The 52,051-nt window shown below is 69.5% G+C and carries 51 protein-coding genes and 1 pseudogene; 26 read left to right on the top strand and 26 right to left on the bottom strand.

Going from position 1 to position 52,051, the window contains the following annotated elements:
- The 6 genes and pseudogenes from GXW78_RS25275 to GXW78_RS25250 all read left to right on the top strand — a co-directional run.
- Positions 1 to 184 (top strand): annotated as a pseudogene (locus GXW78_RS25275) (glucose-1-phosphate thymidylyltransferase); the annotation flags it as partial.
- A complete protein-coding gene (gene rfbC / locus GXW78_RS25270) occupies positions 181 to 741 on the top strand; it encodes a dTDP-4-dehydrorhamnose 3,5-epimerase (RefSeq protein WP_211871693.1) in 561 nt (186 codons plus the stop codon). The pseudogene GXW78_RS25275 and the gene rfbC, both read left to right, overlap by 4 nt.
- Complete coding sequence (gene rfbD / locus GXW78_RS25265; RefSeq protein WP_211871692.1) at positions 741 to 1,616, top strand: dTDP-4-dehydrorhamnose reductase; 876 nt, start codon at positions 741 to 743, stop codon at positions 1,614 to 1,616. Before rfbC ends, rfbD begins: the two co-directional genes overlap by 1 nt.
- A gap of 62 nt (positions 1,617 to 1,678) precedes the next feature.
- Positions 1,679 to 2,437 carry an SGNH/GDSL hydrolase family protein gene (locus GXW78_RS25260; protein ID WP_211871691.1) on the top strand — a complete coding sequence of 253 codons (759 nt, stop codon included), beginning with the start codon at positions 1,679 to 1,681 and terminating at the stop codon, positions 2,435 to 2,437.
- Between the two features lie 208 nt (positions 2,438 to 2,645).
- Complete coding sequence (locus tag GXW78_RS25255; protein ID WP_338147845.1) at positions 2,646 to 4,022, top strand: leucyl aminopeptidase family protein; 1,377 nt, start codon at positions 2,646 to 2,648, stop codon at positions 4,020 to 4,022.
- Between the two features lie 75 nt (positions 4,023 to 4,097).
- Positions 4,098 to 4,493, top strand: a complete 396-nt coding sequence (locus tag GXW78_RS25250; protein WP_211871689.1) for a MarR family winged helix-turn-helix transcriptional regulator — start codon at positions 4,098 to 4,100, stop codon at positions 4,491 to 4,493.
- Between the two features lie 202 nt (positions 4,494 to 4,695).
- Here GXW78_RS25250 and GXW78_RS25245 read toward each other — a convergent pair whose 3' ends face one another.
- The 8 genes from GXW78_RS25245 to GXW78_RS25210 all read right to left on the bottom strand — a co-directional run bounded on the left by GXW78_RS25245 (position 4,696) and on the right by GXW78_RS25210 (position 13,836).
- Positions 4,696 to 5,628 carry a 2-hydroxyacid dehydrogenase gene (locus tag GXW78_RS25245; RefSeq protein ID WP_211871688.1) on the bottom strand — a complete coding sequence of 311 codons (933 nt, stop codon included), beginning with the start codon at positions 5,626 to 5,628 and terminating at the stop codon, positions 4,696 to 4,698.
- Entirely contained in the window at positions 5,628 to 6,095 is a 468-nt protein-coding gene (locus GXW78_RS25240) for a hypothetical protein (RefSeq protein ID WP_211871687.1), read from the bottom strand. Before GXW78_RS25240 ends, GXW78_RS25245 begins: the two co-directional genes overlap by 1 nt.
- A complete protein-coding gene (locus tag GXW78_RS25235; protein WP_211871686.1) occupies positions 6,092 to 7,777 on the bottom strand; it encodes an ABC transporter ATP-binding protein in 1,686 nt (561 codons plus the stop codon). The genes GXW78_RS25240 and GXW78_RS25235 overlap by 4 nt, the downstream gene beginning before the upstream one ends.
- On the bottom strand, positions 7,774 to 8,808 hold the full coding sequence (locus tag GXW78_RS25230) for an ABC transporter permease (protein WP_211871685.1): 1,035 nt from the start codon (positions 8,806 to 8,808) through the stop codon (positions 7,774 to 7,776). The genes GXW78_RS25235 and GXW78_RS25230 overlap by 4 nt, the downstream gene beginning before the upstream one ends.
- Positions 8,809 to 9,106: 298 nt before the next feature.
- A complete protein-coding gene (locus GXW78_RS25225; protein WP_211871684.1) occupies positions 9,107 to 10,225 on the bottom strand; it encodes a microcin C ABC transporter permease YejB in 1,119 nt (372 codons plus the stop codon).
- A gap of 12 nt (positions 10,226 to 10,237) precedes the next feature.
- Positions 10,238 to 12,103, bottom strand: a complete 1,866-nt coding sequence (locus GXW78_RS25220; protein ID WP_211871683.1) for an extracellular solute-binding protein — start codon at positions 12,101 to 12,103, stop codon at positions 10,238 to 10,240.
- 46 nt (positions 12,104 to 12,149) lie between these two features.
- Positions 12,150 to 12,929 carry a histidinol-phosphatase gene (gene hisN, locus GXW78_RS25215; protein ID WP_211871682.1) on the bottom strand — a complete coding sequence of 260 codons (780 nt, stop codon included), beginning with the start codon at positions 12,927 to 12,929 and terminating at the stop codon, positions 12,150 to 12,152.
- A 370-nt stretch (positions 12,930 to 13,299) separates the two neighbouring features.
- Positions 13,300 to 13,836 (bottom strand): c-type cytochrome, encoded by a 537-nt coding sequence (locus GXW78_RS25210; protein ID WP_211871681.1) that lies wholly within the window; start codon positions 13,834 to 13,836, stop codon positions 13,300 to 13,302.
- 166 nt (positions 13,837 to 14,002) lie between these two features.
- On the opposite strand from GXW78_RS25210, the gene GXW78_RS25205 reads away from it, so the two are divergent.
- Together GXW78_RS25205 and GXW78_RS25200 are read left to right on the top strand one after the other, a co-directional pair.
- Entirely contained in the window at positions 14,003 to 14,704 is a 702-nt protein-coding gene (locus GXW78_RS25205) for a 3-deoxy-manno-octulosonate cytidylyltransferase (RefSeq protein ID WP_246522625.1), read from the top strand.
- A gap of 13 nt (positions 14,705 to 14,717) precedes the next feature.
- On the top strand, positions 14,718 to 15,575 hold the full coding sequence (locus GXW78_RS25200; RefSeq protein WP_211871679.1) for a prephenate dehydratase: 858 nt from the start codon (positions 14,718 to 14,720) through the stop codon (positions 15,573 to 15,575).
- Here the strand turns inward: GXW78_RS25200 and GXW78_RS25195 are convergent, their stop codons facing one another.
- Both GXW78_RS25195 and GXW78_RS25190 read right to left on the bottom strand, forming a co-directional pair.
- A complete protein-coding gene (locus GXW78_RS25195) occupies positions 15,576 to 16,358 on the bottom strand; it encodes a potassium channel family protein (RefSeq protein ID WP_211871678.1) in 783 nt (260 codons plus the stop codon).
- A gap of 1 nt (position 16,359) precedes the next feature.
- The gene (locus GXW78_RS25190) at positions 16,360 to 17,259 is read right to left on the bottom strand and encodes an NAD(P)-dependent oxidoreductase (protein ID WP_211871677.1); all 900 of its coding nucleotides are present in this window, start codon (positions 17,257 to 17,259) and stop codon (positions 16,360 to 16,362) included.
- 103 nt (positions 17,260 to 17,362) lie between these two features.
- Here GXW78_RS25190 and GXW78_RS25185 point away from each other — a divergent pair, with 103 nt between their 5' ends.
- The 4 genes from GXW78_RS25185 to GXW78_RS25170 all read left to right on the top strand — a co-directional run bounded on the left by GXW78_RS25185 (position 17,363) and on the right by GXW78_RS25170 (position 20,709).
- Entirely contained in the window at positions 17,363 to 17,863 is a 501-nt protein-coding gene (locus GXW78_RS25185; RefSeq protein ID WP_211871676.1) for a DUF992 domain-containing protein, read from the top strand.
- 296 nt (positions 17,864 to 18,159) lie between these two features.
- Positions 18,160 to 18,924, top strand: a complete 765-nt coding sequence (locus GXW78_RS25180; protein ID WP_211871675.1) for a Crp/Fnr family transcriptional regulator — start codon at positions 18,160 to 18,162, stop codon at positions 18,922 to 18,924.
- Positions 18,925 to 18,982: 58 nt separating this feature from the next.
- Positions 18,983 to 19,939, top strand: coding sequence for a D-2-hydroxyacid dehydrogenase (locus tag GXW78_RS25175; protein WP_211871674.1), 957 nt, complete (start codon positions 18,983 to 18,985; stop codon positions 19,937 to 19,939).
- On the top strand, positions 19,939 to 20,709 hold the full coding sequence (locus tag GXW78_RS25170) for an SDR family NAD(P)-dependent oxidoreductase (protein ID WP_211871673.1): 771 nt from the start codon (positions 19,939 to 19,941) through the stop codon (positions 20,707 to 20,709). The genes GXW78_RS25175 and GXW78_RS25170 overlap by 1 nt, the downstream gene beginning before the upstream one ends.
- Positions 20,710 to 20,719: 10 nt before the next feature.
- Here the strand turns inward: GXW78_RS25170 and GXW78_RS25165 are convergent, their stop codons facing one another.
- From GXW78_RS25165 to GXW78_RS25130, 8 genes are all read right to left on the bottom strand, one after another.
- Positions 20,720 to 21,760: an amino acid ABC transporter substrate-binding protein gene (locus tag GXW78_RS25165; RefSeq protein ID WP_211871672.1), complete on the bottom strand. Its 1,041-nt coding sequence runs from the start codon at positions 21,758 to 21,760 to the stop codon at positions 20,720 to 20,722.
- 189 nt (positions 21,761 to 21,949) lie between these two features.
- Entirely contained in the window at positions 21,950 to 23,476 is a 1,527-nt protein-coding gene (locus tag GXW78_RS25160) for a coiled-coil domain-containing protein (RefSeq protein ID WP_211871671.1), read from the bottom strand.
- On the bottom strand, positions 23,470 to 24,411 hold the full coding sequence (locus GXW78_RS25155) for a DUF6384 family protein (protein WP_211871670.1): 942 nt from the start codon (positions 24,409 to 24,411) through the stop codon (positions 23,470 to 23,472). Before GXW78_RS25155 ends, GXW78_RS25160 begins: the two co-directional genes overlap by 7 nt.
- A complete protein-coding gene (locus GXW78_RS25150) occupies positions 24,404 to 25,597 on the bottom strand; it encodes a hypothetical protein (protein ID WP_211871669.1) in 1,194 nt (397 codons plus the stop codon). The genes GXW78_RS25155 and GXW78_RS25150 overlap by 8 nt, the downstream gene beginning before the upstream one ends.
- Before the next feature lie 91 nt (positions 25,598 to 25,688).
- The gene (locus GXW78_RS25145; protein ID WP_211871668.1) at positions 25,689 to 27,260 is read right to left on the bottom strand and encodes an ABC transporter substrate-binding protein; all 1,572 of its coding nucleotides are present in this window, start codon (positions 27,258 to 27,260) and stop codon (positions 25,689 to 25,691) included.
- Positions 27,261 to 27,282: 22 nt separating this feature from the next.
- Complete coding sequence (locus GXW78_RS25140; RefSeq protein ID WP_211871667.1) at positions 27,283 to 28,365, bottom strand: Ldh family oxidoreductase; 1,083 nt, start codon at positions 28,363 to 28,365, stop codon at positions 27,283 to 27,285.
- Between the two features lie 6 nt (positions 28,366 to 28,371).
- Positions 28,372 to 29,157, bottom strand: a complete 786-nt coding sequence (locus GXW78_RS25135) for a fumarylacetoacetate hydrolase family protein (RefSeq protein WP_211871666.1) — start codon at positions 29,155 to 29,157, stop codon at positions 28,372 to 28,374.
- Positions 29,157 to 30,053 (bottom strand): TauD/TfdA dioxygenase family protein, encoded by an 897-nt coding sequence (locus GXW78_RS25130; RefSeq protein WP_211871665.1) that lies wholly within the window; start codon positions 30,051 to 30,053, stop codon positions 29,157 to 29,159. Before GXW78_RS25130 ends, GXW78_RS25135 begins: the two co-directional genes overlap by 1 nt.
- 221 nt (positions 30,054 to 30,274) lie before the next feature.
- On the opposite strand from GXW78_RS25130, the gene GXW78_RS25125 reads away from it, so the two are divergent.
- Positions 30,275 to 31,117 carry an NAD(P)-dependent oxidoreductase gene (locus tag GXW78_RS25125; protein WP_211871664.1) on the top strand — a complete coding sequence of 281 codons (843 nt, stop codon included), beginning with the start codon at positions 30,275 to 30,277 and terminating at the stop codon, positions 31,115 to 31,117.
- Here GXW78_RS25125 and GXW78_RS25120 read toward each other — a convergent pair.
- From GXW78_RS25120 to GXW78_RS25095, 6 genes are all read right to left on the bottom strand, one after another.
- On the bottom strand, positions 31,114 to 32,193 hold the full coding sequence (locus GXW78_RS25120) for a malate/lactate/ureidoglycolate dehydrogenase (RefSeq protein WP_211871663.1): 1,080 nt from the start codon (positions 32,191 to 32,193) through the stop codon (positions 31,114 to 31,116). The genes GXW78_RS25125 and GXW78_RS25120 overlap by 4 nt on opposite strands.
- Positions 32,194 to 32,344: 151 nt before the next feature.
- Positions 32,345 to 33,106: an SDR family oxidoreductase gene (locus GXW78_RS25115; protein ID WP_211871662.1), complete on the bottom strand. Its 762-nt coding sequence runs from the start codon at positions 33,104 to 33,106 to the stop codon at positions 32,345 to 32,347.
- Between the two features lie 3 nt (positions 33,107 to 33,109).
- Positions 33,110 to 34,210, bottom strand: coding sequence for an ABC transporter ATP-binding protein (locus tag GXW78_RS25110; RefSeq protein ID WP_211871661.1), 1,101 nt, complete (start codon positions 34,208 to 34,210; stop codon positions 33,110 to 33,112).
- 69 nt (positions 34,211 to 34,279) lie between these two features.
- Positions 34,280 to 35,176, bottom strand: coding sequence for a carbohydrate ABC transporter permease (locus GXW78_RS25105; RefSeq protein ID WP_211871660.1), 897 nt, complete (start codon positions 35,174 to 35,176; stop codon positions 34,280 to 34,282).
- Positions 35,176 to 36,030, bottom strand: a complete 855-nt coding sequence (locus tag GXW78_RS25100; RefSeq protein ID WP_246522621.1) for a carbohydrate ABC transporter permease — start codon at positions 36,028 to 36,030, stop codon at positions 35,176 to 35,178. The genes GXW78_RS25105 and GXW78_RS25100 overlap by 1 nt, the downstream gene beginning before the upstream one ends.
- Before the next feature lie 164 nt (positions 36,031 to 36,194).
- Positions 36,195 to 37,556: an ABC transporter substrate-binding protein gene (locus GXW78_RS25095; RefSeq protein ID WP_211871658.1), complete on the bottom strand. Its 1,362-nt coding sequence runs from the start codon at positions 37,554 to 37,556 to the stop codon at positions 36,195 to 36,197.
- Between the two features lie 199 nt (positions 37,557 to 37,755).
- Here GXW78_RS25095 and GXW78_RS25090 point away from each other — a divergent pair, with 199 nt between their 5' ends.
- The 7 genes from GXW78_RS25090 to GXW78_RS25060 all read left to right on the top strand — a co-directional run bounded on the left by GXW78_RS25090 (position 37,756) and on the right by GXW78_RS25060 (position 45,269).
- A complete protein-coding gene (locus GXW78_RS25090; RefSeq protein ID WP_211871657.1) occupies positions 37,756 to 38,736 on the top strand; it encodes a threonine ammonia-lyase in 981 nt (326 codons plus the stop codon).
- Positions 38,736 to 39,365: a DUF1345 domain-containing protein gene (locus tag GXW78_RS25085; RefSeq protein WP_211871656.1), complete on the top strand. Its 630-nt coding sequence runs from the start codon at positions 38,736 to 38,738 to the stop codon at positions 39,363 to 39,365. Before GXW78_RS25090 ends, GXW78_RS25085 begins: the two co-directional genes overlap by 1 nt.
- Before the next feature lie 68 nt (positions 39,366 to 39,433).
- Positions 39,434 to 40,423 (top strand): Bug family tripartite tricarboxylate transporter substrate binding protein, encoded by a 990-nt coding sequence (locus tag GXW78_RS25080; RefSeq protein WP_211871655.1) that lies wholly within the window; start codon positions 39,434 to 39,436, stop codon positions 40,421 to 40,423.
- Positions 40,420 to 42,030, top strand: coding sequence for a GMC family oxidoreductase (locus tag GXW78_RS25075; RefSeq protein ID WP_211871654.1), 1,611 nt, complete (start codon positions 40,420 to 40,422; stop codon positions 42,028 to 42,030). The genes GXW78_RS25080 and GXW78_RS25075 overlap by 4 nt, the downstream gene beginning before the upstream one ends.
- Before the next feature lie 43 nt (positions 42,031 to 42,073).
- Positions 42,074 to 43,036 (top strand): Bug family tripartite tricarboxylate transporter substrate binding protein, encoded by a 963-nt coding sequence (locus GXW78_RS25070; RefSeq protein WP_211871653.1) that lies wholly within the window; start codon positions 42,074 to 42,076, stop codon positions 43,034 to 43,036.
- Between the two features lie 259 nt (positions 43,037 to 43,295).
- A complete protein-coding gene (locus tag GXW78_RS25065; RefSeq protein ID WP_272876906.1) occupies positions 43,296 to 44,444 on the top strand; it encodes an MFS transporter in 1,149 nt (382 codons plus the stop codon).
- Positions 44,445 to 44,462: 18 nt separating this feature from the next.
- Positions 44,463 to 45,269, top strand: coding sequence for a 3'-5' exonuclease (locus tag GXW78_RS25060; RefSeq protein ID WP_211871651.1), 807 nt, complete (start codon positions 44,463 to 44,465; stop codon positions 45,267 to 45,269).
- An 18-nt stretch (positions 45,270 to 45,287) separates the two neighbouring features.
- Here the strand turns inward: GXW78_RS25060 and GXW78_RS25055 are convergent, their stop codons facing one another.
- Both GXW78_RS25055 and GXW78_RS25050 read right to left on the bottom strand, forming a co-directional pair.
- Complete coding sequence (locus GXW78_RS25055) at positions 45,288 to 46,364, bottom strand: S1C family serine protease (RefSeq protein ID WP_211871650.1); 1,077 nt, start codon at positions 46,362 to 46,364, stop codon at positions 45,288 to 45,290.
- A 69-nt stretch (positions 46,365 to 46,433) separates the two neighbouring features.
- On the bottom strand, positions 46,434 to 46,838 hold the full coding sequence (locus GXW78_RS25050; RefSeq protein WP_211871649.1) for a hypothetical protein: 405 nt from the start codon (positions 46,836 to 46,838) through the stop codon (positions 46,434 to 46,436).
- 152 nt (positions 46,839 to 46,990) lie between these two features.
- Between GXW78_RS25050 and GXW78_RS25045 the strand changes: the two genes are divergently transcribed.
- From GXW78_RS25045 to GXW78_RS25020, 6 genes are all read left to right on the top strand, one after another.
- A complete protein-coding gene (locus GXW78_RS25045) occupies positions 46,991 to 49,309 on the top strand; it encodes a heavy metal translocating P-type ATPase (protein ID WP_272876907.1) in 2,319 nt (772 codons plus the stop codon).
- The gene (cueR, locus tag GXW78_RS25040) at positions 49,306 to 49,695 is read left to right on the top strand and encodes a Cu(I)-responsive transcriptional regulator (protein WP_211871647.1); all 390 of its coding nucleotides are present in this window, start codon (positions 49,306 to 49,308) and stop codon (positions 49,693 to 49,695) included. The genes GXW78_RS25045 and cueR overlap by 4 nt, the downstream gene beginning before the upstream one ends.
- A gap of 4 nt (positions 49,696 to 49,699) precedes the next feature.
- Positions 49,700 to 49,915, top strand: a complete 216-nt coding sequence (locus GXW78_RS25035) for a cation transporter (RefSeq protein ID WP_211871646.1) — start codon at positions 49,700 to 49,702, stop codon at positions 49,913 to 49,915.
- An 85-nt stretch (positions 49,916 to 50,000) separates the two neighbouring features.
- Positions 50,001 to 50,702, top strand: coding sequence for a Crp/Fnr family transcriptional regulator (locus GXW78_RS25030; RefSeq protein ID WP_211871645.1), 702 nt, complete (start codon positions 50,001 to 50,003; stop codon positions 50,700 to 50,702).
- A 32-nt stretch (positions 50,703 to 50,734) separates the two neighbouring features.
- Complete coding sequence (locus GXW78_RS25025) at positions 50,735 to 51,283, top strand: carboxymuconolactone decarboxylase family protein (protein ID WP_211871644.1); 549 nt, start codon at positions 50,735 to 50,737, stop codon at positions 51,281 to 51,283.
- 192 nt (positions 51,284 to 51,475) lie between these two features.
- A complete protein-coding gene (locus GXW78_RS25020; protein WP_211871643.1) occupies positions 51,476 to 51,850 on the top strand; it encodes a DsrE family protein in 375 nt (124 codons plus the stop codon).
- Positions 51,851 to 52,051 lie beyond the last annotated feature (201 nt).

Genomic DNA, 52,051 nt, shown 5'->3' with positions numbered 1-52,051 from the left:
GCAGGCCGCGCTGTTCGTGCAGACCGTGCAGGAACGCCAGGGGCTGCAGGTGGGCTGTCCGGAGGAGATCGCCTATCGCATGGGCTTCATCGACGCGGCCGGGCTGCAGGCGCGCGCCGCGGCGCTGGGCAAGACCGCCTATGGCGCCTATCTGCGCGACCTCGCCGCGGGGAAGCTGGCGTGAAGGTCACCCCCCTCGCCATCCCCGAGGTGCTGCTGATCGAGCCCGTGCGCCACGGCGATGCGCGCGGCTTCTTCAGCGAGGTCTGGTCGCGCCGCACCGCCGAGGCGGTAGGTGTGACGGCCGAATTCGTGCAGGACAACCACGCCTTCTCGGCCCAGGCCGGCGTGCTGCGCGGGCTGCATTTTCAGCGCCCGCCCTCGGCACAGGGCAAGCTGGTGCGCGCCGCGCGCGGCGCCATCCTGGATGTGGCGGTGGATATTCGGCTGGGCTCGCCGACCTATGGCCGCTATGCGGCGGAAGTGCTGAGTGCGGACAACTGGCGCCAGCTCTGGGTGCCGCGCGGCTTCGCCCATGGCTATGTGACGCTCGAGCCGAATACCGAGGTTCTCTACAAGACCGACAACTACTACGACCGGGAGGCCGATGCCGGCATCGCCTGGGACGATCCGGACCTCGACATCGACTGGTCGGTCGATACGCCGATGCTGTCGGAGAAGGACCGCACGGCACCACGCCTCGCCGAGATTCTCGCGCCCTTCCCACAGGGCTCCTGGTGATGCGGCGCATCCTCGTCACCGGCCAGGGCGGGCAGCTCGCCGCTGCACTGGCGACCGCCCTGCCGCCCCGGGGATTCGAGGCCATCACCACTGGCCGGCCGGCGTTCGACTTCGACGCCCCTGCGAGCGTCGGCGCCGCCGTCGCCACCGCCAGGCCGGATGCGGTGGTGAACTGCGCCGCCTGGACCGCCGTCGATGCCGCCGAGGACAATGAGCCTGCCGCCTTCCGCGCGAATGCCCTCGGACCCGGCCTGGTCGCCGCCGCCTGCGCCGCATCCGGCATCCCGCTGATCCAGATCTCGACCGACTACGTCTTCGACGGGGCCAAGGGCGCGCCCTATGTCGAATCGGATTCGCCGAATCCACTGAGCGCCTACGGGCGGACCAAGCTGGCCGGCGAGTGGTCGGCGCTGGCCGGCAACCCCCAAACGCTGGTGCTGCGCACAGCCTGGGTCTACGCCGCCGCTGGCCACAACTTCCTACGCACCATGCTGCGCCTGGGGGCAGAACGACCCGAGCTGCGCGTTGTCGCCGACCAGCACGGCGCCCCCACCGCCGCACCCGACCTTGCCGACGCCATCGCTGCCATATTATCACGTATCCGTTATGATGGATGGCACGACTCCCATCGCGGGGTGTTCCACGCGACCGGCTCCGGCACCACGACCTGGCACGGCTTCGCCGAGGCGATCTTCGGCAGCACCGGCCTGCATCCGGTGCTGACCGCGATCACGACCGCCGATTTCCCGACCCGCGCCTGCCGGCCCGCGGATGGGCGGTTGGACTGCTCGCGGCTGGATCGGACCTTCGGCATTCGGCTGCCGCCCTGGCGGGAGGGTCTTGCACGCGTCCTGCACGCCCGGTTGGCCGCATGACCTGTTTCTCGTCGTCCCTCATGGCACCGGAACACCGTGGCATGGGTGCCTTTCGGCCCCTCATGCGGCGGCTTCGGGCGGCGATCTCCCCGCGCCGCGCGCTGCTCGCCCTCCTTCTCACCGTCCCCGCCGTCCCCGCTCTGGCAGGCGCCTGCCCCAGCCTGCCGCATCCGGCCATTGCGTCAGCGCGCTTCGCCGAAGCGCGCGGGCGGGTCGACGGGGTTCGCATCGTCGCGTTCGGCTCCTCCTCGACCGCCGGGGCCGGTGCCTCGGAACCGGGCCATACCTATCCGGCACTGCTGGAGGCCCGGCTGCGCGCCGCACTGGATGTTCCGGTCACCGTGCTGAACCGCGGCCGGGGCGGGGAGGACGCCGACAACATGCTGGTACGGCTCGACCGCGACGTGATCGCCGAACGTCCGGACCTCGTCATCTGGCAGCTCGGCGCGAACGCGGCCATGCGCCGGATGGATCCGGCCGCCTTCGCGGGCTCCGTCAGGGAGGGGGTGCACCGGCTGCGCGAGGCCGGCATCGATGTCGTGCTGATGGACAACCAGCGCGCCCCGCGCATCGCGGCCAATCCGGACCACGATCGCTTCGATGCGGCGCTGGCCGAGATCGCCGCGACGACGCCGGGCGTCGCTCTGTTCTCGCGCGGGACCCTGATGGATCGCTGGACCGTCGCCGGCGTGCCGCCCGCCGCCCTACTGGTTCCCGATGAGCTTCACCACAATGACCGGGGATACGCCTGTGTCGCCGAAGCGATGGCCGAGGCGCTCCTGGCAAGTCCACCCCCGATCCTCGCCCGGCGGGCGCGGTGAACGGCGCCGCTGCGCTGCTCGGTGGAGAGCACCATCCGCAGGCGGACACGGCATGGTTTATTGCTGCACTGCACCCACCGCATAGCGCAATTGCGGCGGAGCAACGTTGGCGTGCGGTATCGGTCAGTTGTATGACCAACCGCTGCATCATGAATGTTCACGAAACCGAATCGATCGCCGCGCATTGGAAGCTTTCATGCTAGTCGGCGTGACATCCAGCGCATCCCAGGGCCTGCCGCTCCATGCGGTGCGGGCGGATGCGCTGGCCGGCTTCCTGAACAACCTGCCCAGTGCCGCCGCGGCCTTCCTGCGCGGCGCCGGCTTTACCGCACGCGCCGGGGAAGTGGCGCTACTGCCTGGAACGGATGGCCTTGCCGGCGCGGCGGTCGGCCTCGGCAATGGTGACGCCGGGCCGTGGGCCTATGGCGGCCTCGCCCGCGGCCTGCCGAGCGGCAGCGCCTGGCGTCTCGCGCCCGGCGAGGGGGATCCGGCGGAGGCCACGCTAGGCTGGGCGCTCGGCGCCTATCGCCCGATCCGGCACAAGGCGGCAGGTGCGGCGCCCGCCGTGCTCGAACTGCCTTTGGGATCTGAGCAGGCGCTGATGACGGCGGAAGCCATCTGTGCCGCGCGGGATCTGATCAACGCACCCGCGGCCGATCTCGGCCCTGTCGAACTGGCCGAAGCCGCCGTCGCTCTGGCCGCGCGGCACGGCGCGAGCTGCGAGGTGATCGCCGACGAGGCTTTGGCACAGGGCTTCCCCGCCGTCGCCGCGGTTGGCGGCGGCAGCCCGCGCCCTCCGCGTGTGGCCGTGCTGCGCTGGACGGGGGCCGCGGACGGGCCGCTGATCGCGCTATGCGGCAAGGGGGTCTGCTTCGATAGCGGCGGGCTCGACCTGAAACCCCCCGCCGGCATGCTGCGCATGAAGAAGGACATGGCGGGTGCGGCAGTGGTCCTTGCCGCTGCCGAAATGGTGATGCGGAGCGGATTGCCGGTGCGGCTGCTGGTGCTTGTTGGGGCGGTGGAGAACGCCATTTCTGGCCATGCCATGCGGCCGATGGATGTTCTCCGCACTCGCAAGGGCCTCAGGGTCGAGATCGGTAACACCGACGCCGAGGGCCGGCTTGTGCTCTGCGACCTTCTGGCCTTTGCCTCCGAACAGGGTCCCGCCGCCATCATCGATTGCGCGACCCTGACCGGGGCGGCGCGTGTGGCGCTGGGTCCTGACTTGCCAGCCCTGTTCTGCAACGATGACGATCTGGCAACCCGGCTGCTCGCCGCCGGTGACGCCGTGCGCGATCCGATGTGGAGACTACCGCTGCACGATGGTTACGATTCGTGGCTCGACTCACCATTTGCGGACCTGTCCAACACTGCCCAGAAGCCGATGGCCGGGGCGATAACGGCGGCGCTGTTCCTGCGCCGCTTCGTGCCGGCGGGCATCCCCTGGGCGCACCTTGATCTGTACGCCTGGAACGATTCGAACCGGCCAGGCAGGCCGGAGGGCGGGGAAGCGCAATGCGCGCGCGCCCTGCACGCCCTGATCGCCAATCGGGCACAACGCCTTCACCCTGCGGCAGGCCCTTGAGATGCCTGCCGCGTTTCCTGCCGCAAAGGCATCTACGGGCGGCTTCACCGCCCCAAGCACTGTAAGGAAGAAGCCATGACTCTCCCTGGCAACCCCGATCAGCAGATCGGCATCCTGCGCGAAACGATCGTCGCCCTGGTGCGTAGCGACGGGCCCGATCTGTCCGCCCGCCAGCTTGCCGTGCTGCTGACCGTCTACTTGAGCGAAGGCCCGCACACGGTTCGCGGCCTGGCGGCCGACCTGAACGTGTCCAAGCCGGCGATCACCCGGGCGCTCGACCGCCTCGGCGAACTTGACCTGGCGCGCCGCAAGGTCGACCCGGCCGATCGCCGCAGCGTTCTGGTGCAGCGCACCCCGAAGGGGACGACCTTCCTGCAGGACCTGCGCGGCGTGATGACCGAGGCCGTGAAGGGCACGACCGAGGCCAAGCTGCTGCCGGCGGCCGAACAGCCGGCGCTGCGCGCGGTGTGACGAGGAGGGGCTCTGCCCTCCCCAGCAAAGGCCGAAAGGCCTTTGCGATCGTCGAGGCGCCGCCGGCCGAAGAATGCAGCGAGCCGCTTATGCGCGAACTGCGCTGACCGTCGTGACCAGCACCGACAGATTGCGGTCCAGGATGCCCAGCATCCTGGTGGGGTGAGGTCTGGAGAGGGGCGCTGCCCCTCTCCGGATGGCCTCAGTACCCCGCCGAGAAATCCACCAGATTGATGAGTGGCTGACCGGCCCGTGCCCGGTGGATGTTTTCTACCACCTGCGGCGCCGCGCTGGACGGGATGGTGATGCTCGCCGCATGCGGCGTCAGGATCACCTTCGGATGCGTCCAGAAGGGGCTGTCCTCCGGCAGCGGCTCCGGCTCAAAGACGTCGAGCGCGGCACCGGCCAGGTGACCGGAATCGAGCGCCGCCAGCACATCCGCCCCGACCATGTGGCCGCCGCGCGCAGCATTGATCAGGAAGCCGCCCGGCTTCATCGCGCCCAGCAGCCGCGCATCGATCACACCCCGCGTCTCGGGCGTCAGCGGCAACAGGCAGACCAGGATCTCGGCCTTGGCAGCCATGGCCAGCAGGCCGTCTGCGCCATGGAAGGTCTCCACGCCATCAACCGCCTTGGGGCGCCGCGACCACCCCAGCACCGGGAAGCCGAGCGCCCGCAGCGCGCGGGCCGCGTCGCTACCGAGCTCGCCGAGGCCAAGCATGCCGATCCGCCGCCCGGAGGTTTCGGGTGCAGGCAGTTCGAGCCAAACCTTGCGCGCCTGCAGATCACGATACTCGGGGTCCTGCCGATGGAAGCGCAACACGTTCAGCAACACCCATTCGGTCATGCCCTGCGTCAGCCGCGTATCCAGCAGCCGCGCCACCGGCACGCCCGGCGGCGGCCCGGGCGGGCGGAACAGGTGATCGACGCCGGCGCCCATGGACACGATGACGCGCAGGTTCGGGTACCGGCGCAGCTCCATCATGTCGTGCGCGGTCCATACCACCGCGGCCTCGATCTCGGGCGGGTCCCCGACATCGGGAAACAGCCGCACGTCGAGGGACGGATCGACGGCCAGCAGCGCCGCCTTCCAGTCCTGCATGGTGTTCTTCTTGGTGGACAGCAGGACGGCCATCAGCCTTGCCCCTCCAGTTCCTGATCGATTGCGGTGACGAAGGCCCGCCAGGAATCGCGCTGTGTCGCGGCGCGCTCGGTCCCGTCGGGCATCTTCGCGTAGAGACTCAATACGCCCTGGCTCCAGAGCGAATCGAACCGCGCGGGGGATTGCAGGGCATAGGTGGCGCTGCGGTCGAACACGCCGTCCTTGACCTTCGGCATGATCTTCGTGAGCCACCACCAGCAGCCCAACGCCAGCACCACGGTGCCCGCCCAGGCGCCGCCCTGCTCGATGCCGATCCATTCGAGCGGGATGCCGCCCCATTTCAGCGCAACGAGGGACGCCCCGAGCGCGACAGCCGGCGGCCACACATTCTCCCCCGAGCGATAGACCGGGGAGCCGGGCGAATTCATGCGACGGATGCTGATGCCGAGTTTGACGTGCTCCGCATCCAGCAGCTTCTTCAGCGTATCGAGTTCGTTCAATTCCGCAGTCCCGGTGCCGCCTCCGCCCGCAAATCAAAGGCTGCGGCCATGAGTGCCCGGGTGTAGGCTTCCCGCGGCTCGGCGACAACCTGAGCGGCCTCGCCCTCCTCCACCACCTTGCCGTCCTTCAGCACGATGATGCGGTGCGCCATGGCGCGCACGACCCGAAGATCGTGCGAGATGAACAGATACGCCAGCCGGTGCCTCGCCTGCAGATCGCGCAGCAACTCGACCACCTGCGCCTGTACGCTGACATCGAGCGCGCTGGTCGGTTCGTCCAGCACCAGGAAGCGGGGCTTCAGCACCAAGGCGCGCGCGATCGCGATGCGTTGCCGCTGCCCGCCTGAGAACTCATGCGGATAACGTTCGGCCATGCCCGGTTGCAGCCCGACTTCCTGCAGCGCCGTCGCAACGGTCGCGGCGCGCTGCGTAGCGTTCAGCCCTGCCTCATGCACCGCCAGGCCCTCGCCGACGATCTCACCGACGCTCATGCGCGGGGACAGCGCGCCGAACGGATCCTGGAAGACGATCTGCATCCGGCGCCGCAGCGGCCGCAGCGCCCCGCGGTCGAGCGGCTGGATGTCGCGCCCCTCAAAGTGGATCGCGCCTTCGCTATGCTCCAGCCGCAGCATGGCGAGGCCGAGCGTGGTCTTGCCGGAACCGGATTCCCCGACCAGCCCGACCGTCTCGCCCTCCCGTACGCTCAGCGAAACGCCGTCGACGGCCTTTACCTCCGCCACCACGCGGCGCATCAGCCCGCGGCGGATGGGGAAACTGACCTTCACATCGTCGCCGCGCATGACCTCCGCCGCGCCATCCTCGACCGGCGCGGGCTGGCCCCTCGGTTCGGTCGCGATCAGCATGCGAGTGTAGTCGTGCTGGGGTGCGGCGAAGACGGTGTTCACCTCGCCCTGTTCGACGGCGCGGCCATCCTTCATCACCACCACGCGGTCCGCGTGTTTCTTCACGATGTTCAGATCGTGGGTGATCAGCAGCAGCGCCATGCCGAGCTCGCGCTTCAGCCGTTCCAGCAGTTCCAGGATCTGCGCCTGGATCGTCACGTCGAGCGCCGTGGTCGGCTCATCCGCGATCAGCAGCTTCGGATCGTTGGCCAGCGCTGCCGCGATCATCACGCGCTGACGCTGCCCGCCCGACAGCTGGTGCGGATAGGCGCCGAGCCGATCTTCCGCCTTCGGGAACCCAGCGCGGCGCAGTAATTCGATCACCCGCGCGCGCAACGCCGATCCTGCCAGCGGCTGATGCAGCGTGATCGCCTCCGCCACCTGCCGTTCGACCGTGTGCAGCGGGTTCAGCGAGGTCATGGGTTCCTGGAACACCATGCCCGCCACGCCGCCGCGCAGCCGGCGAAGCTCGTCCGGCGCGGCGGTCAGCACATCCGTCCCGTCCAGCACGATCCGCCCTTCCGGATTGGCGCCGGCCGCCGGCAGCAGCCGGAGGCAGGACAGCGCCGTGACCGACTTGCCCGACCCGGATTCGCCCACCAGCGCGACCGTCTCGCCCTTCTCCACCGAGAAGGAGACGCCCTGCACCACCGGACTGCCGCGGAACGCCACCGTCAGGTTGTGCACCTCCAGCAACGCACCCTGCGGCTGGCGTGGGCGATTCAGCTCTCCGTGCTCTTTGTGGAGTGCATTGGTGCTCTGACCATCGGACGCGCTCATCGCGATCCTCCCGGCAACTTGCGCGGATCGAAGGCGTCGCGCACGCCCTCACCCACGAATATCAAAAGCGTCAGCATCCCACCGAGCACGACGAAGCCCGTCATCGCCAGCCACGGCGCGTTCAGGTTGTTCTTGCCCTGGTTCACCAGCTCCCCCAGCGACGGCGAACCCGGCGGCAGCCCGAAGCCGAGAAAGTCGAGGCTCGCCAGCACCGTCACCGACCCCGACAGGACGAAGGGCAGGAAGGTCAGCGTCGCCACCATCGCGTTCGGCAGGATGTGGCGGAACATCACCACGGCGTCGCCCACGCCCAGCGCCTTCGCCGCACGGACATAGTCGAAATTGCGGCCGCGCAGGAACTCCGCGCGCACCACGCCCGTCAGCCCCATCCAGGAAAACAGAAGCAGGAAGATCAGCAGCACCCAGAATGTCGGCTCGATCATGCTCGCCAGGATGATCAGCAGATAAAGCTGCGGCATGCCCGACCAGATCTCGATGAAGCGCTGGAACAGCAGATCGGTCAGCCCGCCATAGAACCCCTGCACCGCTCCTGCCGCGATGCCGAAGAACGACGACACGATCGTCAGCGTGAAGCCGAACAGCACCGAGATGCGGAACCCATAGATCACCCGCGCCAGCACATCCCGCGCCTGGTCATCGGTGCCAAGCCAGTTCTTCCAGCTTGGCGGCGACGGCGCCGGCTGCCCGAGATCCCGCACCACCGTGCGATAGGAATACGGCACCAACGGCCAGACCATCCAACCGCCCTTGGCCTCGAATTCCTCCTGGAATCCTCGGTCATGCCAGTCCGCGGTCGTGGGCAGGCCGTCCTCGATCACGTCGCTCTCGGCATAGTCCATCAGCACCGGCACAAACCAACGCCCCTCCACCTTCGCCACCAGCGGACGATCATTGGCGATGAATTCGGCGAAGAGGGTGAAGAAGAACAGGAAGCCGAAGACGATGAGGGAGATGTAGCCGCGACGGTTCGCCCGGAAGTTGGCGAGGCGACGGGTGTTCAGGGGGCTCATCGGGCGCTGCTCCCCCGGAGAGGGGCTTTGCCCCTCCCCGTACCCCACCCCACCAAAGGCCGAAGGGCCTTTGGAAACCTCAACCTGGTGCTGGGCAGTGCAGGTGTTTCGCCATTGCGGAGAGCGCGCCGTGCATGGAGCCCGGAATTCCTCTTGGTGCTGAGCACGGAACGCCCGCGCCCGTTCGTGCTGCCTGAAGCGCCAATCGCCAAGTCAAGGTTTCCAAAGGCCTTTCGGCCTTTGGCGGGGTGAGGTTTGGAGAGGGGCAGCGCCCCTCTCCAATCAGCCGCGACACCCATCACCGCCGCGCCTCGAAATCGATCCGTGGGTCCACCAGCGTGTAGGTGAAGTCCCCCACGATCTGCATCACGAGCCCGAGCAGCGTGAAAATGTAAAGCGTCGCGAACATCACGGGATAGTCGCGACGAATCGCGCTTTCGAAGCCGAGCAGGCCGAGCCCATCGAGCGAAAAGACGATCTCCGTCAGCAGGGCGCCCGTGAACAGGATGCCGATGAACGCCGCGGGGAAGCCGGCGATGATCAGCAGCATCGCGTTGCGGAAGATGTGGCCGTACAAAATGCGGCCCTCGGTGTTGCCCTTGGCGCGGGCGGTCACGGTGTACTGCTTGCCGATCTCGTCCATGAAGGCGTTCTTCGTCAGCATGGTCAGGCCCGCGAAGCCGCCGATCACCAGCGTCAGCGTCGGCAGCGCCATATGCCAGGCGTAGTCCAGCGCACGCTGCGCAAAGGGCAGCGTATCGGCGCCGGGGCTCGACAGTCCGCGCAACGGGAACCATTGGAAGAACGATCCACCGGCGAAGAAGACGACGAGCAGGATGGCGAAGAGGAAGCCCGGGATCGCGTAGCCCACCAGAACCACGCCCGATGTGGCGATGTCGAAGCGTGACCCGTCCTTCACCGCCTTCCGGATGCCGAGCGGGATCGACACGATGTAGATGATCAGCGTGGACCACAGCCCAAGGCTGACCGACACCGGCATTTTCTCGAGGATCAGGTCCACCACCGGGCGATCGCGGAACAGGGACCGGCCGAAGTCGAAGGTCAGGTAGCCCTTCATCATTTCGAAGAAGCGCGTGCTCGCCGGCTTGTCGAAGCCGAAGCTGCGCTCGATCTCGGCGACGATGGACGGGTCCAGGCCCCGAGCGCCGCGATAGGTCCCGACAGGACCACCGCCGCCGCCGCCACCCGCACGTTCAGCGCTGTTTGCGCCACGGATCTCGCCGCCGCCCTCGCCGGTGACACGGCCGAGCGTCGACTGCCCTTCGCCGCGCAGCTCGGCCAGCATCTGCTCGACCGGCCCGCCCGGGGCGAACTGCACGACGGCGAAGTTGATGATGATGATGCCGAGCAGCGTCGGGATCACCAGCAGCAGCCGCCGGATCAGATAGGCACCCATCCTAGCCGCGCGTCACAGGCTGCGGCGGGCTTCGGCGAGCGCGCGGTCGCGCGCCGGATCGATCCACCAGGCCGAGGGGAAGGCAAGGCCGTAGCGCGGGTTGCGCGCGGGGTGGCCGAACTTGTCCCAATAGGCGACGCGGAAGGCCGGCAGGTGCCACTGGGGAATGACGAAGTTGTGGTGCAGCAGGACGCGGTCCATGGCACGGGTCCGCGCGACGAGCTCATCATAGTCCGGGGCGGCGATCACCAGTTCGACGAGCTCGTCGATCGCCGGGTCGGCGATGCCGGCGACGTTCCGGCTGCCGTTCTCGCGCGCCTTGGCGGCGCCGAAGAAGTCGCGCTGCTCATTGCCCGGGGAGAAGCTCTGGCCGATGGAATCGACCGTCATGTCGTAGTCGAAAGCGTCGATGCGCACCTGATACTGCGCCGGGTCGACGGTGCGCACGCGCGCACTGATGCCCAGGCGTTCGAGCCATTGCACATAGGGCAGCGCGATGCGCTCGAAGGTCGCCCCCTGCAGCAGGATCTCGAATTCGAAGGGCTGGCCCTGCGCATTCACCAGCCGCCGGTCGCGCACGGTCCAGCCGGCCTGCCGCAGCAGCGCCAGGGCGCGGCGGATGCCGTCGCGGTTGTTCCCCGTCCCATCGGTAACCGGCAGCTTGTATTCCTCGGTGAAGACGGTCTCCGGGATGCGGCCGCGGAAGGTCTCGAGGATCGCGAGTTCCCGCCCTTGCGGCAGGCCCTGCGATGCGAAGTCGGAGTTCGAGAAGTAGGACGTGGTCCGCTTATAGGCCCCGTAGAACAGGTTCACGTTCATCCACTCGAAGTCGAACACTTCGATCAGCGCGCGGCGGACGCGGGCATCCTGGAATAGCGGGCGGCGCAGGTTCATCGCGAAGGACTGCATGCCCGTCGGGATCTCGTGCGGCACTTCCTCCTTCTTCACCAGGCCGCGGCGGACGGCGGGGAAGTCGTAGCCGGTCGCCCAATCCCGGGCGACGTTCTCGGTGCGGAAATCGACGTGGCCGGCCTTGAAGGCTTCGAAGGCCACGGTGGTGTCGCGGAAATACTCATAGCGCAGCGTGTCGATGTTGTTCTGCCCGCGCCGCACACCCAGGTCGCGCGCCCAATAGTCATCGACGCGGCGATAGACGGCGCTGCGGTTCGGCTCGAAGCGTTCCAGCCTGTACGGGCCTGACCCGAGCGGCACGTCGAGCGACGGTCGTGCGAAGTCCCGCCCTTCCCAGTAATGCTTCGGCAGCACTGGCAGGTCACCCAGGATCTGCGCGAGTTCGCGGTTACCCGCGTCCTTGAAGCGGAAGGTCACGCGCTTCGGGCTTTCGGCCACCACCTCCGTCACATCGGCCCAATAGGCGCGAAAGAAGGGCCGGCCCTGGGTGCGCAGGACGTTGAAGGTGAAGACCACGTCCTCGGCCGTCACCGGCCGGCCGTCGTGCCAGCGGGCGATCTCGCGCAGCTCGAAGCTGACACCCTTGCGGTCGGCCGGCAGTTCCACCGTCTCGGCCAGCAGGCCGTATTCGGCGGTCGCCTCGTCCGGGTTGCTCGCCATCAGCGTGTCGTAGATCGACCCGACGCCGATATCCGGCGTGCCGCGCAGGATATAGGGGTTGAAGCTGTCGAAGGACCCCAGACGGGTCAGGACCACTTCCCCGCCCTTCAGCGCATTCGGGTCAGCCCAGGGGAAGTGCGCGAAATCGGCAGGCAGCGACGGCGGCGCCAGCAGCGACATGGCGTGGGTTCGCACCACTTCCCCCGGCCTGTCGCCCCCCGCTGGGACGGCGGCGCGGACCCCGCGCGGCAGGGCGGCGGGAAGGGCGGCGACGGCGCCAAGCGCCAGGAGGCTGCGACGATTCATGCGTGCAGGATGGGGGTTCCACCCCCGCGCGGCAACGTCCGAGCACTTACCGATCGGTGAGGAGGCCCACCGCTTCCTCGAGCAGCGCCGGGTCGCCGACGGCCAGGACCCGCCCGTCCGATTCGGCTGTAAGGGCTTCCCCGCGCCAGCCGGTCACGCGGCCGCCCGCCCCCTCCACCACCGGCACGAGCGCCGCCCAGTCCCAGATCTTCATCGTGCTGTCGCAAACGATGTCGACCAGGCCAAGCGCCGCCAGCCCGTAGGAATAGCAGTCGCCGCCCCACGTCACCCGCCGCGCGGCCCGGCGCAGGCGCTCGAAGCCCGGCCGGTCGGCCTCGGTGAACATGTCGGGGCTGGTACAGGACAACTCGGCCTCGCCCACCGCGGCACAGGGCCGGCAGCCGGCGGTGCCCATCGGCCCACGAAAGCGCGTCGGCCGCCCCTTCACGCCCACCCAGCGCTCACCGGTGACGGGCTGATCGATGATGCCCAGCACGGGCACGCCCTGATGGAGCAGTCCGATCAGGCTGCCGAACAGCGGCCGCCCGGTGACGAAGGCGCGGGTGCCGTCGATCGGGTCCACCACCCAGACCCATTCGGCGTCGGGCCGGTCGGCGCCGTGCTCCTCCCCGATCACGCCGTGGTCGGGGAAGCGTTCGCCAATCAGGGCACGAATCGCTTCCTCGGCCTCGCGGTCGGCGCGCGTCACCGGGCTGGCGTCACCCTTGGCCTCGACCAGCAGGGCGGAGCGGAACAACGGCCGGATCACGGCGCCTGCCGCATCCGCAGCTTCCTCGGCGGCCGTGATGAGGGGGTAGCGGATCATGCAGGCCTCCTACCCGGCCCGATGTCCTGCATCGGGCCGCGAACGTAAAGCACGACCGCCGCGCCAACGGTCCAGCGCACAGCCCGAAGGCGAAGCGTTCGATAATCGCAGCGCCGAAGGGCGCGAAGTTCCGAATCGGCGCCGACCCAAGCCGCGGATGTGGCCGGCGACGTCACGAGGAACGCCCGCCATTACCGGAAACAGCGGAGCGAGGGGTTGCCTCGATCCGGGAGCGCACAGCGCGGCCGCGCCCGGACCAGCCGCAGTCGCCAATGGGTGGTCCGGTGCGCGGCGCGAAAGCCAAGCCCGCGGATGCGGGCGCCGGCGCCTGAGGCCAACGAAGACTCAAGCGGACCATGGTCCGCGTGAATCAGGGTGCCGGCGCGTTCGGCGAGATCGACCGCAGATAAGCGATCAGGTTGGCCCGCTGCTGCGTGCTGCCCATGCCGGCATAGGCCATGCGGTTCCCCGGCAGATAGGCGCGCGGGTTGTGGATCCAGGCGTTCAGCTCTTCGTAGGTCCAGGGCTTGTCGGCCAGGCTCCGCATGGCGGGAGAATAGTTGAAGCCTTCGACATGCGCATGGTGCGCGCCGACGATGCCATACAGGTTCGGGCCGACGCCGGTGCGGCCGCCCTCATTGAAGCTGTGGCAGGAGGCGCACATGCGCTGCGCGAGTTGCTGCCCCGCCGCAACGTCGGCCGAGGCCAGCAGCGGGACGATCGGATCGAGCGCCGGCGCGGCGGCGGGGGCGGTCGGCGCGGTGGCCTCGCCCGGCACCGTCATCGCGGCGTGATGCGGCATCGTCGGATGCACCAGAAGCCGGCCGACCACGCCGGCGACCCCGAAGGTGATACCGGCGACCAGCACCGCCGCGACGATCTTGTTGCCTTCCAGGTTGGTCGCCATGCCGATCGGGGCCCTTCGCACTAATCACCGGTGGGGCCAGCGCCGCGGCGCGTTTGCGCCCCTCGCCGGCCTTGCCTAAAACGCGCCGGACCATAGTGCCCGAGTTTCCGCCAGACAAGCAGCCGGAGCCGCCTTCTTGCGCCCCATCGTCGTGATCCCGGCCCGCATGGCGGCCACCCGCCTTCCCGGCAAGCCTCTGGCCGACATTCTTGGCCGCCCGATGATCGCCCATGTACTCGATCGCGCGCGGGAGGCCGGCATCGGCCCGGTGGCCGTCGCGGCCGGTGAGCCCGAGATCGCCGACGCCGCCCGTGCCGCCGGCGCCGAGGCGGTGCTGGTCGCCGACGACGTTCCCTCCGGCACCGACCGCGTCCAGCGCGCCATGGCCGCGCTTGACCCGGATGGCCGTTACGATGTCGTCGTCAACCTGCAGGGCGATTTCCCGACCATCGCGCCCGAGACGCTGCGCGCCGTGCTCGACCCGCTGGCCGACCCCACGGTCGATATCGGCACCCTGGTCTGCCCGATCGCGGATGAGGAGGAGGCCAACACCTCCTCCTTCGTGAAATGCGCCTGCGCCTTCGAGGGCGAGGCCCGCGTGGCGCCGGCACTCTATTTCTCCCGCCTGCCGATCCCGTGGGGGGACGGCCCGCGCTGGCACCACATCGGCGTCTATGCCTATCGCCGCGCCGCGCTGGACCGCTTCGTGGCGCTGCCCGCGAGCCCGCTGGAACTGCGCGAGAAGCTGGAACAGCTTCGCGCCCTGGAAGCCGGCATGCGCATCGCCGCCGCGCGGGTGGACCATGGCCCCTTTGGCGTCGATACCCCTCACGACCTAGAACGCGCCCGGGCGCTGCTGACCCGTTGAACGGACGGACCCTATGACCAGCCAGATCATCGCCTTCCAGGGCCTGTCCGGCGCCTATTCGGACCTCGCCTGCCGCGCCGCCTATCCCGGGTGGACCACCCTGCCCTCGCCCTCCTTCGAGGCCGCCATGGTCGCGCTGCGCGAAGGCCGTGCCGATCTCGCCATGCTGCCCTGCGAGAACTCGCTGGCCGGCCGGGTCCCCGACATCCATCGCCTGCTGCCGGATTCCGGCCTGTTCGTCGTCGGCGAGCATTTCCAGCGCGTCGAGCACTGCCTGCTGGCACCGAAGGGCGCGACGCTCGCTACGCTGAAGCGGGCCCACAGCCACCCGGTCGCGCTGGGCCAGGTGCTGCGGCTGCTCAAGGAGATGAAGCTCGAGGCCGTGATCGAAGCCGATACCGCCGGCGCCGCGCATCTCGTTGCCGAGCGCGGCGGGATCGAGGACGCCGCCATCGCCTCGGAACTCGCCGCGGAAACCTACGGACTTGAAGTCCTCAAGCGGAACGTCGAGGATGAGGAGCACAACACGACGCGCTTCTACGTCATGTCGCGCGAACGGTCGTACCCGCCCATCACCGCGCCGGACACGGTCACCACCTTCGTGTTCCGCGTCCGCTCCGTGCCGGCCGCCCTGTACAAGGCGCTCGGCGGCTTCGCGACCAACGGCGTGAACATGACGAAGCTGGAATCCTACATGGTCGGCGGGCGCTTTTCGGCCACGCAGTTCCTCTGCGACGTGGACGGCCACCCCGACAGCCCGGCGCTTCAGCGCGCATTCGAGGAACTGGCCTTCTTCACGAAGGAGTTCCGCATCCTCGGCGCCTATCCCGCCCATCCCTACCGGCTGGAACAGGCGGCGTCGGGCGACTGATCAGTCGTAACCCTCGTCGGGGATGTTGAGCAGCACGCCGCAGGCCTTGCAGTGGACCGCGTCAGCGTCGTGCCGCTGCAGGCCGCAGGAGGTGCAGGTGAAGCGCACCTTGGCCGGCCGGAACAGTGCCTGCGCCAGGCGCAGGAACAGTGTGACGCCGGCGAGCATGATCACGACGGAGATCAGCCGCCCGCTCGTGCCCGGCAGCGTGATGTCGCCGAAGCCCGTGGTCGTCAGCGCGGTGACGGTGAAGTACAGCGCGTCGGCATAGTTGGCGATATGCGGGTTGGTGTAGTGCTGCGTCTCGTACACCACCGCGGTCATGATGAAGACGAAGACGCCGAGATGCGTCGCCGCCACCACCGCATCCTCGTTGCGGCGGAAGAAGGCGAAATCTTCGCGCAGCATGCCGAGCATCCGGTAGGAATGCAGGAGCCGCAGCGTGCGCATGATCCGCAGGAAGCCGAAACCCTCCCCGGTCAGCGGCACCAGAAAGGAGGCGATGGCGATCACGTCGGCGATGGAGGCGAGGCGCAGCGCCTCCCGCCAGGGCCTCCGGCTGCCGGCGAGTCGCGCGGCGAATTCCACCGCCAGCACGAGACCGATCAGCACATCGATCACCACGATCGCCGGACTGCGCGGGATGAAGGAGGTCGCGATGACGAAGACGATGGTGAACAGGTCGAGCGTCAGCACCGCGTAGCGGAAGCGACGACACTCCGGCGCCAGCCCGTTGTAGAGATGGTGCAGCCACGCCCAGCCGGTGGGCGCCGTCGCGCTCATCTCAGTCCTTCAATCCCGACAGTTCGGCCACCAGACCGTATAGCGAGGCTGCGTCCAGGCCGCCGCGGCCGGAATTGACGACCGCCTCCATCATCTGCGCCCCCAGCGCCGTCGCGGGCGCGAAAACGCCGTTGTCACGCATCGCGCCGACGGCAAGACGGATGTCCTTGCGCATCAGCTCGGCGCGGAAGCCAGGCTTGAAGGTACCCTCGATCATCCGCTTCGCGTGATTTTCCATCACGAAGGACCGGGCCGACCCGCCCAGCAGCGCCTGGCGCATCAGCATCGGGTCGAGCCCGGCCTTGCGGCCCATGGCCAGCGCCTCCGCCGCCGCCTGCATGGCGGCGACGATGATGAGCTGGTTGGCGGATTTGCAGACCTGCCCCGACCCGGCCGGCCCCAGGAGCGTGATGGTCTTGCCGACCGCATCGAATACCTGGCGCGCGGCGGAGAAGCCGGCATCCGCCCCGCCCACCATGCAGGTGAGCGTCCCGTCGATCGCCCCTTGCGGCCCGCCCGAGACAGGGCTGTCCAGCAGCACTAGGCCGCGTTCGGCCATCCGCGCGGCGAAACCGGCCGATGCCGAGGCGGCGATGGTCGAGAAGTCGATCACGACCGTTCCGGGCGCGGCGCCGTGGATGACGCCGTCCTCACCGAACAGCACCGCCTCGACATCCGGCGTGTCCGGCACGCAAAGGCAGACGCAAGCCGCGCCGTCGGCGGCGTCCTGAGCAGTCGGCGCCCAGTCGGCGCCGGCCGCGATCAGCGGCTCGGCCTTCGCCCGGCTGCGGCTGCTGACGGTCAGCGCGAAGCCAGCCTTCATGATGTTGGCGGCCATGGCGGCGCCCATCACGCCCATGCCGATGAAGGCGACGCGGGCAGGCGGGATGACAGGTGTCATGGTTTGCGCGGTATCCGGCTGTTTCTCGGTCGCGAAACCATGCCGTGACCGGGGCGTTCCGCCAAGGCCGGGCCTTCGCCCGCATCAGAGAGAGGCAATAACCATGCGACATATCGGCACCCGGCTCGGCGCCCTCCTGGGCCTTGGCCTGCTGGCGGCTGCGCCGGCCGTCGCGCAGGCCCAGACGGCCCCGGACCTGACCGGCCATGTGCGCGTCGGTACGCTGCGCTGCGACGTCGCCGCCGGCACGAGCTTCATCTTCGGCTCGACCCGGGACGTGCACTGCGTCTTCACCCCGACGAACGGCGCGACCGAGCGCTACACCGGGGAGATCAGCCGCTACGGCGTCGATATCGGCTTCACCGGCGCCGCCGTCATGCTGTGGGGCGTCATGGCCAGCACCGGTGACGTCCGGCCCGGCGCGCTGGGGGGTACCTTCGCCGGCGTGTCGGCCGCGGCAACCGCAGGCGTCGGTGGCGCCGCGAACATCCTGGTGGGTGGCAGCAACCGGGGGATCGCCCTGCAGCCCCTCAGCGTCGAGGGCAATACCGGGCTGAACATCGCGCTCGGCGTGGGCGAGCTCAAGCTGACCGCGGCACGCTGACCGGCGACCCGGCGAGGCGCCCGGCGCCTCGCCGGCTGAGGACCACGTGCCGGAAATTTCCCATACCATGCCGGCGGTGGCAGGATAGGGCGACAGCACCGCCGAAAGGTGGCAGCATCGAGGCTGACCACGCTCGACCGCGGCGGGCAGCCCGACGCCACCCCACCCATCGGCCGCGCGACCCTGCAATCGCCCCGCCGGTGACCATGCCGTGATCTCCATCACTCCCGCTCGCAGCCGCAGCATCGCAGTCTTCCGCCCACGGCGCCCAATCGGCGCCCGGCAGGAGGCCGACCATGCGCGCGATCCAGGATCCCGTCGTCCCGCACCTCGTCTGGCTGCGTCCGACAATGGCTGATCCGACGCGTCCGGCGGCCCTCGCCGACCTGCCTTTCTTCCGCGGCGCCGACACCACCTCCCTCGCCAAGGTGTCCGCCGCCGCGCGCTGGCGCACCGTCGAGCCGGGGCAGGTCGTGGTGGATGACGACGAGCCTTCCACCGACATCTTCTTCGTCGCTGCCGGGTCGGTCCGCGTGCAACTCCGCGCCGCCTCCGGGCGCGAGGTCCTGCTGAACGAGTTCGGCAGCGGCGAGTTCTTCGGCGAGCTCTCCGCCATCGACGGCGCGCCGCGCGCGGCGAATGTCACGGCGATCGCCCGCTCGCGGCTGTGCATCATCCCGGCGCAGACCTTCCTCGACTTCATCTTCACCAACCCCGCGGCGTGCCACGGCCTGCTGCGGACGCTGACGGCGAAGCTACGCCTCCAGACGGAGCGCACGCTGGAACGCGAAGCCCTTCCTGTGCGGCTGCGCCTGTTCTCCGAGCTGCTACGCTTGTCGCGGCCGCGCGCCGGCGCGCCGACCGAGCGCGTGGTTTCGCCGCCGCCGCCGCATCACGAGCTCGCGGCACGCATCGGCGCGCGGCGGGAGGTCGTGTCGCGCGAATTGTCGGATATGACGCGGGAGGGCTGGCTGGCACGCGACCGCCGCGCCATCCGCATCCTGCGCGTCGCCGAGATGCAGCAGGTCGTTTCCACGGAGTTGCGCGCCCCGGCCGCCTGATCTGGACGCGGCGCCGGCACTGCCGCACCCTTCCCCCGGAACCGGAGAGGGGCGCCAAATGACGAAGCCGCTGCTGCTGCTGTGGACGGACGGTGCGGGACCCTATGCTGCCGCGATCGAGGCGGCGGGGCTGGCCGATCGGCTGCGCGTGGAAGCCGTGGGGCGCACCGCCACGCCGGACGACACGCTGCTGGCCGAGGCCGAGGCGATGCTGGCCATGGCCCCTCCGGCCGGCATCCTGGACCGCATGCCGAAGCTGCGCTTCGTCCAGGCGCTGACCGCGGGCGTTGAGCACTGGCTGGCGCGGCCGGACCTGAAGCCCGACCTGGCCCTGTCCTCCGCGCGCGGCACGCATCGGGTGCAGATGCCGGAGAACATCCTCGGCGCGCTGTTTCACATCACCAAGCCCTACGCCGCCATCGTCGGCGACAACGCAGCGCATCAGTGGACGCGCCGCGTTTCCACGACGCTGGCGGGCAAGACGCTCGGCATCCTGGGGCTCGGCGCCATCGGGGCCGAACTGGCCCGCAAGGCAGCGGCGCTGGAGATGCACGTCATTGGTACCCGCCGCGGCACGGGGGACATGCCCCATGTCGATCGCGTCTATCGCCCGGAGGAGACGGACGACGTCCTTGCGGCGAGCGACTTCGTCGTGCTGCTGCTGCCCGCCACGCCGGCGACGGAGAACTTCATCGACGCCGGCCGGCTGGCGGCGATGAAGAAGACCGCCTGGCTGCTCAACTTCGGCCGGGGCGCGCTTATCAAGGATGATGACCTGGTCGCTGCGGTGCGCGCCGGCACGATCGCCGGCGCGGTGCTCGACGTGTTCCGCACCGAGCCCCTGCCGGCGGACCACCCGTTCTGGGCGGAGGAGAACATCATGGTGCTGCCGCATATCGGCGGCCTGCACCCCGAGCGAGACAAGATGGTCGCGGCGCTGCTGGTGGAGAATCTCCACCGCTTCGTGGAAGGCGCGCCGCTGACGCAGCTGGTGGACCGGCAGGCCGGGTACTGATGCCGTTTGGCCCCTTCGACCTGACCGGGAAGGTCGCCCTCATCACCGGCGGCAATTCCGGCATCGGGCTCGGCATGGCGCGGGCGCTCGCCGAGGCCGGCGCCGATGTCGCGATCTGGGGCACCAACGCGGCGAAGAATGCCGAGGCCATCGCGGCGCTGGCCGCGACCGGCGCACGCACCCATGCCGAGACCTGCGACGTGGGCAGCGAGGCGGCGGTCGAGGCCGCCTTCGCGTCCACCCTCGCCGCGCTCGGCCGCGTCGATGCCTGTTTCGCCAATGCCGGCACCTATGGCCGAAAGACGAAGTTCACCGAACTCGACACCGAGGAATGGCACCGTGTCACGCGGGTGAACCTGGATGGCGCGTTCCACACGCTGCGCGCCGCGGCGCGGCATATGGTCGAGCGCGGCGGCGGCGGCGCGCTGGTCGGGACCGCGTCGCTCGCTGCGATCGAGGGCGCGGCGCAAAACGCGCATTACGCGGAGACCAAGGGCGCGATGGTCGCGGTGATCCGCGCGCTGGCGGTGGAACTCGCCCGCCACGGCATCCGGGCGAACGCCGTGCTGCCCGGCTGGATCGAGACGCCGATGACGGCGCCGAGCGTCGCCGACGACCGCTTCGCCGCCGCCGTGCTGCCCCGGATCCCGGCACGACGCTGGGGCACGGGCGCGGATTTCGGCGGCATCGCGGTGTATCTGGCGAGCGAAGCCGCCGCCTATCACAGCGGCGACTGCCTGGTGATCGACGGCGGCTACTCGCTGTTCTGACCGGGCCGCGTCAGCGCATCGGCGGCGCGTACATCAGGCCGCCCTGGTTCCAGAGGCGGTTCAGGCCGCGCTCCAGCCCGATCGGGGAGTTCGGGCCGAGGTGCCGCTCGAAGATCTCGCCGTAGTTCCCCACCGCCTTGATGGCGTTGTAGGCCCAGCGGCGGTCGAGACCCATCGCCGGCCCGGTATCCCCTGCCTCGCCCAGCAGGCGGCGCACCTCGGGGTTCGGGCTTTGCAGCATCTCATCCACATTGGCCTGGGTGACGCCGAGCTCCTCGGCGAGGATCAGCGCGTAGATCGTCCAGCGCATGATGTCGAACCACTGCGGGTCGCCCTTGCGGACCGCCGGCGTCAGCGGCTCCTTGCTGATGATGTCGGGCAGGATGATGTGCTCGCCGGCCGGCAGGGAGGTGCGGAAGGCTGCGAGCTGGCTGGCATCCAGCGTGTAGGCGTCGCAGCGCCCGGCGGTATAGGCCTTGCGCGTGTCCTCGTTGCTCTCGAAGACCAGCGGCTGGACGCGAATGTTGTTGGTGCGTGCCCAGTCGGCGAGGTTCAGCTCATTGGTCGAGCCCGCCGTGGCGCAGACCGTCGCGCCGTCGAGCTGTGCGGCGCGCGTCACGCCCGTCACGCGACGCACGATGAAGCCCTGGCCGTCGTAGAACACCGTCGGGCCGAACTGCAGGCCGGCATTCACCTCGCGCGAATGGGTCCAGGTGAAGGTGCGGGCGACCATGTCGACCTGCCCCGATTGCAGCGCCGGAATGCGCGCCTGGCTGGTCAGCACGTGCCAGCGCACGCGCGAAGCATCACCGAGCACGGCAGCCGCGACGGCACGGCAGATGTCGGGATCAAGGCCCCGCTGCTCCCCGCGGCTGTCGGGCACGCCGAAACCCGGGGAACCCTGGTTGGCGCTGCAGTCGAGCGCGCCCTTGTTGCGTACGGAGGCCAGCGTCGGACCCGGCTGCACGCCCTGGGCCATGGCGGTTCCGGCGGTCAGCGCGCCGCAGATGCCAAGAACCGCGGCAAAGCCGGTCTTGCGGAAGAATGTCATGCTTTTTGTCGTCCCATCAGTCGAAGCCTGGCGGGCAGTCGGCCCGCCCCCGGCATCGTCACCCGATGGCCGGAGGAGGACAAGGCGCCGAAGTGGTTCGTCGAAGGGGGATGAACGCTTGGGACGCAGAACGTCGCTGTAGTCGGGATTGGCGAGGGGCCGGGCCCCCCTCCGTTTGCAAGATGCGCCCTAGACCGACCCACCGGTCCGGAACCCACCGCCGGAATCGCTGGTGCCGCCCGTCGTGAAGCCGCCGGAGGAGGAGCTACTTCCCCCCGTATCCCAGCCGCCCCCCTTGATGCCGCCGGAACCGATCTGCGGATTCCCCTCATCCCACCAGCCACCGCCCGAAGGCGACTGCTTTGTCGCCCAGGGCCCGGGCGCGGGTCGACCCCAAGGCCCTGGCAATGGGTTGCCCCAGGGCCCGGGCTGGCTGGTGCCGCCCATCTGGTCCGGCAGGCGCTGGCGCTCCAAGCGGTCCCAGAAACCATCGCGCGACAGCGCGCCGCGCAACAGCTCGGTGACCAGGGCGCCGACCAAGGCGCCGCTGGCGAAACCCCAATCGCTGCGCTCGACGCCCCGGCTGCGCATCTCCTGACGCAGCGACTGCAATTCCACCAGGCGGTGCCGTGCGGCCTGCGAGTGTGCCTGGGCATCCGCCAGCGTGTTCTCGAGCCGGACGCGCTCGGCGCCGGTGATCTCAAGCCGGGCGACGATCGCGTCGTCGTCGCGCGTGGGCGTGCGGGCGGCTTCCTCCCGCAGGGTGCGCAGCGACCGTTGGCCGATGGCCGCCTCCAGCGCGCGGATCGCCTCCTGCGACGCGGGATCCTCCCCCGAGGCGAGCGCGCTGCGCTTCGCCTCGGCCGCCGTCAGCGCGGCGCGCGCCGCCTCGACAGTGTCCTCCGCCGCATCCAGCGCGGCGGGATCGATGCGCGAGCCACCGACGGGAAGGCCGGCCAGCGCGCGGCGGCGTTCCACCAGGACGCGCACCGCGGCATCGGCATCCGCCCGCATGCGGGCCGCATGGCCCGTCATGCTGCCGGGCAATTCCGCCAGCAGCGCGTAGGACCGCCTCGCCGGTTCGAACTCGATCAGCCTCGCGACCCAGCCATCGATCATGCGGACCAGCGGAAAGGCGCGATACCGGCCGGTGCCCCAGCCGCGATCCCACAGATACGCGAAGAGAGGATCCGCGCGGTACGGCTTGCCTTTCTCCTCGAAGTCGCGCGCCGCGAAGCCGGCCTTCTGCTCGGCATGCTGGGCGATGCGTTCCGCCTCCTCCGCGGCCGTGGACAGGCGCTGGAAATCGGCGTCCTGTGCGGCCTTGGCTTCAGCCTCCTTCAGGGCGGATGCCTCGGCCTCCTGCGCGGCACGGTTGGTTTCCACTTCGGCGTCGCGCCGTGCCTCCGCCGCAGCCAGCGCATCGCGCGCATCGAGCACCGCACGCTGCGCGGCATCCAGTTCCCGCGCGCGCCGCGCCAGCGTCTCGCGTAGCTGGTCGCCGGCGGCGTCGAGCGCATCGACGGCGGCCCGGCCATCGGCCAGTTCCTTCAGCCGCAGCCGTGCCAATTCGCGCAGCGCCTCCGCCTCATCACTGCGGAGCCCTTCGCGCTGCGCGGCGAGGCGGTCCGCCTCGGTCTGCGCTGCCGAGGCCTCGCGCTGCAACTCCGCGAGCCGCACATCCACCTCATGCAGGACGGAACCGCCATTCACCATGACAGGATCGTTCCCCCGGTGGTTTCCACCGTCCATCGCGTATCAAGGCTTCCGGCCGCCTTCTGGCCGATCACCGGCTGGCTGAGGATGCCGTCGGCGAGCTTGTCCCGCCGCACGCGCTCGAACTCCGCCTCCGTGACATGCAGTCCCCAGCGGGAAACGCGGCGCGTCTCGCCATTCTCCTCGCTGGTGACAGGCACCTCCACCGGGCGGCCGTCGCGGTCCAGCGCCTCGACGATCAGGTAATAGTTGCGCGCGCGGGGGTTGGAGGCCGGCACGCGCCAGATGGCGGAGGGTTCGCCCGGCCGGTTCACGATGCGCACGCTGTAGGCGGCGGCCAGCCGCGCGGCGAGGTCGAACAGCGCCGTGCGCCGCGCTCGGGCCTCGGTCAGGTTCCCTGCCCGGGCCGCGGCCTCCCCCTCGGCCAGCAGCCGCGTCGCCTCGGCGCGCGGCCCGGCTTCCTGCGTGCCGGCGAGGACGCGATCGTACTCGGCGCGCAGGGCCCGCGGCAGGTCGGTCTGCAGTTCCTGCGTGATGGCCGCCGTAGCACGCTGGCGCGGGGCGACGACGGTGATGTGATACGCGCCGAGGCCCACCACCAGCACCGCGACGCCGGCCAGGGCAAACTTCCCCCACCGTCCGCGCGTCGCCCAGGCGGTGGCGAGGCTCCGCTGCCAGCCCTCGCCCTTCGGGACATAGGCGAAGCGCTGCTGCTCCAGCGCGACGATGCCCTGGTCGATGACGCGGTCGGAAACCTCGATCCCCTGCGAAGCATATATCTCGCGGAGCCGCTGCCGGAGCCGCTGCTGACGCTCCTCCCCGCCGAGTTCGCGTTCGACAAGGCGATCGGCGTGGCGGATCGTATCCACCACGTCCATCGCCATCATCGTCTCATCAAGTGCGGGCGCAGGCGCGCCCGTGGCGGGTTCAGGCATTCGGTTGCTGCGCGACCACCGCCGCACGCTGCGTCAGCTTCGCCATGCGCTGCTTGGCATCCTCGACCGAACGGCGGATCTCCTCGCTGTTCTGCGTCGCGGCGGTGCGCATCTCATCGATGATCTCGAGAGAGCGCTCCTGATAGTTCACCACGGAATCGACCAGCTTCTTCACCGCATCCGCCTGGATGGTCGGGCCGTAGCCGGCCTTGAGCGCCGCCTCCTGCACCTTTCCGCCGATCTCGGCCAGCACTTCGAGGGACTGGTTCACGCCCGACTTCATGCTTTCCAGGGCGCGGGTGGATTCGTGCAGCCCGTGCATGCCGGTGAAGGAGGCCGTCAGCGCAGTCAGCACCGCCTCATTGGTCGAGAAGAAGGAGACCGACTGCTGGTAGACGCGTTCCTTCGCCGTCGTCGTCTGCACCAGACGGGCCATGATGACCTCGGAGGTGTTGTAGGAAACCGTCAGATTGTCCGCGAGATCCTTGGCGATCTGGTACTTGCCGTCCTCCGACTGGAGGTGGCGCAGCGCCTCGTCGCGGGCGAGTTCCAGCCTGGCGCGCTCGGCCGGTTCGGCAGCCGCGGCGGCCTCGGCGGCCTTCACCGCGGCGTCGGTCTTCGCCTTCGCCTCGTTCAGCCGGCCCTCGCCGGTCTTCAGCACTTCGAGCGCCAGCACCTCGGCCTGCTTCAGCGCACCGCGGAAGTCGCGATACGCCTCCAGGATCGAATGCTCCCGGTCGATGTTCTCCTTGGTGTCCTTGGACACTTCCAGATAGGTGTCGCGGATCTTGTCGAACCGCGATGCGATGTCGCCGCGCGTGGCCTTCTGCCAGACGTTCGACAGCCGCTCCATGGTGGAGATCTTGCCGTCCTCCATCTGCGCGACCATGCCCTTCGCATCGTCGCGGATGGAATTGAAGGCGGTGGTGATGGTCTGGTAGCGCTCACCGACCTCCATCGCCTTGATCTGCTCGCGCACCACCTCGTTGAAGGTCGTGGCCTGGTTCAAAACCCGGGCGATCAGGGTCACGCGGTCGCTGTCGACCTCCATGATCTTGGACAGCAGGCCGGTGATCGGGGATTCCTCGGCGGACGCCTGGGGCATCGGCAGGCCGAGGTCGCGGAGCGCACCCATCGCCTTGTCGAGGTAGCGCATGGGCTGCACGGTGACGGCGGTCTCGCTCATCCGGTCCGGTCTCCTGGGCTGGGGCTGGTCGGGCCGGACTCATAGCCCGGCCCGACCGCCAAGTCAGCCACTCATCCCGGAAGCGGTTCTGTCACTGTGATGTAGTGCGCACATCCTGCGCCCGGGTCCGCTCATCCACCCGCGGAGTATGCGCGAAGCCTTGACGCATCGCCCAGATGTTCTTCTGCAGATGGGTGGTGATGATGCCCTGGTCGCGTACCAGGATACGTGTCGCATCCTGCAGCAGCGCCTCCCGCCGCGCATCGTTCAGCTCGCGGCTGGCGGAGAGCAGCGTCTGATCGAACTCGGGGTTCGAGTACCGGCCCCGGTTGACCGACCCCGTCCCGCGTTCCCGGTTGTAGGTCATGGCAACGGAGCGCAGCCCGGCCAGCGGCTCGCCGGTCGAGGACCCCCAGGAGACGAGGAAGACCGAGAACTCCTGCCGCGAGGCGCGCGCGATGAAGCTCGCATACGGCGCGACCTCAACCTGCGTCCGCACGCCGATCCGCGTCCACATCTGCCCCACCGCCTGGGAGATTCGGGCATCGTTCGGGTAACGGTCGTTCGGCCCGTGCACCGTCAGGCGGAAGCCGTTCGGGTACCCGGCCTCGGCCAGCAACCGCTTCGCCGCCTCTACATCCGCGGGCGGCACCGCGAGATCCGGCGCGTAGCCGAAGGCACCGGCCGGCATCACCTGTACCGAGGCCGCCGCCGCCCCCTCCATGACGCGCGAGACGATCGCGGCCCGGTCGATGGCGATCGACAGGGCGCGCCGCACCCGCTCATCCTTCAGCGGATTGCGCGGCAGCGGTCGGCCGTCATTGTCGGTGATGAAAGGCGTCGGCCCGTCGCGCATATGGTCCATCGCGAAATAGATGAACCGCAGGCTGTCGATCTCGCTGAGCGACACGCGCGGGGAGTGGCGCAGGCGCTCGATATCGGTGGTCGGCACCTGGTCGATGAAATCGACATCGCCGGCGAGTACCGCGGCCGTGCGCGCCGCGTCGTTGGTGATCATGCGGTAGTCGATGGTCTGCCAGGCGGGCCGACCGCGCCAGTAGCTCTCGTTGCGCTGCAATTCGATGCGTTCGCCCGGGCGGTGCTGGGTCATGCGATACGGCCCGGTGCCGATAGTAGCCCGGCCGGCGTTGAAATCCTCGGTCGTCGCGCCCTGATGCGTCTGCCGGTCGAGCATCGGCACCATCGCGATGTCGTTCGGCAGAGTGGGAGCGGGGCCGTTGGTGCGGAACCGGATGGTGTGGGGGTCGACGATCTCCACCCCCACGATCGACTGCGTATAGGTTCGGAAGGAGCCGGGCGAGTTCACCACCTGCGGAATGCGTTCCAGCGTGAAGGCCACGTCCTCGGCCGTGAAGTCCTGTCCGTTGTGGAACTGCACGCCGCGCCGCAGGCGGAATTCCCATACATCCTCCCCGGTCGGCCGCCAGGATTCCGCAAGGCCCGGAATGGTGCGCGCGCGGTCGTCGGTCTCGATGAGGTTGTCGAACACCATCGACGCAAAGGCGTTGTTCGGGGAGATGTTATGGAAATGCGGATCGGTCGAGGTGATCTGCGCGCCGACGCCCATGCGGAGCGTCTGCGCATTCGCCGCGCCGGCCGCCAGCGCAATGCCGGCGGCGGCGGCCATCAGGGCCTTTTTCATTGTGCGTTTCCTCCCTTCGTTCTCAGGCCAGCAAGTAAGGCGCGTTCGACCTCTCGCAGATGCCGCGAATGAGCTTGTCGAGGCTGTCCGGCACCGGGATGCCGTCGCGCAGGCGGCGCTGACGCTCGGCTTCCTCGGGCTCGCCGGCGACGAGGACGGGCTTCGACGGATCGGTCGCCGGCGTCGCGTGCATCACGTCGATGACGTCGTCGAGGTCGTTCTCGAACTCGCCCGGCGAGCGGAAGGCCGCCGGGTCGATCGCCATGAAGAAATGCCCGATATCGTCCGGATCGCCCGGCTTCTGCGAACGGTTGCGGATCGGCGAGAAGGAGGAGCCGACCAGCGTGCCGCCCAGGATATGCACCATCATGGCGAGGCCATAGCCCTTCGCACTCGCCATCTCCGCCGTGCCACCGAGCGGCGACAGTCCGCCCTCCGGCTTGTTGAACACGATATCGAAGCCCTGCTTCGGATCAGTCACGGGCTGGCCCTTCGCATCCAGCACCCAGCCGGACGGAAGCTGCCGGTCGTTCAAGTCATAGACCTTCACCTTGCCGGCCGCCGTCGTCGTCGTCGCCATGTCGAGCACGAAGGCGTTGTTGCGCTTCGCGGGTGCCGCGAAGGCGAGCGGGTTCGTGCCGAGCACCGGCGCCGCGCCGCGCGTCGGCACCATCGTCACGCCGCGCGTCGCGGAGGTGACCATGCCGATCGCCCCGCGCCGCGCCGCGATGCGCGCATAGACGCCCGCCGCGCCGAAATGGTGCGAGTTGTGCACGCCGACGATGCCGACCCCGGCCTCCTTCGCCTTGTCCACCGCGAGGTTCATGGCGAAGGCGGAGACCGGGTGCCCGAGCCCCGCCCCGCCATCGACCAGGGCGGTGCAGGCCGTCTGCTTCTCTACGCGCGGCGCAACGGTCAGTTTCAGCGAACCGTCGCGGACGCGCTTCTCATAGGTCATCAGCATCGAGATGCCGTGGCTGTCGACGCCGAGAAGGTCGGTCTCGATCATCGCCTCGACGGTGGTCTGCAGCAGCTCGGGCGCCATGCCCCAGGATTGCAGGATGGCTTCGATCTGCGCGCGCACGCGCTCATGCGGAACATTCACGGGAGTTCAGACGCCTTCGCGGATGAATGGGTTGGTCAGGTGGCCAAGGCCGGTGATCTCGATGTCCACGACATCGCCATGCTTCACGTCGGGGGACACGCCATCCGTCCCCATCCAGATCACGTCGCCCGGGTGCAGCGTGATGTTCTTCGTCATCGTCGCCATGAACTTCGCGACGCCGAACAGCATGTGGTTGGTGGCGAAGCGGCTGGTGATCTCACCGTTCAGCCGCACGATCGTCTCGGCGGCGTCGAGGTCGAAATCGGTCTCGATCCACGGGCCCATCGGCTTGAAGGTGTCGGTGTTCTTCGACCGCCAGAAGGTACGGTCCGCCTTCTGCCAGGTCCGCTCGCTGACATCGTTGCCGATGGTCCAGCCGAGCAGGCAGGACAGCGCGTTCTCCTCCGTGAGGTTCTTCGCCTTCTTGCCCACGACGGCGACGATCTCGCCCTCGTAGTGGATCTTCTCGGTGGCGTCCGCGGGGATGACGACATTCTCGCCATGGGCGATCAGCGCGTTGGCGGCGCGGTACCCCATGTCGGGCTTGGCCGGGATGTTGGGTGTCTCCCCGCGCTTCGCCGCCATTTCCATGACATGTTCCACGTAGTTCAGCCCCGCCGCGTAGAAGGTCGGCGGGATGACGGGCACCTCGATCTTCACGGCCGAGAGGTCGTGCTTCCGGGATGTGGGATCGTAGCCGCGGAAGGGATCGCCCGCGACTTCCGCGATGCGGTCCCCTTCGAGAATGCCATAGGCGGTGCGGCCTTCGGCCGTAAAGCGGATCCAGCGCATCAGGCGGCGAGCGACTGGCGAATGAAGTCCGTCTGGAACACCTTGTCCGCCATCACCTGGCAGCGCTTCATGAGCCGGTGCTCCGCCACGGTGTAGTCCGGGATGGCGTTGTGCAGCGTGCCGATATTGTCCCAGATCAGCAGGTCGCCCTCGCTCCACTGGTGCTTGTGCAGGAAGCGGGGCTGCAGCTGGTGGGCGAACAGCTCCTCAAGGATGCGATCGCTCTCGGCCTCGTCCAGCTCATTGATGCGGACCGCGTAGCCCGGGTTGCAGTAGAGCACCTTGCGGCCGGTGATCGGGTGGGTGAGGAAGACCGGGTGCACCGCCGGCGGGCGCTTGGCGCGTTCCTCGGGTGTCAGCGGCTTACGGTTCGCCGTGCCGCGCTTGACCATCATGTCCCAGAACTTGTTGAAGTCGTGGGTCGCGGTGGCGTTCTCCAGCTTCTTCTTCAGCGCCGGGTCCAGCTCGTCATAGGCCTTGTGCATGTTGGCGAACTCGGTGGAACCGAGCACCTGGCCGTTGCGCCGCGGCACCTTGTGCGCGTTCAGCACGTTCACGAAGCCCATCGTGTCGCGATAGGACATGTCGGTGTGCCAGTCCTGCCCCGCATCCGCGAGCCCGATCGGCTTCCCGTCCACCATGATGTTCGAAAGGATGCCGACCTCGGGAATCTCCGGGTCCTGGAACTTGCCGGACAGCGAGGTCTGGATGGAGCCGAAGCGCAGCGAGAAGTCGCGCAGCGCCGCAGGTTCCAGAAGCTGGTTCGGGAAGCACAGCACGCCATGCTCGCCCAGGGCGCGCAGGATCGTCGCGAAATCCGGCGCACTCATCGGCCTGGAGAGATCGATGTCGGTAACGCGCGCGCCAAGCGCGCCGCTGGGTTGGATCGTGGGCATGCCGGTCTTCCTTTCCTGCCGCAGCGGGAGGGTGGATGCAGCCTGCCGCGCGGCGACGCGCCGCGCATGTTCAGTCGAACATCTCCTTCCCCCTCCCGGGGTTCCATGCCCCGGTATCCGGAGGCTAGACCCACCGCGCGGGCTCCGCAAATTGCCTACGGGATTGGCAACGCGCCGGGACGCGTCCAGGCTGCGCGCCGACCCAGAAGGAGGCGTACGCCATGCCCGACCCGGTGATTGCCATCCTGTCCCAGGGCGCCATGGGCGCAGGTGTCGGTGCGCGGCTGCACGCGAATGGCGTGCGGGTGCTGACCTGCGTCGAAGGACGCAGCGCCGCCAGCGCGGCGCGCGCCGCGAAGGCCGGGATGGAGGCGGTGCCCGAAGCGGGGCTGGCCGAAGCCGACGCCTTCCTGTCGATCCTCCCGCCCGACCAGGCGATGGCGACGGCGGAACGACTGGCCCCGATCTTCGCGGCCGCACCGAAGCCGCCGCTCTATGTCGATTGCAACGCGATCAGCCCCGAGACGATGACGCGTCTCGCCACGCTGGTCGAAGGGCACGGGCTGCGCGTCGCCGATGCCGGCATCATCGGCGGGCCACCGCGCGAGGGCTATGCCGGACCGTTCCTCTACGCGTCGGGTTCCGAAGCGCCCCGCCTCGTGACGTTGCTGTCGGGACGCGGTATCGACCTGCGCGTGATCGACGGCCCGATTGGGGCGGCCTCGGCGCTGAAGATGTCCTATGCTGGCATCACCAAGGGTCTCGTCGCGATCGGGTCCGCCATGATGCTCGCGGCGACACGCGCAGGCGCGGCCGAAGCACTGCATGCCGAACTCGCAGCGAGCCAGCCTGCCCTCGCCGCCTGGTTCGGCCGCATGGTGCCGAGCATGTACGACAAGGCCTATCGCTGGGCCGGCGAGATGGAGGAGATCGCCGACTTCACCAAGGCTGACGACGCCGCGCCGGGTATCTATCGCGGCGCGCGGGCGCTGTATGAACGCCTGGCCGATCCGCGCGGCGCCGAGGACGTCGCCGCGCTGAAGGCGTTCCTGTCGCGCGGCTAGACGGGGCTCTTCACCCCAAGCCGCGTCGCGGTGGCGAGGATGTTCGACCACGTCTCCACCGGCAGCGGCACGCCATTGGCGTTGCGGTCGGCGCGGCGCTGGTTCTCGGGTTCGCCCGGCAGCAGCACCGGCTCGGCGGCGTTCGCCGGGCGGGTCGCGCTGATCCACTCGGCGTAGCGCAGCCCCATCTGCTCGAATTCCTCCTGCGTGCCGAAATGCTTGGGCGAGAGGAAGATCGATAACATGCCGTTGGCGACGCGCCCGCGGCCCTGCACCGGCCCGGAGGTGCCGCCGGCCGTCAGGCAGCCCGCGAGCATCTCGCACATGAAGGCGAGGCCCGATCCCTTGTGCTCGCCGAAGGCGCGGATCGCACCCGTCCCGTTCGCCGGGTTGCGCGGCCCGACCGCGTCATAGGGCCCGTACAACGTGTGCGGATCGGTGGAGAGCCTGCCATCGGCTTCGATCAGCGCGCCCTCCGGCAGCTTCTTCCCGCCGGAGGATGCCACCAGCACCTTGCCCTCCGCGACCAGGGACGTCGCGAAATCCAGCACCAGCGGCCGGCCCGGCAGCGGCACGCCAATGGACACCGGATTGGTCGAAAAGCGCCGCTCCACGCCGCCGAAGGGCGCGACCAGCACGCTGCCCGCGACGTTCACGAAATGGATGGAGATAAGCCCTGCCGCGATCGCCTGTTCCGCATAGTCGCCCACGCGCCCGATATGCCCTGCGTTGCGCAGCGCGGTGATGCAGACGCCATTTTCCTGCGCCCGCTTGATGCCGAGCGCCACCGCCTGCGGCGCTACCGTCTGCCCGAAGCCCCACTTGCCATCGAGCACCGCGAAGGACCCGCCATCCGTGACGACCTCCGCATCCTGGCCCTTCAGGATGTAGCCGGCCTCGAGCCACTCAACATAGCGCGGCACGCGCACCACGCCGTGGCTGTCGTGGCCGGCAAGGTTCGCGCCGACGAGATGCGTCGCGATGCGGTTGGCTTCCGCGCTGTCGCAGCCGGCAGCGACGAAGACGTCGCGCACAAGGCTGGTCAACGCATCGACGGGGATGTGGTGCATGTCCATGAGGTCGTTTCCCGGAAAAGACAGAGCGGGGGAGGACACCTCCCCCGAATCCCCCTCCGTTCTTTGTCTATCGGGAACTGACGACGGCGGCCGGCGCCAATAGATAGAAAAAGGAGGGGGTTTGGGGGAGTTCATCTCCCCCAACCTTCAGCTACATCGCCGCGACTTTGCGCGCCTGCGGGGCCAGCAACCGCATGTAGGTCGGCACCACCAGCATCTCGGTAATGTTCACCCGCTCCGGCATCGTCGCGGCGAACAGCGCCATCGCGGCCAGGTCTTCGGCCTGCAGCAGACGCTCGATGTCCTCCTGCGGCACCGGCTCCGGCCGATTCTTCAGGATGTCGGTCGCGACCTCCCCCGGGCAGATGCAGCAGGACCGGATGTTGTGGATCCCGTTCTCCTGATTGATCGACTGCGACAGCGCCACGAAGCCGTGCTTCGCGGCGGTGTAGCCGGGGCCGGAGAGGAAGGAGATGCCCTTGCCCGCCATCGACGCGATCTGGATCAGCATCCCGCCGCCACGCTTGCGCATGCCCGGCAGCACGGCGATCGAGGTCATGAACGGCGCCGTCAGGTTGCCGTCCACCAGCGACCGGATCGCTTCGGGCGTCAGCTGGTGCATGTAGCGCTTCGGCAGGTTCACGCCGGCATTGTTCACCAGGATGTCCGGCCCGCCGATGGTGCTCTCAACCTTGGCCAGTGCCGCTGCGACCAGCTTCTCATCCGTCAGGTCGGCGGGCACGACGATGGCGGCATCGCCACCGATCATCTTCGCCGTCTCCTCGAGCGGTGCGGTGCGTCGCCCGGTCAGCGCCACCCTGGCCCCTTCCTGCGCGAAGGCGATCGCAATGGCGCGACCGATGCCGCTGCCCGCCCCGGTAATCCAGGCGGACTTTCCCTCCAGACGCTTCATTCCTCAGAGCACCTTGTCGTTGGTCGGATCGATGATGTGCATCTGATCCATATGCGCGATAAGGCGCAAGGGCTGTCCCACCGCCGCCGGCGTCGCCGGGTCGAGCCGTGCGGAGACCTCCGCCCCGTCGATGCGGAAATGCGCGAGCGTCTCCATGCCCATCGGCTCGATCACCTCCGGCGTCAGCGTCAGCGGCGCCGGGTTCGTCTTGTCCGTGGGTTTGTCGTCCGTCAGGTGCTCCGGCCGGATGCCGAACAGCACCGGCTTGCCGGCATGCGAGCGATACCGCGCCACGCGGGCTTCCGGCACGTTAAGGGTGGCGCCATCGGGCAGCATCAGGCGCAGCGCGCCCGACGTCTCCTCAAGCCGCGCCGGGATGAAGTTCATGGCCGGGCTGCCGATGAAGCCCGCGACGAACTTTGTCGCCGGGTTGTGGTACAGTTCCTGCGGCGGCCCGACCTGCTCGATGATGCCGTGATTCATCACCACCACGCGGTCGGCCAGCGTCATTGCCTCCACCTGGTCGTGGGTGACGTAGATGGTGGTGGTGTTGACGGTCTGGTGAACCTTCTTGATCTCGGTGCGCATCTGCACGCGCAGCTTGGCATCGAGGTTCGACAGCGGCTCGTCGAACAGGAACACCTTGGGGTCGCGCACGATCGCCCGGCCCATCGCCACGCGCTGCCGCTGGCCACCCGACAGCGCCTTCGGCTTGCGTTCGAGCAGCGGCGTGATGTCGAGGATGCGGGCGGCTTCCTTCACCCGCTTGTCGATCTCCGCCTTCGGAAACTTCCGCAGCGTCAGGCCGAAGGCCATGTTGTCGTAGACCGACATGTGCGGATACAGCGCGTAGTTCTGGAACACCATGGCGATGTCCCGGTCACGCGGCGGGATGTCGTTCACCACCGTGCCGCCGATGGCGATGTCGCCGGCCGTGATCTCCTCCAGCCCCGCGATCATGCGCAGGGTGGTTGATTTCCCGCAGCCGGACGGCCCGACCAGCACCACGAATTCGTGGTCGGCGATCTCAAGATTGATGCCCTTGACCGCCTGCACGTCGCCTTCATAGGCCTTGACGATCCTGCGAAGTGAAACCTCGGCCATGTGTCGTCCCTATTGCTGAAGCCAACCGATTGACGCCTCGGCGCCCTGCCGTGCGCCGCGATCGGATGGCTAACCCTTGGTGGCGCCGGCGGTCAGCCCGGCGATGTAGTAATCCATGAGGAAGGCATAGATGATCACCGGTGGCAGCGCCGCCATCAGCGCACCCGCCATGATCTGCCCCCAGGCGAAGGTATCTCCGCGCACGAGCTGCGAGACGACGCCGATCGTGAGCGGCATCTGCTCGGCCGTGGTGACGAAAGCAGTGGGATAGACGAAGGCCGCCCAGGACACGGTGAAGGCGAAGATCGTTGCCGCGATGATGCCGGGCATCGCCACGGGCACGAAGATCTTCATCAGCATCTGCATCCAGTTGGCGCCGTCGATCAGCGCCGCCTCGTCCAGCTCCTTCGGGATCGAGGCGAAGTAGCCGATCATGATCCAAGTGCAGAAGGGCACTGTCAGCGTGGGATAGACGAGCACCAGCCCCCAGATGGAATTGAGCAGCCCAAGCCCGCCAACGATCTGATACAGCGGGATGAACAGCAGCGTGTCCGGCACCAGGTAGGTGAGGAACACACCGGTCGCCAGCACCTGGCTGCCCCAGAACCGCATGCGCGCCAGTGCGAAGGCGGCGAGCACCGAGATCACCATCGTCAGCACCACCACGCAGCCCGTGACGATGACGCTGTTGATGAAGAAGCGGATGAAGATCGGGTTGCTCAGGATCGCGGCGTAATGCTCGATGGTGGGTGCGCGGATCCACCACGGATTGAGCGAATGGTCCGCGATCTCCGCATTCGTCTTGAAGCTCGTCAGCAGCATGTAGAAGGGCGGGGCGAGGAAGATGATCGCCGCGACGATCAGCGAGACATAGGCCCACCACATCGCCCAGCGCCGTTCCGAACGCAGGCTGCCGGCCTTGTGGTAAATGCCGGGCACATCCCGGCTGGCGGTCGTGGCCGACATCACATCTGCTCCTTGTTGCGGCGCGTGACGCCGCGCAGGACGAAGAAGGCGCACACCGCCAGGATCGGGAACATGAACAGCGACACCGCCGCACCGCGCGGGATGTTGCTCGACAGGATGCCGACCTGGAAGGCGTAGGACGCGAAGACATGCGTGAGGTCGCGCGGCCCGCCATTGGTCAGCACGCGCACGATGTCGTAGTTCGCGAAGGTGACGATCAGGCTGAACAGCACGGTGATCGAGATGATGTTCGCCATCATCGGCAGCGTGACGTATCGCAGCCTCTGCCACGACGTCGCGCCGTCGATCGCCGCCGCCTCGTACAACTGCTCCGGCACGGATTTCAGCGCCGCGAGATACATGATCATGAAGAACGGCGCGCCGTACCAGACATTGACGATGATGACCGAGGCGCGCGCCCACCAGGGCTCGCCGAGCCAGGGGACGGCGGGCACGGCGAAGATGTTCAGGATCCAGTTGATCGAGGAGTAGGAAGGATCGAACATCCACCACCAGCCGAGCGTGGACAGCGCCGGCGGGATGACCCAGGGCACCAGCAGCATGCCGCGCCACTTGCGCTGCCCCTTGGTGGGGATGTGATGCAGCATGTGCGCCAGCCAGAAGCCGATCAGCGCCTTCAGCAGCACCGCGCTGATGGCGAAGATGCAGGACTGCCAGACCACCATCCAGAAGGTGTCGGAGTCGAAGAGTATCTCGAAATTACCGAGGCCGGTGGGCAGCCAGTCGCCCTCCATGAACCCCGTCATTCGACGGTTCAGCGTGGACAGGTAGATGCCATAGGCCGCCGGATAGCCGACCAGGCCGATCACGACGACCAGCAAAGGCAGCGTCATCAGGAAGGCAATAGTGGACCGCCGTCGCGCGAATCGTTCAAGCGAACTGGCGCGCCCGGTGCCGGACGCGGCTGACACGGCAAGCGAACCGTCGGCTGCCATCGAATCCTCCCTGTTATTGCAGGATCGGGCGGTCGGCACATGGCCGCCCGCCCGCCCTGGTTTCAGCCGCCCCGGCGGATCGTGTTCAGCTCACGCTCGACCCAGCCCATGGCCTGGTCGATGCTCTCGCCGCCCTGGACGATGCGCGCGATGAGCTTCGTGTTCAGGCCGTTGTTGTAGGCCTGCACGGCAAACTCGGCCGGCGCCGGGGCGAAGGCGACCGACGTCTTCTGGTTCTGGTGCGGCTTCACCGGGTAGTTGTAGGCAAAGCCGGTGGGCGGGCCTTCCGTCTCCCAGATGCGGAAGTCGGACATCGAGAGGAAGGGCGGGATGTCGTAGCCGCTGGAGGTATTGGTCTGGCGTTCCGCCTGCGGCCGTTCCGACAGGAACTCGATCAGGCCCTTCGCCGCCGGCTTCATCCGGCTGAACGACCAGATACCCCAGAAATACGGCAGGTAGCCGACATAGGCGCCTTCCGGGCCCGCCGGGCAAGGCGCGTACCAGCAGTTCTCCGCCACCTGCGGCTGGTCGCGCTTCGCCACCGCCCAGGCGGAGGGCGGGTTGAACACCAGCGCCGAGCGCCCGGAGATCAGCGCGCGATTGTTCGACGCATCGTCCCATGCCCAGACATCGTCGGGCAGGGCGCGCGAGATGCGCACCAGCATCTCCACCGCCTGTCGCAGCTTCGCATTGTTGCGGATGGTCGGGTTGCCGCGCGCATCCATCATGTTGGCGCCGTAGGAGGTGAGCAGCCCCCCGACCCAGTCAACCGCGTCGGAGAACTGGCCCATCGGCAGGCCGAAAGGCACGCCCGCCGCCTTGCATTTCTCGGCTGCCGCGGCGAAGGCTTCCCAGGTCCAGCCGTCGGCTCCCGGGCCACGCTCCGCCTTGGCCGGCCACATCGCGCGCATGTCGAGGCCGGCATGCTGCTGCATCAGGTCGAAGCGCGTGCAGGACGGCTTGAGCTGCGTGCCGGACACCGCCGGGACCGCCACCCACTTGCCGCCCACCTTGCCGAGGTATTCCGCGGCAGGCGTCACCTCCCCGTATTTCTGCGCCAGCCGGCCCATGACGTCATCCATGGGCTCGAGAAGCTCGTGCTTCGCCGCCGGTTCCCAGGTCGGGAAGGACAGGATGTCGTGGCCGCTGCGCGACTGCGCCTGGGCGTTGATGGTCAGCAGGTTCTGGTTGCCGACCGAGGTGATGAACTCGACGTTTACCTCGACGCGGTTCGCCCGACCCCATTCGGCGCAGAGCTCGCGCATGATGCCGTTGCCGGCCGGAACCCAGTGGTCCCAGAAGCCGCAGCGCAGCGTGCCGCCCGTTCCCTGTGCATGGACCATCGGCGCCGAGAGCGCCCCCGCAGCGACGACGCCAGCCCCATTGCGCAGGACATTGCGCCGGGTGATCCCGTTTCTGGACATGCTTTCCCTTCCGTTCTCCCCCGGGGCGAGCCTCGTGCGGACCCGCTTCTCGGTAACCGGAAGGTTAGTCGCGAAAATTCGGGCGACGCAACCAGTTACGACCCTTAAGACCCCCAACCTTGCCGGCCTTTCACCCGCGGCGCAGGCTCCGTCCACACGCGGGCGGGCGTGCCACGCCTTCGTGATCAGGGAACACCAGATGACCGAGACACTGCCGACGTTCGATGATGTGCGCGCCGCCGCCGAGCGGCTCGCCGGGCGCGTCATCCGCACGCCGCTGCTGCGTCACCGCGTGCTCGACGAGCTGGCGGGCGCCACCGTGCTGGTGAAGCCGGAACCATTGCAGCGGACCGGGTCCTTCAAGCTGCGCGGCGCCACCAATGCCGCGCTGCTGCTGTCCCCCGAGGAACGCCGCGGCGGCATCGTCACGCATTCCTCGGGCAATCACGGGCAGGCCTGCGCGGCGGCCGCCCACATGCTCGGCATGCGCGCGACCATCGCCATGCCTGCCGACGCGCCTTCCATCAAGGTCGACGCGACACGCCGCTGGGGCGCGGAGATCATTCCCTTCGACCGCCACAACACCGATCGCGACGCGCTGGCCGCATCCCTGGCGGCGGAACGCGGCGCCACGCTCATTCCGCCCTTCGACCACCCGCACGTCATCGCCGGCCAGGGCACCGTCGCGGTCGAGCTGATCGAGGACGCAGCCGCCCTTGGCCTGGCGCTCGACACCTTCGCCGTCTGCACCGGCGGCGGCGGGCTGACCGCCGGCTGCGTCCTGGCGCTCGAGGCGCTGGCACCGAACGCCGAGGCCTTCGCCGTGGAGCCCGAAGGCTGGGACGACACCTGCCGCTCACTGCAGGCCGGACGCCGCCTGGCGGTCGAGCAGCCGGGCAGCGGGTTGTGCGACGCGCTGCTGTCGAAGCAGCCGGGCGCGCTGACCTTCCCGATCAACCATCGCCACCTCGCGGGCGGTGTCGTGGTCACGGAGGCGGAAGTCTTCAGGGCCATGCGCTTCGCCTTCGAGCACCTCAAGGTCGTCGTCGAGCCCGGCGGCTCGGTTGCCCTCGCCGCCGTGCTGGCCGGCAAGGTCAAGGCGAAGGGTGGCGTGATCGGCGTGGTGATCAGCGGCGGCAACGCCGACCCCGCCGTGTTCTCCCGCGCGCTCGCAGCCTGATGCGCCTGCGGTTGCGGCAGCGGCCGACGCTGCTGGCCGCGACCGGCGTGCTGGTCGCGGTCGCCGGCGGCGCTGCACTCTTGCCCGGCGTGGGCCTGCGCACCGCGATCCTGGCGGGATGGTGCGCCGGGGCGGCGACCCATGCGGCGCTGCTCCTGTGGCATCTCGTCGCCACGCCGCCCGACCGGCTGCGGCACCACGCGGCGCAGATCGAGGACAGCCGCTGGAGCATCATCGGCCTCACCCTGGCGGCTTCCGTCGCCGCCCTTGCCGCCGTCGTCATCGAGATCGGCGGGGGCACGCGGGGCACGCATTCGATGACGCTCGGCGTCGCCACGATCGCGGTGTCCTGGGCCTATCTGCACGTGCTATTCGCCGTTCACTACGCCCACGCCTATTGGCTCGCCGGCGGCGGCATTGCGTTTCCGGGCGGCAGCAAGCGGCCGGACTGGGCGGAGTTCCTCTACCTCGCCGTCACCGTCGGCATGACGGCACAGGTTTCCGACGTGACCACCGCATCCCCCGCGATGCGGCGACTGGTGCTGGCGCATGGGCTTGCCTCCTTCCTGTTCAACGCGGCGATCGTCGGCCTGGCGGTGAACCTGCTGGCGGGCAGCGCCGCCGGCTGAAGGCTTGTGCTGCACCCGGTTCGGCGCTTCCCTGGCGAAACAATCATAATCGTCAGGGAAACGCCGCCATGAACCGCCGGACGCTGCTCGCCCTTCCAATGCTCGCTCTGCCCGCCGTCGCGCGGGCGCAATCGGTTTCCGACCGTCCCGTCGTCCTCGTCAGCGGCTTCGCGCCAGGCGGGTCGACCGACATCACGGCGCGGCTGCTCGCCGACCGCATGCAGGGCTTCCTCGGCCCGAACGGGCGCGTGGTGGTGGAAAACCGGCCGGGCGCGTCGGGCACCGTCGCCGCGGAATGGCTGCGCCGGCAGCCGGCCGACGGCACCATCCTGATGCTGAACGAGGCGTCGTCCCACGCGCTCATCCCACATGCGATGCAGGGCGGGACGCGGTACGACCCGATGGCCGACTTCACCCATGTCGCGGTCGTCGCCAACGGACCGCTGATCCTGGTCGCCAAGCCGAACTTCCCCGCAGCGAACGCGGCCGAGGCGGTGCAGAAGCTGCGCGCCGGGCCGCAGGACGACCTGCCCTACGCGTCCTCCGGCGTCGGTTCCATCCCGCATTTTGCGGCGGAATCGGTGGCGGTTTCGCTCGGTCTCGGCGGCAAGTTCGCGCATGTGCCGTATCGCTCGGGCGGGCTGATGGTCGAAAGCATCGCCCGTGGGGAGACTGCCTGGGGCGTGGCGGTGCTGGCCTCCGCCGCCGCTCAGGTACGCGACGAACGCGTGCGCGGCATCGCCATCACCGGGCTTGAGCGGTTCCCCGCCTTCCCGAACATCCCGACGTTGGCGGAATCGGGCATGCCGGGCTTCGACATCGGCAACTGGTTCGCCGTGGTCGGCCCGCCGCGCATTCCCGCGCCGGTCACCGAGGCGCTGAACCGCGCCATCAACAGCGCCCTGCGCGACCCGCAGCTCAACGAGCGGTTCCTGGTCGCCGGGATCACGCCCTGGTCGCGGCCGAACTCGCCTGCCGATACGCGGGCGTTCTTCCAGGCCGAGCTGGACAAGTTCAAGGGCGTCGTCGAACGCACCGGGGTACGGATGGAATCGTGAGCGCCTCGCCGGATGCAGACGTCATCGTGGTCGGCGGCGGCTCCGCCGGCTGCATCCTTGCCGCGCGGCTGTCGGAGGACCCCGGCTGCCGCGTGTTGCTTTTGGAAGCGGGTCCGCCCGACCGCGACATCTGGATCAGCCTGCCGGCCGGCTACGCGAAGCTCTACGGCAGCGGAAAGTACGATTGGCGCTACGAAACCGAGCCCGAGCCGCATCTGAACGACCGCCGCATGCATTGGCCGCGCGGTCGCGTGCTCGGCGGGTCGGGCAGCGTGAACGGGCTCGTCTTCCTGCGCGGCTCCCCGCATGACTACGACCGCTGGGCGCAGGCCGGCGCCACGGGCTGGTCCTACACCGATGTCGAGCCCGTTTTCCGCCGGATCGAACACTGGGACGGTCCACCCGACCCCGCGCGCGGCAAGGACGGTGCGATCCATGTCCGCGAACCGCGCCGCCTGGCGCCGGCGGCGGCTGCCTTCGTCGAGGCCTGCGTCGCCGCCGGCCTGCCGCGCAACCGCGACTGGAACGACGGCACCGCCATCGACGGCGCCGGCCCCGTTCAGCTCAACGTCAATGGCGGCAGGCGCTCCTCCACCGCGAAGGAGTACCTCCGCCCCGCGATGAAGCGCGGCAACCTGCGCGTCGAGACGGGCGTACTGGCCACGCGCATCTTGGTCGAGGACGGTCGCGCCACGGCCGTGGAAGCCCGGCAGAACGGCCAGCCCGTGATCTTCCGTGCGGCGCGCGAGATCGTCTGCTCCGCCGGTGCGATCGAGACGCCGAAGTTGCTGATGCTGTCCGGCATCGGCGACGGCGCGGCGCTGCAGGCGCTCGGCCTCCCGGTCGTGCTTCACAGCCCGGGCGTGGGGAAGAACCTGCAGGACCACCTGATCGCGAAGTGCATCTATCGCAGCAAGCCTTGCGGTACGCTGAACGAAATCCTCCTCTCTCCATTTCGCAAGGCGCGCATGGGCCTCGACTACCTGCTCTCGCGCGCCGGCCCCCTCGCCATCGGCGCCGGGGAGGCGAACGCCTTCGCCCGTGTCACGCCGGGCGCCGAGGAAGCCGAGATCCAGTTCCTCTTCGTGAACTTCTCGACCTTCAGCTACGAGGCCGGGCTGCACGACTTTCCCGGATTCATGTTCAACTACGGCGTCTGCCGCCCCGACAGCCGCGGGGAAGTCTTCCTGAAGTCCCCCGACGCGACGCAGAAGCCCGGCATCCGCGCTAACTACCTCGACCACCCCAACGACGTTCGCATCATGCTCGGGGCCGCGCGGCTCGGCCGGAAGGTCGCCGCGCAGGCGCCGCTCGCCGCGCTGATCGAGGAAGAACTGCGCCCCGGCCCGGACGCGACGACCGACGAGGCGATCCTCGAGAGCATCCGCGCCACCGCCGGCACCGTCTTCCACCCCTGCGGCACGGCGAAGATGGGCACGGATGCGATGGCGGTGCTGGACCCGCAGCTCCGCCTGCGCGGCATCGACGGACTGCGCGTGGCCGATGCCTCGGCCTTCCCCCTGATCCCATCCCCGAACATCCAGCCCGCGGTGATGCTCGTCGCCGAACGCGCCGCCGCCTTCATGCGCCAGGCCGCCATGGCCTGAGCGGAGCAGCCCGCGCCACGACGGGCCAACCAGGGAGCAAACGATGTTCATCCAGCGCCGCAGCCTGCTCGCCGCAGCCGCCATCCCGGGCATGTCGCATGCCCAGGCCCCCTGGCCGGCCAACCCGGTCCGCTTCATCACGCCCTTTGCGCCCGGGGGCGGCGTTGACACGCTCGTGCGCCTGTATTGCAGCAAGCTCGCCGACGTCACCGGCCAGTCCTTCGTGGTGGAGAACCGCGCCGGTGCCGGCGGCAACATCGGGACGCTGGCGATCGCCCGCTCCCCGGCGGATGGCACGGTGATCGGCCTCGGTTCCGTCTCCTCCCTCGCCATCTCCCCCGTGCTGCGGCCGGATATCGCTTTCGACGTGGAACGCGACTTCACCTACATCGCCGGGCTGTGGCAGTTGCCGAACCTGCTGATCGTCAACAACGACGTCCCGGCACACACTGTGCCGGAGCTGATCGACCTGATCCGCCGCAACCCCGGCCAATACAGCTTCGCCAGCCCAGGGTCCGGTACGACCGTCCATCTCTCGGGCGAGATGTTCAAGCAGATGGCCGGGCTCGACATGCTGCACGTCCCCTATCGCGGGGGCGCGGCCGCGCAGCTCGACGTGCAGGCGGGCCGCGTGCACATGATCTTCGACAACATCCCGCAGAGCCTCGCCTCCGCCCGCACCGGCAAGGTCCGCGCACTCGCCGTGACGAGCCGCGAACGCAGCCCCCACGCGCCCGAGATCCCGGCCATGTCGGAGTCCCTGCCGGGCTTCGACATCACCTCCTGGGGCAGCGTGGTGGGCCCCGCCGGCCTCGCGACGCCGATCGTCGAGCGGCTGTCCGCGCTGACACGGGCCGTACTGGCCAGCCCGGACTTCATCGCACGCCTCGCCGACAACGGCGCCACCGCCTGGCCGATGTCGAGCGAGGAGCTGATCGCCTTCCGTCGCGCCAGCGAGGCGAAGCTGGCACCGGTGATCCGGGCGTCAGGGGCTAGGATCGAGTGACGGATACGATGTATCGGAGAGGGGCTTTGCCCCTCCCCGAACCCCTCCCCACCAAAGGCCGAAGGGCCTTTGGAAACCTTAATCTGGTGCCGGGCGCCGCGGTTTGGCGACAAGGACGTGACGCGTGGCGCGCGACGGCGGCGCATGGGTGCCGGCGCTGGGGAAGCTGCGCGCGACACGTACTGCGGCGCACCTCAGCGACCGGCAGGCCCGGACGTCGCGGCACCGGGTTGCTCCCGCGTCCAGCCGCGCCCCGCGCATGATCCAAGGCCGAGCCGCCGTCGCTGCCATCGGCGCGGCGGTTTTCGTCATCGGCACGACGACTACGCTGCCCATGCCCCTTTTCACGACCTATGCGGCGCGCGACGGCGGCGGGGCGGGCGGGCTGGCCCTCGCCTTCATCGCCTATGCGACGACGCTGATCGTCACCGCCCCGCTGCTCGGCGGCCTGTCGGACCGCATCGGCCGCCGGCCCTGCGTCCTCGCTGCGCTGGTGTTCGCCGGGCTCGCGACGGTCGCGCTCGCGCTCGCGCCGGGGCTCGCCTCGCTCGCCGTGGCGCGCGTCCTGCAGGGGCTCGCGATCGGCCTTATCGCCGGCGGCGCCACCGCTTGGGCGGCGGATCTCGCCGGCGGGCCGGAGGCTGGGCGGCAGGCTGCCCGCGTCATGGCGCTTGCCACCGCCGGCTCCTTCGGCTTCGGCGGGCTGGCGACGCTCGGCGCGCTGTGGCTGCTGGGGGATGCGGAACCGCCGATCACCTTTTGGCTGCACATCGCTGCCGTCGCGCTGCTGGTGCCGATCGTCGCGCGCCTGCCCGACCGCCGACCGACCGGGCTCGTCGCCTGGCTGCGCCTGCCGGCCTTCCCGCGTGGCACCGTCGCATCATCCTTCGGCATGTTCGCCGCCTGGGGCGTGACGGGGGTGGCGCTGACCTCGGTGCCCTCCACGCTGGCAGCGGCGGGGTATCCGCGGCTCGGCCCGCTCGCGCTCTGCTTCATGATCCTGGTCGGCACCGCCGCTCAGCAGGTGATGGGGCGCCTGCCTGCACAACGGCTATCCCTCATCGGCCTGCCGGTGCTGTTGCTCGGGGCGGCACTCGTCATTCTCGGCACGCTGCATATCTCCCTGCCGCTGTTGTTGGCGGGCGGGGCGCTCGTCGGCAGCGCGGCATACGGTTTCCTGTTCATCGGCGCGCTCGCCGCCGCATCCGAAGCCGCGGCGGGGGAGGACCGGGCGCGTGCCGCCGCGGGCGTGTTCCTCGTCGCCCATGCCGGCTTCTGCATCCCGCCGCTGCTGACCGGCCTCGCCGTGGATGCGTTCGGTGCATCGGCCGCGTTCGGCGGCTTCTGGGCAGCGATGGCCGTGCTCTGCGCCGCTCTCGCCGCCGTGCTGTTGCGCCGGCCACGATAGCGCGCGCAGCATCGCCCCATGGAACGCGTCGTCGTCTTCGATATCGAGACCGTGCCGGATCTCGCCGCCGGCCGGGCTCTGCTGGGCGAGGAGGCGGAAGGCCTCGCCGATGCCTCGCTGCGGGTCACGCTCGGCGCCCGCTACGCGCGGGACGGTCAGGACCCGGCGACGGCCTTCCTCAAGCCGCCGCTGCACGCCATCGCCTGCCTCGCCCTGCTGGTCGCCGAGCGCGACGGCGCCGAGGAGCCCTGGCGCGTCCGCCGCATGGCCAGCCGCCACACCGGCGAGACGCCGGAGGCCGAGATCCTCGCCTTGTTCGAGCGCACCCTGGCGCAGCGCCCCGCGCCGATGCTCGCGGGCTTCAACACGTCGGGATTCGACCTGCCCATACTACGCTACCGCGCCATCGCCACTGGCGTGGCGATGCCCTCGCTCAACGGCGGCAACGGGCGCGACTACGGCTATCGCTATGGCCGAGACCACCTGGACCTCGCCGACCGGCTCTCGGGCTTCCGCGCGTCCCCGATGCCCTCCCTCGCCGAGGCCTGCGCGCTGCTCGGCCTGACCGCCAAGGCCGGGATGAACGGCGCCGAGGTGGAACCCGCCATGGCTGCCGGGCGCGGCGATGAGGTGGCGGCGTATTGCGAGACGGATGTCGCGGCGACGTGGCTGCTGCTTCTCCGCTACTGGCAGGCGACGGGCGCGCTGCCGGCCGATGCGGCGCGCCATTCCTTCAGCGCCTTCGCGGCGTTCCTCGAAGAACAGCGCGCGGAGCCGCATCTGGCCGATCATGCGGAAGCGGCGCTGCGGCTGACAGCGCCGTAGACGCCCGGCTCTGGCCGGTCACCGCTCGCACCTGATGAACACCGTCGACGGGTGCGCCTGTTCGCCGATCTCCGCCGCGTTGCGATCGGCGTTCGGGCTGTCGCGCATCACCGGCGTCACACCGTTGCGCCGCAGGAAGTCGACCGCTTCCGTGCCCTTCACCGCGAAGTTCACGTTCTGCGGGATGTCGCCGGTGCGCTGCGCGATGCGTGCCGCGTTCAGCTTGGACACGATCACGCCGATGACGTTGCCCTGCCGGTCGAGCAGCGGTCCGCCGGAATTGCCCTGTTGCACCGGTGCGCTGATCTGGAACTGCGTCTGATTGTCGCCAAGACCCGACAGCGCGCTGACCTCTCCGGTCGTCAGGGTGGGGCCGGAGGACAGGAGCCCGGCAAGCGGAAAGCCGTAGGTCACGACGCTCTCGCCGCGTCGCACCGGATTGGCGCGGAAGGCCAGCACCGGCCCCGCATTGCCGGACACGCGCAGCAGCGCCAGATCGCGGCGCGGGTCGCTGACCGGCCGTTCGGTGACCGGCAGGGCGCGGCTGTCGGCGGTGCGAACGAAGATCCTGGAACAGGCCTCGATGACGTGGTGGTTCGTCATCACCCGCCCATCCGCCACCACGAAGCCGGTGCCGGAGGAAACGCGCGCCTGCGGGTTGGGCCGCGCGCCGGGCGGCGTCGCAGGTCCGGCGGGGCCCGGCGTGCCCTCGGGCGGCGGCTTGCTGTCCGGCAGGCTGCCCGGCACGACACGGGGCGCGAGGCCGAGCGGCAGCGTCATCTCCACCGTGCGCTGGGCGCAGATGTTGGTGTTGCGGCGCACGACCTCCTGCCCGTCCCCGAGCACCAGGCGCAGGTCGAAACTGCAGCCCGCGCCTTCCGAGGGCCGCAGCGAGAACTGCGCGCCGGGCCGCAGGGGTCCGCGGTTCAGCAGGTTGCCGCCCCAATCCGGCCGGCCGCTGCGCACGGCGTGCAGTGCCGTCGCGAGTTCGGTGGTGCGGTTGACGATGCGGAAGGGCTCGCCCTGCGCCAGCGCCGCCGGCGCGGCCAGCACCAGCGCCGCGAGGGCGGGCAGGAGGAACGTCATCGGCTTCATGGCGGCGGCGGCTTCATGGGTGGCGTCGGCTGTATTGTTGCACGGATGGCGGCAGCAAGGTCGCCGTCGTCATTCGCCTTCGCCGGCCGGCGGCGGGAGGCGGTCGCCACCACCGACCTGCGGCGGCGCGGGGCTTGAAGGCGCGGCTGTCCTGGCGCCTTCGCCCACCACCACAACGCGCGTTGCGCACACATCTGCATCCCGCCGGATCACGTCCTGGCCGTCCTCCAGCGTCAGGCGGACATCGAAACGACAGCCGGCGCCTTCGGGCGGCCGCATGGACAGCGCGGCGCCGGGGGCGAGCGGCCCGCGCGGCAACAGGTTGCGGCCCCAGCCCTCCCCCCCGCTGCGGACCAGGTAGAGCGCGGTGGCCCGCAGCGGCGCACCATTGGCGATACGGAACGGCTCGTTCTGCGCATGGGCCGGCGCGGAAAGAATGAACAGGGCGAGGAAGAAAGGTCCGTGGCGAATCATGTGGCGAGCCGTGTCCTACACTGCCGGCGATCTTTCAATCGGACCACGCTTGACCTTCCCATAATGGCAATGCCCACCTTGCCTGTCGTGAGGTGAATACCATGCCAGAGGCACCACTGACGTCATCGCGTGCTCTCCTTCCCGTGGAAGGCATGACCTGCGCCGCCTGTGCGGGGCGGGTGAAGCGTGCGCTGCTCGCCGTGCCTGGCGTCAGCGGGGCCGAGGTGAACCCCGCTTCCGGCCAGGCGGAGGTGACCGGCACGGCGGCGGCGGATGCCCTCGCCGCGGCGGTCACCAAGGCTGGCTACCACGTGCCGGAGGCGGTCATCGACCTGTCGATCGGCGGCATGACCTGCGCATCCTGCGTCGGCCGGGTGGAGCGCGCGCTCGCCCGGGTGCCGGGGGTTCTGGAGGTATCGGTGAACCTCGCGACCGAACGCGCCCATCTGCGCGTCGTGGCGGGGACCGAGCAGGCAGCACTCGCCGCCGCCGTTACCAGTGCCGGCTACCGGCTGTTGGGCGCCGACGCCGCAACCATCGAGGACCCTGGCGCGCGGCGGGAGTCACGTGACCTGCTGCTCGCCGGCCTGCTGACCGCGCCGTTCCTTGTCGGCATGCTCGGCATGGCGGTCGGACGGGACTGGATGCCCGGCGCCTGGTGGCAGCTCGCCCTGGCAACGCCGGTCACCTTCGGCCTCGGGGCGCGCTTCTGGCGGGCCGGCTGGGCGGCGCTGCGCGACGGCAGCGGCAACATGGACCAGCTCGTCGCACTCGGCACCGGCGCCGCCTGGGCGCTGTCGTTCTACCTGCTGCTGCGGCACGGTGCCGAACACGCGGTGCATGGCCTGTACTTCGAGGCCGCCGCCGTCGTCGTCTTCTTCATCCTGCTCGGCAAGTGGCTGGAAGCGCGGGCGAAGCGCGCGACCGGCGCGGCGATCCGCGCGCTCCTCGACCTCGCACCCCGCATGGCCCGGCGGATCGAGGACGGCCAGGAGGTCGAGCTGCCCGCCGCCGCGCTCACGGTCGGCGACCTTGTCGCGGTGCGGCCGGGCGAGCGGATCCCCGCCGACGGCACGGTGCGCGAGGGCCGTGCCGGCGTCGACGAAAGCGCGCTGACCGGGGAAAGCCGACCGGTCGAGAAGGAAGCCGGCTCGACGGTTGCGACCGGAACGGTTGCGCTGGACGGGCGGCTGGTGATCGAGGTCCGCGCGGTGGGCGGGGAGACGGTCCTCGCCCGCGTCGCGGCGCTGGTCGCGGCGGCGCAGGCCTCGCGCGCGCCGGTGCAGAAGCTGGTGGACCGCGTCAGCGGCATCTTCGTGCCGGTGGTGCTGGGGATCGCCGCCGTGACGCTGATGGGCTGGCTGCTGGCCGGCGCGGACATGGAGGCCGCGGTGATCACAGCCGTGTCCGTGCTCGTCATCGCCTGCCCCTGCGCGCTCGGCCTCGCGACGCCGGCGGCGATCATGGCCGGCACAGGGGCCGCCGCGCGCGCCGGCATCCTGGTGCGCGACGTGGAAGCGATCGAACGTGCTCGGGAGATCACGTTCGTCGCTTTCGACAAGACCGGCACGCTGACCGAGGGGCGGCCGCGACTTGCCGCGTTGCACGCGGCGCCGGGCGTGACCGATGCGCTGCGCCTTGCGGCGGCACTGCAGGCGGGCAGCGAGCATCCGCTCGCCCGCGCCGTGCTGGCGGCCAGCGGACCGGCAACGCCGGCCGCCGCATTCCGTGCCCTGCCGGGCCGGGGTGTCGAGGGTGAGGTGGATGGTCGTCACGTGGCGCTTGGCAGCCCGCGCCTGCTGGCGGAACGCGGGGCCGAAGCCGGTCCGCTTGCGGATGCCGCGAGGACGGAAGCCGCGCAGGGCCGCAGCCTGGCCTGGCTGATCGAGGGCGACCGCGCGCTCGCCCTGCTGGCCTTCGAGGATACGGAAAAGCCCGGTGCCGCCGCGGCCATTGCCGGGCTGCGCGCCATGGGCGTGCGCGCGGCGATGCTGTCCGGCGACATTCCCGAAGCGGCGGAGGCCGCGGCGCAGCGCCTCGGCCTCGACGAAGTCGTCGCGGGCGTACTGCCGGAAGGCAAGGCCGCGCGCGTCGCGGAATGGCAGCAGCAGGGGCACCACGTCGCCATGGTCGGTGACGGGGTGAACGACGCGCCGGCGCTGGCGCAGGCGGATCTCGGCATCGCCATGGGCACCGGCACGGATGTCGCGATCGCCGCCGCCGGCATCACCCTGCTGCGCGGGGAGCCGGCACTGGTGCCGGCAGCGCTCGACATCGCGCGGCGGACGCGGGCACGCATCCGGCACAACCTGATCTGGGCCTTCGGCTACAACGTGGTGGGGCTGCCGCTCGCGGCATTCGGGATGCTCTCCCCGGTCGTGGCGGGGGCGGCGATGGCGGCTTCCTCGGTCAGCGTGCTGGCCGGTGCGCTGCTGCTCGCACGCTGGCGACCGCAGGAGGATGTGCGTTGAACATCGGGGAAGCCGCCGCACGCTCCGGCGTCTCGGCCAAGATGATCCGTCACTACGAGGCGATCGGCCTGCTCGCCGCCGCGCGCAGCGCCAACGGCTATCGTGTCTATGCGGCGCGCGACGTCGCCGTGCTGCGCTTCATCCGCCACGCGCGCGACCTGGGGTTTCCGCTGGAGGACGTGCGCAAGCTGCTGGCGCTGTGGAAGGATCGCGGACGGGCCAGCGCCGAGGTGAAGCGGCTGGCCCTGGCGCATGTCGCAGCGCTGGAGACCAAGGCAGACTCGCTGCGCAGCATGGCGGGCAGCCTGCGGCACCTCGCCGCCCACTGCCAGGGCGACGACCGGCCGGACTGCCCGATCCTCGATGACCTCGCGCGCAAGGAGTAGAACGATGACGACGACCGCGCGCCGGACCGTGACACTGACGGTCGAGGGGATGAGTTGCGGGCATTGCGTGACGGCGGTGACCGCGGCCATCCACGCCCGCGACCCGGGCGCGACCGTGACGGTGGACCTCGGCGGCGGCACCGTGGCGGCTGAAACCACCCTGCCGCACGACGCCGTCAAGGCTGCGGTCGAGAACGAGGGCTACGCTGTCATAGCATAGCTCACAGGGCCGTTGATCTGGATCAATCCCGGCATCCACCGCCACTGCAATGATGGTGCATGCCTAATGCACCAGGATCCAGGCAGTGCGCGCGAGGGCTGGCGTGATCGCCACCGGCCCCCTGCTCGCGGCGGCCAGCCCCGAGGCCCGGGCCGCGTTGATGGCGCAGACGACGATGCTCGCCGTGCCGCGCGGTGGGATCATTCTGCGGCAGGACACGCCGGCCGACCGGCTGCTCATCCTGCTCCAGGGCTCGGTGGGCCTCAGCACCGCCGAGCAGGAGGGCGCCGCGACCCTCGTCGAGATCGCCGCCGCCGGCGACGCGCTGTCGATTGTCGCGGCGCTGCTGAACATGCCGCATGCGGTGACCGGCACGGCCCTCGCCCCCTGCCGCCTCCTGGCGATCCCGGCCATAGCGTTCCGCCTCGCCGCCGCCGAGGACGCCGGCCTGATGCGCGCGGCGATGGAACAGATGGCCCGCCAGGCCCGCCTGCTGATGGACCAGGTGGTGAACCTGAAGACGCGCGACGCGACTCAGCGTGCCGCGCGCTTCCTGCTGCACCGGCTGCCTGCGCAATGCAGCACAGTCGACATCCCAGAGCCGCGCGTCGCCATCGCCGCCTGGCTCGGCATGACCCCCGAGAGCCTGTCCCGCGCGCTGCACGGGCTGGAGGCGACGGGGCTGCTGCGCCTGAAGGGCCGCCGCGTGGACGTGCCGGATCGCGCAGCGCTCCACCGCGTCAGCCTCCCCCGCCCGGGGGCTTCGCAGGCCGCACGGCGCGTGTAGCCTGCCGGGGCAACACCCGGAGGAAACGCAGCATGGCCCGTGTGCCAGACATGACCGTCGCCGACCTGAAGGAGGAGGACCGCGACCTCCTCAAGCGGAACATCGCGCTGCACCGCGCCCTGACCAACAGTCCGAACGCGGCACGGGCCTTCTCCGGTCTCGGCCAGTTCATCCGGTTCAAGTCGGCGCTCGACCCGCGGCTGCGCGAACTCGCCATCCTGCAGGTCGGCTGGCTGGCGCGCTCGGCCTATGAATGGTCGCACCACGTCAAGATCGGCTACGATTTCGGCGTCAGCGACGACGACATCGGCGCGCTGATCGCCGAGAGCGCGGGCCAGGAGACGATGCTCGACCCCCTGGCGAAGCTGGTGCTGCGCGCCGCGCGCGAAGCCTATGTCGGTCCGGGCGTGAGCGAGACCACCTTCGAGGCGCTGCGCGAGCATTTCGACAATGAACGCCTGGTCGACCTGGTGCTGGTGATCGGTTTCTACTGCGCGGTGGTGCGGGTGCTGTCGTCGCTCGATATCCAGGTGGAGCCGGAATACCAGCCGTATCTGGATAAGTACCCGCTGCCGGCCTGAGGCCGGAGCAGGGTTGCGCGGTATGCCTCGGGCGGCGTTGCGGATGCTCCTGGAATGGCCTGACGACCGAAACGTTTCGTCCGCCTCGCATACGGCGCTCGGACTGTAGAATTCCAAGGTAACAGCCTTCGCCGACCTGGAGCGGGCCTCCTTCGGCGCGGGCGTCACCATCGACCGGAGACACCCATCCGCATGCCCCGTTCGCTCGGCATCCTGCTCGAATCCGGTGGCCATCCCCGCGGCCACTACGCGCTGGTCGCCGCGGCCGGCGCCGCCGCGCTGGGCCGCTCGGTCACCCTCTTTGCCACGAACCAGGGCTGCCTGCTCCTCGCCGACCCCTGCCCGCTGACCCGCGACCCGCGCGAGGCGACCCTCGCCGCCAACGGCGTCGCCGGCATCGCCGCACTGCTGGATGCCTGCGCCGAGCTCGGGGTGCGGCGCATCGCCTGCGAGGCCGGGCTGCGGGCCGAGTCCCTCGCGGACCTCCCGCTCGCGTCCGGCGTCGAGATCGCCGGCATCGCCACCTTCCTCGAGGCGGTGGGGGACGGCCAGATGATCACACTATAGCGCGCCGCGCTTGACCCGATGACGGCGCGGGGTGGACAGAGGGGACCATGACGGCCTTTCTCCGCCCCGGATTCGTTGCGCTCCTGGTGTTGGGTGCTGTTCCCGCCGCTGCACAATCCTCGCTCGGCGGGGCAGGCAGCCTGCCGCCGCCGCAGCGCCCGGGCAGCGCGCCTGCGCCTGCGCCTGCCACCCCGGCCCCTG

The organism is Neoroseomonas terrae (assembly GCF_018129025.1).
Lineage (GTDB): Bacteria > Pseudomonadota > Alphaproteobacteria > Acetobacterales > Acetobacteraceae > Neoroseomonas > Neoroseomonas terrae.
Note: the sequence above shows the minus strand (reverse complement) of the source record. Positions and strands in the feature narration are given on the sequence as shown.

What these genes read in the sequence shown, in the direction of transcription:
- GXW78_RS25165 (WP_211871672.1), bottom strand. Translation starts at nt 21,760, where the DNA reads ATGACATTCTTCCGCAAGACCGGCTTTGCCGCGGTTCTTGGCATCTGC.
- GXW78_RS25110 (WP_211871661.1), bottom strand. Translation starts at nt 34,210, where the DNA reads ATGGCCGAGGTTTCACTTCGCAGGATCGTCAAGGCCTATGAAGGCGAC.
- GXW78_RS25115 (WP_211871662.1), bottom strand. Translation starts at nt 33,106, where the DNA reads ATGAAGCGTCTGGAGGGAAAGTCCGCCTGGATTACCGGGGCGGGCAGC.
- GXW78_RS25190 (WP_211871677.1), bottom strand. Translation starts at nt 17,259, where the DNA reads ATGACACCTGTCATCCCGCCTGCCCGCGTCGCCTTCATCGGCATGGGC.
- GXW78_RS25245 (WP_211871688.1), bottom strand. Translation starts at nt 5,628, where the DNA reads ATGGCCGTCCTGCTGTCCACCAAGAAGAACACCATGCAGGACTGGAAG.
- GXW78_RS25020 (WP_211871643.1), top strand. Translation starts at nt 51,476, where the DNA reads ATGCCCCGTTCGCTCGGCATCCTGCTCGAATCCGGTGGCCATCCCCGC.
- GXW78_RS25055 (WP_211871650.1), bottom strand. Translation starts at nt 46,364, where the DNA reads ATGAAGCCGATGACGTTCCTCCTGCCCGCCCTCGCGGCGCTGGTGCTG.
- hisN (WP_211871682.1), bottom strand. Translation starts at nt 12,929, where the DNA reads ATGATCCGCTACCCCCTCATCACGGCCGCCGAGGAAGCTGCGGATGCG.
- GXW78_RS25145 (WP_211871668.1), bottom strand. Translation starts at nt 27,260, where the DNA reads ATGAAAAAGGCCCTGATGGCCGCCGCCGCCGGCATTGCGCTGGCGGCC.
- GXW78_RS25105 (WP_211871660.1), bottom strand. Translation starts at nt 35,176, where the DNA reads ATGTCGGCCACGACCGCCAGCCGGGATGTGCCCGGCATTTACCACAAG.
- GXW78_RS25080 (WP_211871655.1), top strand. Translation starts at nt 39,434, where the DNA reads ATGAACCGCCGGACGCTGCTCGCCCTTCCAATGCTCGCTCTGCCCGCC.
- GXW78_RS25195 (WP_211871678.1), bottom strand. Translation starts at nt 16,358, where the DNA reads ATGAGCGCGACGGCGCCCACCGGCTGGGCGTGGCTGCACCATCTCTAC.
- GXW78_RS25125 (WP_211871664.1), top strand. Translation starts at nt 30,275, where the DNA reads ATGCCCGACCCGGTGATTGCCATCCTGTCCCAGGGCGCCATGGGCGCA.
- GXW78_RS25225 (WP_211871684.1), bottom strand. Translation starts at nt 10,225, where the DNA reads ATGGGTGCCTATCTGATCCGGCGGCTGCTGCTGGTGATCCCGACGCTG.
- GXW78_RS25205 (WP_246522625.1), top strand. Translation starts at nt 14,003, where the DNA reads ATGGCGGCCACCCGCCTTCCCGGCAAGCCTCTGGCCGACATTCTTGGC.
- GXW78_RS25230 (WP_211871685.1), bottom strand. Translation starts at nt 8,808, where the DNA reads ATGAGCCCCCTGAACACCCGTCGCCTCGCCAACTTCCGGGCGAACCGT.
- GXW78_RS25150 (WP_211871669.1), bottom strand. Translation starts at nt 25,597, where the DNA reads ATGAGCGAGACCGCCGTCACCGTGCAGCCCATGCGCTACCTCGACAAG.
- GXW78_RS25250 (WP_211871689.1), top strand. Translation starts at nt 4,098, where the DNA reads ATGACTCTCCCTGGCAACCCCGATCAGCAGATCGGCATCCTGCGCGAA.
- GXW78_RS25155 (WP_211871670.1), bottom strand. Translation starts at nt 24,411, where the DNA reads ATGCCTGAACCCGCCACGGGCGCGCCTGCGCCCGCACTTGATGAGACG.
- GXW78_RS25180 (WP_211871675.1), top strand. Translation starts at nt 18,160, where the DNA reads ATGCGCGCGATCCAGGATCCCGTCGTCCCGCACCTCGTCTGGCTGCGT.
- GXW78_RS25045 (WP_272876907.1), top strand. Translation starts at nt 46,991, where the DNA reads ATGACCTGCGCCGCCTGTGCGGGGCGGGTGAAGCGTGCGCTGCTCGCC.
- GXW78_RS25220 (WP_211871683.1), bottom strand. Translation starts at nt 12,103, where the DNA reads ATGAATCGTCGCAGCCTCCTGGCGCTTGGCGCCGTCGCCGCCCTTCCC.
- GXW78_RS25050 (WP_211871649.1), bottom strand. Translation starts at nt 46,838, where the DNA reads ATGATTCGCCACGGACCTTTCTTCCTCGCCCTGTTCATTCTTTCCGCG.
- GXW78_RS25095 (WP_211871658.1), bottom strand. Translation starts at nt 37,556, where the DNA reads ATGTCCAGAAACGGGATCACCCGGCGCAATGTCCTGCGCAATGGGGCT.
- GXW78_RS25100 (WP_246522621.1), bottom strand. Translation starts at nt 36,030, where the DNA reads ATGACGCTGCCTTTGCTGGTCGTCGTGATCGGCCTGGTCGGCTATCCG.
- GXW78_RS25185 (WP_211871676.1), top strand. Translation starts at nt 17,363, where the DNA reads ATGCGACATATCGGCACCCGGCTCGGCGCCCTCCTGGGCCTTGGCCTG.
- GXW78_RS25130 (WP_211871665.1), bottom strand. Translation starts at nt 30,053, where the DNA reads ATGCCCACGATCCAACCCAGCGGCGCGCTTGGCGCGCGCGTTACCGAC.
- GXW78_RS25025 (WP_211871644.1), top strand. Translation starts at nt 50,735, where the DNA reads ATGGCCCGTGTGCCAGACATGACCGTCGCCGACCTGAAGGAGGAGGAC.
- GXW78_RS25260 (WP_211871691.1), top strand. Translation starts at nt 1,679, where the DNA reads ATGCGGCGGCTTCGGGCGGCGATCTCCCCGCGCCGCGCGCTGCTCGCC.
- GXW78_RS25175 (WP_211871674.1), top strand. Translation starts at nt 18,983, where the DNA reads ATGACGAAGCCGCTGCTGCTGCTGTGGACGGACGGTGCGGGACCCTAT.
- GXW78_RS25160 (WP_211871671.1), bottom strand. Translation starts at nt 23,476, where the DNA reads ATGGTGAATGGCGGTTCCGTCCTGCATGAGGTGGATGTGCGGCTCGCG.
- GXW78_RS25210 (WP_211871681.1), bottom strand. Translation starts at nt 13,836, where the DNA reads ATGGCGACCAACCTGGAAGGCAACAAGATCGTCGCGGCGGTGCTGGTC.
- GXW78_RS25060 (WP_211871651.1), top strand. Translation starts at nt 44,463, where the DNA reads ATGGAACGCGTCGTCGTCTTCGATATCGAGACCGTGCCGGATCTCGCC.
- GXW78_RS25170 (WP_211871673.1), top strand. Translation starts at nt 19,939, where the DNA reads ATGCCGTTTGGCCCCTTCGACCTGACCGGGAAGGTCGCCCTCATCACC.
- GXW78_RS25065 (WP_272876906.1), top strand. Translation starts at nt 43,296, where the DNA reads ATGATCCAAGGCCGAGCCGCCGTCGCTGCCATCGGCGCGGCGGTTTTC.
- GXW78_RS25090 (WP_211871657.1), top strand. Translation starts at nt 37,756, where the DNA reads ATGACCGAGACACTGCCGACGTTCGATGATGTGCGCGCCGCCGCCGAG.
- GXW78_RS25035 (WP_211871646.1), top strand. Translation starts at nt 49,700, where the DNA reads ATGACGACGACCGCGCGCCGGACCGTGACACTGACGGTCGAGGGGATG.
- GXW78_RS25200 (WP_211871679.1), top strand. Translation starts at nt 14,718, where the DNA reads ATGACCAGCCAGATCATCGCCTTCCAGGGCCTGTCCGGCGCCTATTCG.
- GXW78_RS25135 (WP_211871666.1), bottom strand. Translation starts at nt 29,157, where the DNA reads ATGCGCTGGATCCGCTTTACGGCCGAAGGCCGCACCGCCTATGGCATT.
- GXW78_RS25120 (WP_211871663.1), bottom strand. Translation starts at nt 32,193, where the DNA reads ATGGACATGCACCACATCCCCGTCGATGCGTTGACCAGCCTTGTGCGC.
- rfbD (WP_211871692.1), top strand. Translation starts at nt 741, where the DNA reads ATGCGGCGCATCCTCGTCACCGGCCAGGGCGGGCAGCTCGCCGCTGCA.
- GXW78_RS25085 (WP_211871656.1), top strand. Translation starts at nt 38,736, where the DNA reads ATGCGCCTGCGGTTGCGGCAGCGGCCGACGCTGCTGGCCGCGACCGGC.
- GXW78_RS25070 (WP_211871653.1), top strand. Translation starts at nt 42,074, where the DNA reads ATGTTCATCCAGCGCCGCAGCCTGCTCGCCGCAGCCGCCATCCCGGGC.
- GXW78_RS25235 (WP_211871686.1), bottom strand. Translation starts at nt 7,777, where the DNA reads ATGAGCGCGTCCGATGGTCAGAGCACCAATGCACTCCACAAAGAGCAC.